Annotated in this window: 69 protein-coding genes and 1 other RNA gene (1 of these 70 cut by a window edge); 68 read left to right on the top strand and 2 right to left on the bottom strand. The window is 53.6% G+C overall.

Going from position 1 to position 56,092, the window contains the following annotated elements:
- The 34 genes from iscB to Tfer_RS04265 form a co-directional block, all read left to right on the top strand.
- On the top strand, positions 1-1,175 hold the 3' portion of the coding sequence (gene iscB / locus Tfer_RS04415) for an RNA-guided endonuclease IscB (protein WP_052217061.1). 250 nt of this gene lie to the left of the window's left edge; 1,175 of the gene's 1,425 nt are visible here — the last part of the coding sequence; the start codon falls outside the window, past its left edge; its stop codon occupies positions 1,173-1,175.
- A complete protein-coding gene (locus Tfer_RS04410; protein WP_152908968.1) occupies positions 1,172-1,873 on the top strand; it encodes a hypothetical protein in 702 nt (233 codons plus the stop codon). The genes iscB and Tfer_RS04410 overlap by 4 nt, the downstream gene beginning before the upstream one ends.
- Before the next feature lie 385 nt (positions 1,874-2,258).
- Positions 2,259-3,266 carry a hypothetical protein gene (locus Tfer_RS04405; protein ID WP_152908967.1) on the top strand — a complete coding sequence of 336 codons (1,008 nt, stop codon included), beginning with the start codon at positions 2,259-2,261 and terminating at the stop codon, positions 3,264-3,266.
- Between the two features lie 22 nt (positions 3,267-3,288).
- Positions 3,289-5,199, top strand: a complete 1,911-nt coding sequence (locus Tfer_RS04400) for a type IV secretory system conjugative DNA transfer family protein (RefSeq protein ID WP_052217058.1) — start codon at positions 3,289-3,291, stop codon at positions 5,197-5,199.
- Positions 5,199-5,609 (top strand): hypothetical protein, encoded by a 411-nt coding sequence (locus tag Tfer_RS04395; RefSeq protein ID WP_052217057.1) that lies wholly within the window; start codon positions 5,199-5,201, stop codon positions 5,607-5,609. The genes Tfer_RS04400 and Tfer_RS04395 overlap by 1 nt, the downstream gene beginning before the upstream one ends.
- A gap of 16 nt (positions 5,610-5,625) precedes the next feature.
- The gene (locus tag Tfer_RS04390) at positions 5,626-6,450 is read left to right on the top strand and encodes a S1 RNA-binding domain-containing protein (RefSeq protein WP_052217056.1); all 825 of its coding nucleotides are present in this window, start codon (positions 5,626-5,628) and stop codon (positions 6,448-6,450) included.
- A gap of 231 nt (positions 6,451-6,681) precedes the next feature.
- On the top strand, positions 6,682-6,858 hold the full coding sequence (locus tag Tfer_RS16490; protein WP_160315525.1) for a hypothetical protein: 177 nt from the start codon (positions 6,682-6,684) through the stop codon (positions 6,856-6,858).
- Positions 6,859-7,030: 172 nt separating this feature from the next.
- Positions 7,031-8,062 (top strand): RRXRR domain-containing protein, encoded by a 1,032-nt coding sequence (locus Tfer_RS04380; RefSeq protein WP_052217054.1) that lies wholly within the window; start codon positions 7,031-7,033, stop codon positions 8,060-8,062.
- A gap of 18 nt (positions 8,063-8,080) precedes the next feature.
- Positions 8,081-8,215, top strand: a complete 135-nt coding sequence (locus tag Tfer_RS17085) for a hypothetical protein (protein WP_282432051.1) — start codon at positions 8,081-8,083, stop codon at positions 8,213-8,215.
- Between the two features lie 80 nt (positions 8,216-8,295).
- Positions 8,296-9,258: a replication initiator protein A gene (locus tag Tfer_RS04375; protein WP_052217053.1), complete on the top strand. Its 963-nt coding sequence runs from the start codon at positions 8,296-8,298 to the stop codon at positions 9,256-9,258.
- Between the two features lie 31 nt (positions 9,259-9,289).
- Complete coding sequence (locus Tfer_RS04370) at positions 9,290-10,084, top strand: S1 RNA-binding domain-containing protein (protein ID WP_052217052.1); 795 nt, start codon at positions 9,290-9,292, stop codon at positions 10,082-10,084.
- 144 nt (positions 10,085-10,228) lie between these two features.
- Positions 10,229-10,753, top strand: a complete 525-nt coding sequence (locus Tfer_RS04365; RefSeq protein ID WP_052217051.1) for a hypothetical protein — start codon at positions 10,229-10,231, stop codon at positions 10,751-10,753.
- A gap of 171 nt (positions 10,754-10,924) precedes the next feature.
- On the top strand, positions 10,925-11,641 hold the full coding sequence (locus tag Tfer_RS04360) for an SAF domain-containing protein (RefSeq protein ID WP_152908966.1): 717 nt from the start codon (positions 10,925-10,927) through the stop codon (positions 11,639-11,641).
- Positions 11,642-11,706: 65 nt separating this feature from the next.
- On the top strand, positions 11,707-12,888 hold the full coding sequence (locus Tfer_RS04355; RefSeq protein WP_152908965.1) for a CpaE/TadZ family protein: 1,182 nt from the start codon (positions 11,707-11,709) through the stop codon (positions 12,886-12,888).
- A gap of 17 nt (positions 12,889-12,905) precedes the next feature.
- Positions 12,906-14,384 carry an ATPase, T2SS/T4P/T4SS family gene (locus Tfer_RS04350; RefSeq protein ID WP_052217048.1) on the top strand — a complete coding sequence of 493 codons (1,479 nt, stop codon included), beginning with the start codon at positions 12,906-12,908 and terminating at the stop codon, positions 14,382-14,384.
- Positions 14,384-15,349, top strand: coding sequence for a hypothetical protein (locus Tfer_RS04345; RefSeq protein WP_052217047.1), 966 nt, complete (start codon positions 14,384-14,386; stop codon positions 15,347-15,349). The genes Tfer_RS04350 and Tfer_RS04345 overlap by 1 nt, the downstream gene beginning before the upstream one ends.
- Before the next feature lie 16 nt (positions 15,350-15,365).
- Complete coding sequence (locus Tfer_RS04340; protein WP_052217046.1) at positions 15,366-16,256, top strand: hypothetical protein; 891 nt, start codon at positions 15,366-15,368, stop codon at positions 16,254-16,256.
- 36 nt (positions 16,257-16,292) lie between these two features.
- Complete coding sequence (locus Tfer_RS16485; protein ID WP_160315524.1) at positions 16,293-16,445, top strand: hypothetical protein; 153 nt, start codon at positions 16,293-16,295, stop codon at positions 16,443-16,445.
- A gap of 82 nt (positions 16,446-16,527) precedes the next feature.
- Positions 16,528-16,911, top strand: coding sequence for a hypothetical protein (locus Tfer_RS04335; protein ID WP_052217045.1), 384 nt, complete (start codon positions 16,528-16,530; stop codon positions 16,909-16,911).
- 9 nt (positions 16,912-16,920) lie between these two features.
- Positions 16,921-17,418, top strand: a complete 498-nt coding sequence (locus Tfer_RS04330; protein WP_052217044.1) for a hypothetical protein — start codon at positions 16,921-16,923, stop codon at positions 17,416-17,418.
- Between the two features lie 18 nt (positions 17,419-17,436).
- Entirely contained in the window at positions 17,437-18,570 is a 1,134-nt protein-coding gene (locus Tfer_RS04325; protein WP_052217043.1) for an S-layer homology domain-containing protein, read from the top strand.
- Between the two features lie 28 nt (positions 18,571-18,598).
- Positions 18,599-19,750: an S-layer homology domain-containing protein gene (locus tag Tfer_RS04320; RefSeq protein WP_052217042.1), complete on the top strand. Its 1,152-nt coding sequence runs from the start codon at positions 18,599-18,601 to the stop codon at positions 19,748-19,750.
- A gap of 109 nt (positions 19,751-19,859) precedes the next feature.
- Positions 19,860-24,299, top strand: coding sequence for a PKD domain-containing protein (locus Tfer_RS04315; protein WP_052217041.1), 4,440 nt, complete (start codon positions 19,860-19,862; stop codon positions 24,297-24,299).
- Positions 24,300-24,660: 361 nt separating this feature from the next.
- Positions 24,661-24,954, top strand: coding sequence for a hypothetical protein (locus tag Tfer_RS04310; protein ID WP_052217040.1), 294 nt, complete (start codon positions 24,661-24,663; stop codon positions 24,952-24,954).
- Positions 24,955-25,149: 195 nt separating this feature from the next.
- Positions 25,150-25,593, top strand: a complete 444-nt coding sequence (locus Tfer_RS04305; protein ID WP_152908964.1) for a hypothetical protein — start codon at positions 25,150-25,152, stop codon at positions 25,591-25,593.
- An 18-nt stretch (positions 25,594-25,611) separates the two neighbouring features.
- Positions 25,612-25,940: a transfer-messenger RNA gene (gene ssrA, locus Tfer_RS15855) on the top strand.
- A 317-nt stretch (positions 25,941-26,257) separates the two neighbouring features.
- On the top strand, positions 26,258-26,632 hold the full coding sequence (locus tag Tfer_RS04295) for a hypothetical protein (protein WP_052217037.1): 375 nt from the start codon (positions 26,258-26,260) through the stop codon (positions 26,630-26,632).
- Positions 26,633-26,722: 90 nt separating this feature from the next.
- Positions 26,723-27,460: a hypothetical protein gene (locus Tfer_RS04290; RefSeq protein ID WP_052217036.1), complete on the top strand. Its 738-nt coding sequence runs from the start codon at positions 26,723-26,725 to the stop codon at positions 27,458-27,460.
- Positions 27,457-28,539, top strand: coding sequence for an AAA family ATPase (locus Tfer_RS04285; protein ID WP_052217035.1), 1,083 nt, complete (start codon positions 27,457-27,459; stop codon positions 28,537-28,539). Before Tfer_RS04290 ends, Tfer_RS04285 begins: the two co-directional genes overlap by 4 nt.
- Position 28,540: 1 nt before the next feature.
- Positions 28,541-29,836 carry a vWA domain-containing protein gene (locus tag Tfer_RS04280; protein ID WP_052217034.1) on the top strand — a complete coding sequence of 432 codons (1,296 nt, stop codon included), beginning with the start codon at positions 28,541-28,543 and terminating at the stop codon, positions 29,834-29,836.
- Positions 29,837-29,979: 143 nt separating this feature from the next.
- Entirely contained in the window at positions 29,980-30,123 is a 144-nt protein-coding gene (locus Tfer_RS16480; protein ID WP_160315523.1) for a hypothetical protein, read from the top strand.
- A gap of 76 nt (positions 30,124-30,199) precedes the next feature.
- Positions 30,200-30,598: an IS200/IS605 family transposase gene (tnpA, locus tag Tfer_RS04275; RefSeq protein WP_052217033.1), complete on the top strand. Its 399-nt coding sequence runs from the start codon at positions 30,200-30,202 to the stop codon at positions 30,596-30,598.
- A gap of 5 nt (positions 30,599-30,603) precedes the next feature.
- Positions 30,604-31,563 (top strand): RNA-guided endonuclease InsQ/TnpB family protein, encoded by a 960-nt coding sequence (locus Tfer_RS04270; protein WP_052217032.1) that lies wholly within the window; start codon positions 30,604-30,606, stop codon positions 31,561-31,563.
- A 57-nt stretch (positions 31,564-31,620) separates the two neighbouring features.
- On the top strand, positions 31,621-31,947 hold the full coding sequence (locus Tfer_RS04265; RefSeq protein WP_052217031.1) for a hypothetical protein: 327 nt from the start codon (positions 31,621-31,623) through the stop codon (positions 31,945-31,947).
- A gap of 109 nt (positions 31,948-32,056) precedes the next feature.
- On the opposite strand, the gene Tfer_RS04260 is transcribed toward Tfer_RS04265, so the two are convergent.
- Entirely contained in the window at positions 32,057-33,193 is a 1,137-nt protein-coding gene (locus tag Tfer_RS04260) for an RNA-guided endonuclease InsQ/TnpB family protein (protein ID WP_083436775.1), read from the bottom strand.
- Positions 33,156-33,560, bottom strand: a complete 405-nt coding sequence (gene tnpA / locus Tfer_RS04255; RefSeq protein WP_052217030.1) for an IS200/IS605 family transposase — start codon at positions 33,558-33,560, stop codon at positions 33,156-33,158. Before tnpA (Tfer_RS04255) ends, Tfer_RS04260 begins: the two co-directional genes overlap by 38 nt.
- Before the next feature lie 126 nt (positions 33,561-33,686).
- Here tnpA (Tfer_RS04255) and Tfer_RS04250 point away from each other — a divergent pair, with 126 nt between their 5' ends.
- The 34 genes from Tfer_RS04250 (at position 33,687) to Tfer_RS04090 (ending at position 55,976) form a co-directional block, all read left to right on the top strand.
- Entirely contained in the window at positions 33,687-35,213 is a 1,527-nt protein-coding gene (locus Tfer_RS04250) for a hypothetical protein (protein ID WP_052217029.1), read from the top strand.
- A gap of 352 nt (positions 35,214-35,565) precedes the next feature.
- A complete protein-coding gene (locus Tfer_RS04245) occupies positions 35,566-37,047 on the top strand; it encodes a hypothetical protein (protein ID WP_052217028.1) in 1,482 nt (493 codons plus the stop codon).
- Positions 37,048-37,378: 331 nt separating this feature from the next.
- Positions 37,379-37,768, top strand: a complete 390-nt coding sequence (locus tag Tfer_RS04235) for a single-stranded DNA-binding protein (protein WP_052217026.1) — start codon at positions 37,379-37,381, stop codon at positions 37,766-37,768.
- A gap of 59 nt (positions 37,769-37,827) precedes the next feature.
- On the top strand, positions 37,828-38,766 hold the full coding sequence (locus Tfer_RS04230; RefSeq protein WP_052217025.1) for a hypothetical protein: 939 nt from the start codon (positions 37,828-37,830) through the stop codon (positions 38,764-38,766).
- Between the two features lie 614 nt (positions 38,767-39,380).
- Entirely contained in the window at positions 39,381-39,692 is a 312-nt protein-coding gene (locus Tfer_RS04225; RefSeq protein WP_052217024.1) for a hypothetical protein, read from the top strand.
- A 67-nt stretch (positions 39,693-39,759) separates the two neighbouring features.
- Positions 39,760-39,897 carry a hypothetical protein gene (locus Tfer_RS16475; protein WP_160315522.1) on the top strand — a complete coding sequence of 46 codons (138 nt, stop codon included), beginning with the start codon at positions 39,760-39,762 and terminating at the stop codon, positions 39,895-39,897.
- Between the two features lie 321 nt (positions 39,898-40,218).
- Positions 40,219-41,193 (top strand): DNA methyltransferase, encoded by a 975-nt coding sequence (locus tag Tfer_RS04220; protein ID WP_152908963.1) that lies wholly within the window; start codon positions 40,219-40,221, stop codon positions 41,191-41,193.
- Positions 41,194-41,238: 45 nt separating this feature from the next.
- Positions 41,239-41,550, top strand: coding sequence for a hypothetical protein (locus Tfer_RS04215; protein WP_052217022.1), 312 nt, complete (start codon positions 41,239-41,241; stop codon positions 41,548-41,550).
- Positions 41,551-41,655: 105 nt separating this feature from the next.
- A complete protein-coding gene (locus Tfer_RS04210) occupies positions 41,656-41,895 on the top strand; it encodes a hypothetical protein (protein WP_052217021.1) in 240 nt (79 codons plus the stop codon).
- A 236-nt stretch (positions 41,896-42,131) separates the two neighbouring features.
- Positions 42,132-42,302, top strand: coding sequence for a DpnD/PcfM family protein (locus tag Tfer_RS15850; RefSeq protein ID WP_083436774.1), 171 nt, complete (start codon positions 42,132-42,134; stop codon positions 42,300-42,302).
- A gap of 19 nt (positions 42,303-42,321) precedes the next feature.
- Complete coding sequence (locus Tfer_RS04205) at positions 42,322-43,440, top strand: RecB family exonuclease (protein WP_052217020.1); 1,119 nt, start codon at positions 42,322-42,324, stop codon at positions 43,438-43,440.
- 19 nt (positions 43,441-43,459) lie between these two features.
- Positions 43,460-43,642 (top strand): hypothetical protein, encoded by a 183-nt coding sequence (locus Tfer_RS04200; protein WP_052217019.1) that lies wholly within the window; start codon positions 43,460-43,462, stop codon positions 43,640-43,642.
- Between the two features lie 185 nt (positions 43,643-43,827).
- Positions 43,828-44,439: a hypothetical protein gene (locus Tfer_RS04195; RefSeq protein ID WP_052217018.1), complete on the top strand. Its 612-nt coding sequence runs from the start codon at positions 43,828-43,830 to the stop codon at positions 44,437-44,439.
- Positions 44,440-44,464: 25 nt separating this feature from the next.
- Positions 44,465-44,674 (top strand): hypothetical protein, encoded by a 210-nt coding sequence (locus tag Tfer_RS04190; protein ID WP_152908962.1) that lies wholly within the window; start codon positions 44,465-44,467, stop codon positions 44,672-44,674.
- A gap of 85 nt (positions 44,675-44,759) precedes the next feature.
- The gene (gene radC / locus Tfer_RS04185; protein ID WP_052217016.1) at positions 44,760-45,407 is read left to right on the top strand and encodes a RadC family protein; all 648 of its coding nucleotides are present in this window, start codon (positions 44,760-44,762) and stop codon (positions 45,405-45,407) included.
- Positions 45,404-45,658 (top strand): hypothetical protein, encoded by a 255-nt coding sequence (locus Tfer_RS04180; RefSeq protein ID WP_052217015.1) that lies wholly within the window; start codon positions 45,404-45,406, stop codon positions 45,656-45,658. Before radC ends, Tfer_RS04180 begins: the two co-directional genes overlap by 4 nt.
- Before the next feature lie 326 nt (positions 45,659-45,984).
- Positions 45,985-46,281, top strand: coding sequence for a hypothetical protein (locus Tfer_RS04175; RefSeq protein WP_152908961.1), 297 nt, complete (start codon positions 45,985-45,987; stop codon positions 46,279-46,281).
- A 37-nt stretch (positions 46,282-46,318) separates the two neighbouring features.
- On the top strand, positions 46,319-46,528 hold the full coding sequence (locus Tfer_RS04170) for a hypothetical protein (protein WP_052217013.1): 210 nt from the start codon (positions 46,319-46,321) through the stop codon (positions 46,526-46,528).
- A gap of 361 nt (positions 46,529-46,889) precedes the next feature.
- Positions 46,890-48,692 (top strand): AAA family ATPase, encoded by a 1,803-nt coding sequence (locus Tfer_RS04165; RefSeq protein ID WP_052217012.1) that lies wholly within the window; start codon positions 46,890-46,892, stop codon positions 48,690-48,692.
- A gap of 53 nt (positions 48,693-48,745) precedes the next feature.
- The gene (locus Tfer_RS04160) at positions 48,746-48,946 is read left to right on the top strand and encodes a hypothetical protein (protein ID WP_052217011.1); all 201 of its coding nucleotides are present in this window, start codon (positions 48,746-48,748) and stop codon (positions 48,944-48,946) included.
- A 25-nt stretch (positions 48,947-48,971) separates the two neighbouring features.
- Positions 48,972-49,178, top strand: coding sequence for a hypothetical protein (locus tag Tfer_RS04155; RefSeq protein ID WP_052217010.1), 207 nt, complete (start codon positions 48,972-48,974; stop codon positions 49,176-49,178).
- A gap of 54 nt (positions 49,179-49,232) precedes the next feature.
- Entirely contained in the window at positions 49,233-49,667 is a 435-nt protein-coding gene (locus tag Tfer_RS04150; RefSeq protein WP_052217009.1) for a hypothetical protein, read from the top strand.
- Positions 49,668-49,684: 17 nt separating this feature from the next.
- Complete coding sequence (locus Tfer_RS04145; RefSeq protein ID WP_052217008.1) at positions 49,685-50,338, top strand: hypothetical protein; 654 nt, start codon at positions 49,685-49,687, stop codon at positions 50,336-50,338.
- A gap of 17 nt (positions 50,339-50,355) precedes the next feature.
- Positions 50,356-50,553: a hypothetical protein gene (locus tag Tfer_RS04140; protein WP_052217007.1), complete on the top strand. Its 198-nt coding sequence runs from the start codon at positions 50,356-50,358 to the stop codon at positions 50,551-50,553.
- Entirely contained in the window at positions 50,550-50,900 is a 351-nt protein-coding gene (locus Tfer_RS04135; protein WP_052217006.1) for a hypothetical protein, read from the top strand. The genes Tfer_RS04140 and Tfer_RS04135 overlap by 4 nt, the downstream gene beginning before the upstream one ends.
- A 19-nt stretch (positions 50,901-50,919) precedes the next feature.
- Positions 50,920-51,156 carry a hypothetical protein gene (locus tag Tfer_RS04130; RefSeq protein WP_052217005.1) on the top strand — a complete coding sequence of 79 codons (237 nt, stop codon included), beginning with the start codon at positions 50,920-50,922 and terminating at the stop codon, positions 51,154-51,156.
- 322 nt (positions 51,157-51,478) lie between these two features.
- The gene (locus Tfer_RS04120) at positions 51,479-51,697 is read left to right on the top strand and encodes a hypothetical protein (protein ID WP_052217003.1); all 219 of its coding nucleotides are present in this window, start codon (positions 51,479-51,481) and stop codon (positions 51,695-51,697) included.
- Positions 51,697-51,903, top strand: coding sequence for a hypothetical protein (locus Tfer_RS04115; RefSeq protein ID WP_052217002.1), 207 nt, complete (start codon positions 51,697-51,699; stop codon positions 51,901-51,903). The genes Tfer_RS04120 and Tfer_RS04115 overlap by 1 nt, the downstream gene beginning before the upstream one ends.
- Positions 51,900-53,282 carry a hypothetical protein gene (locus Tfer_RS04110; protein WP_052217001.1) on the top strand — a complete coding sequence of 461 codons (1,383 nt, stop codon included), beginning with the start codon at positions 51,900-51,902 and terminating at the stop codon, positions 53,280-53,282. Before Tfer_RS04115 ends, Tfer_RS04110 begins: the two co-directional genes overlap by 4 nt.
- A gap of 19 nt (positions 53,283-53,301) precedes the next feature.
- Positions 53,302-53,430, top strand: a complete 129-nt coding sequence (locus tag Tfer_RS17080; RefSeq protein ID WP_282432050.1) for a hypothetical protein — start codon at positions 53,302-53,304, stop codon at positions 53,428-53,430.
- A gap of 74 nt (positions 53,431-53,504) precedes the next feature.
- A complete protein-coding gene (locus Tfer_RS04105; protein WP_052217000.1) occupies positions 53,505-54,260 on the top strand; it encodes a hypothetical protein in 756 nt (251 codons plus the stop codon).
- Positions 54,261-54,497: a hypothetical protein gene (locus Tfer_RS04100; RefSeq protein ID WP_052216999.1), complete on the top strand. Its 237-nt coding sequence runs from the start codon at positions 54,261-54,263 to the stop codon at positions 54,495-54,497.
- A gap of 40 nt (positions 54,498-54,537) precedes the next feature.
- Positions 54,538-55,032, top strand: coding sequence for a DUF7567 family protein (locus Tfer_RS04095; protein WP_052216998.1), 495 nt, complete (start codon positions 54,538-54,540; stop codon positions 55,030-55,032).
- A gap of 254 nt (positions 55,033-55,286) precedes the next feature.
- The gene (locus Tfer_RS04090; protein WP_052216997.1) at positions 55,287-55,976 is read left to right on the top strand and encodes a hypothetical protein; all 690 of its coding nucleotides are present in this window, start codon (positions 55,287-55,289) and stop codon (positions 55,974-55,976) included.
- Positions 55,977-56,092 lie beyond the last annotated feature (116 nt).

Here is a 56,092-nt window from a genome sequence, read left to right as displayed (position 1 = left end):
GCGAGATACACCACAAGCCGGGGATAAAGCAGAGCCTGGACAACCGGCGCAATTTACGGCGCAGCCGCCGGAACCGCAGGACCCGCTACCGCAAGCCCAGGTTTGACAACAGAAGAAGGCCGGAAGGCTGGCTGCCGCCGTCATTGCAGGCAAGGGTGGAACTGACAGCCAATGCAGTTAACAAGCTGCTGAAACTTGCACCAATAACAGCCATATCTGTCGCGTTGTTTAAATTCGACACTCAGAAGCTGCAGGACCCTGAAATATCAGGTGTCGAGTACCAGCAGGGGGAATTGTTTGGCTACGAAGTAAAGGAATACCTGCTGGAGAAATGGGGCAGGAGATGCGCCTACTGCGGTAAAGAAGGCGTACCTCTGGAGGTGGACCATGTCGTACCCCGGAACCCGAAATATGGGCCGAAAGGCACTGACCGCGTCAGTAATTTAACGCTGGCGTGCGAGGCATGTAACAAAGCCAAGGGCAATCTTCAGCCGGGAGATTGGCTGGAGGAGCTGAAACAATCCAAACGCCAAATTGACGCGGTACGGGCAGCGAATTTGGAGAAGGTGCTGACGCAGTTGAAAGAACCGTTGCGGGACGCAGCCCTGATGAACGCGACCCGGTGGGCGCTGTACGACCGGCTCAAAGGAACCGGCTTACCGGTGGAGTGCGGCACCGGAGCGCGTACCAAATACAACCGTCTCAGGACGGGCCTGCCCAGGACCCACTGTTTTGACGCCTGCTGTGTTGGCGGGAGTACGCCCGACGAAATCATAATCGGGCAGGAATATGCCCAGGTCTGGTCTGCCAAAGGCCGGGGTACCCGGAAGATGTGCAACACAGACAGATACGGTTTTCCGGTCGGTCACCGCAGCAGAGGGAAATTTCATTTTGGCTTCCAGACCGGAGACCTGGTTGTGGCCGAGATTCCAAAAGGCAAATATACCGGTCGCTGGACAGGCCGCGTGGCTGTCCGTTCATCCGGGTATTTCGACATAAAAGACGGGTCAGGCAGAAGAATCTGTCAGGGAGTATCCTGGAAATACATGCGTATAGTCCAGCGCAATGACGGCTGGCAGTACGAGAAACAAAAAATTGCGCAGAGAGGAGGGAAACAGAAAGGCCGCATTCCTCCCACGGCTGAAGCCCGTGGGCTTCCTGCGGCTTTTCTGTGATGTATTTGAAAAGACATGCAGACAGGCAGATGTATCGCATGTACAAAAGGCAGGAATTTCTTGAAAAGGAGCTGGCCGAGAATATAAACAGCGCATTGGAAAACATAAGCACTGCCATGGCTCATCTTTATAAGCTGGCTGACAAGTACCAGCATGCCATGCGGGACCCCGACTTCAGTCCATATGACAGCGCGGTTCTGCCATATGATGTGGCGGTGTCCGCCGAACAGCCAATAGCCGTACAGATAGTAATATGGGAAACCCCGCCCCCAATCTGGAAAGCGAATCCGTTTGTGCGTGACAAGGTTCACAGGGCGCTGCGGGAAGTCTGGCAGACAACATTCCAGGAAGCTGCCGAAAAGGCAGTTGAAAAACTCAGGGAGATCTATGGCAGCGAGTTCAGGCCCATCGAAAAGGCGGCCCTGATAGTAAAAACATGCTATCCCAATTCAGTAGAACGGGACCATGACAACTACATGATCAAGTTTGCCAATAACGGCCTGCGAGGGCTTGTGTTATATGACGACAGTTATTTTTACGAAAAATACATCGTTTGCTGTTCCGAAACACACCATATTCAGCCACATATAGAAATACTTGTAAAAGAAATAACTCCGGAAGTCGAAGAATTTTTCCAGCAGTGGACCAGTTTTAAGCACAAGATCGAGCCAGTAAACGATAAAAGCCAATGGTATTAGGAAATATAAAATTCAAGATGGTTCCATAAATATAAAAACAAAAAAAATTGCCATAAACCCTTGTGGCAGTAAGGCCGACGCCTATTTTTTTGTTGCAAATACATGTTTTTATATTTTTTCTCAAAATTGTATAAAACCTTGATGCTCTAGGCATCAGCAGTGATTGCGCAAAATTACGGTTTTTATACTAAAAAACAGCTGCAAGTGCTACATAATCTAAGGATGACCTGATTCAGCAGTATGCAAGGCAAAAACACAAAATTTTGCGCAATCAAGGAATTGCTTTGGGCAGGAATGGGCAGGGGAGAAAACAGGGCAGAAAGGGGGCAGGTGTGCTGGTAATAGAGGAAAAAGATGGCAGAAAAAACAGGGTGGTGAGATTGGATTGGAGGGTCAGAAAAAAGTGGTAATGGCAGAGGAACTGATGGGCAGGATATGCAGGAGGGATTTTGAAGTATTGACGGCATTGAATAGATTTGGGATGTTGTCGGCAGGGCAGATAAAAGATATTTATTATAACGGAGCGCAGTACGGTTACCATCGCCTGAGGCTGCTGAGCCGGAGGGGGCTGGTGGCGGACCGACCGTTATTGGGCAGTGGGCAGACAAGCCAACAGTCAAAGCGTGTGTGCAGAAAAATAACGAGCATGTATGCGCTGACGGCGGAAGGTGCCCGGCTGATAAGCGGCCAGGCGCGGCGTGTGAAAAACGAATATCTGCACAAATACTTTTTAATCGGCGAGATATACAGGCAGTTAGTGGCGGAGGGGATCATAAACCCGAGTGAATGGCTGACCGGGCTGGAAATAAAATCGCAGTACAAAAACATATTGAAAACCAACACAATAAGCGCAGCAATACTGCGCGACAGACCGATAGGCTTGTACATAGCCGACAGCAGGAAGCAGAAGGACTTGACGGCGCATGAGAACAGCATGGCCCAGGGGTTCGACCGCCATCACGTATTGATAGCCAAATATCCCGGTGAGGTGAGGCAGCAGATTACCAACCACATACAGCCAGGGCCGGTGACCGTATTAAGTTTTGACGAAGCGGCGGAATGGCTGGGCAGGCACCTGCGCGCAGCCAACGAACGGCGGGACACGGTGAAAGAAGCCCTGAACAAAGGTGTAAAAGCCCTGAAGTCCAAAAACAAGACGCTGGAGATCCGCCCGACAGGAGCCGTACTGGTGCCGGCATACCATGTCACCGGCTACCGCGAGTTTTACCTGGTGGAGTACGCCACCCGGAACGAGAACGTGCTGGCGGTGATCAGGGACAGGATAAAGCGCGGGCAGGACCATTTCATGGTTATTGTGGCCGACGACGAGCAGGAGCGCATAGTACGGACCGTACTGGGCGACAGCCCGTATGTAAAGACATTAATGCTATAGTATAGAAGGGCAGGTGGCGTTGTTGGACAAAACCAGACTGACGGAAGAAACAAAGCTAATCGCCGCCATACTTCCCCCGATAAACCTCATACTAACCGCGGCGGTGATATGGCGAGCGGGGTTGTACCCGCTGGCCCTGGCAGCAGTACCCGTAGGGGTGTTTTTTTATGCCCTGACGGAGCACCGGCAGGTATGGCTGACATCACAGTACCCGGCCTGGGCGGGGCTGGCGCAGGGCGTGATCAACCCGCTGTTTTTTCACCTGAACGCCGGGTACCTGGACCCGTCGGGCGTGATGGCGCAGGCGCTGGGCGTGATAATCGCCGGAGCCGTGCCGGCGGTACTGCTGATAAAGCATTTGCTGACCGGGGAGCTGGGTTTAAAGACCACCATACCTCTCCCGTTGCCCGGCATAAAACCGAACAGCGGCGACCGGTTAAAGACCTGGCCGTGGAACGGCAGACTGGAGGCAGAGATATGCCGCGACAGAGAAGGGGCCCCGGTGGTAATACCGAGCCTGAACCGGTTCACCCACATTATGGTGGCCGGCGGACCAGGCAGCGGCAAGACCAGCGCCGTGTTCAAGCGCCTGATCTGGCAGGACCTGAAGGTGATAAAGAACGGCACACCGCTGGGCCTGACCCTGGTGGAGCCCGACGGCGAGACCGTGTACGAAGTGGCGGAATGGTGCAGGAAACTCGGTTTAAAGCACGTACTGATCGACCCCATAAATCCCGACACCTGCCGGTTTAACCCATTGGACGGCGAACCCGAGTCCGTGGCCGAGACCATGCGGCTGATCCAGAGAAACCTGTTCGGCAAGCAGGAAGCCTTTTTTGCGCAGGCCCAGGAACAGCACGCCAAGCAGACCTACCTGCTGATGAAACGTCTGCGTGGCAACGACCTGTATTTAAACGAGATATACGAACTCCTGCTTGACCAGGAGAAGCTGAAACTGGTGGTCAACGAATACCGCCGGCGGTTTGGCGAGGACGACACCTTTTTATACTTCGAGCACGAAGTCTTTGGCCGGCTGGCCGACAAGATCCACCAGTTTGCCATGGGCGCGCGGCTGCAGTTGGGCGATATAATCTCCAACCCGCACATCAGCCGGGTGTTCATGGGGAAATCCGACATAGACATGGACCGGCACATCAACGAGGGCGGCATTCTGCTGGCAACGACCCGGATGGGCGAGCTGGGCAAGCTGGGCGACATTTTCGGCCAGTTTCTGATCATGCAGTTGCAGAACGCCGTATTCCGGCGCCCCGGTGACGAATGGACCCGTGTACCGCACATGCTGTATATCGACGAGTTTCCGCGTTACGTGAACGCCGACTTTGAACGGCTTGCGGCCATAGGGCGGAAATACCGGTGCGCGTGCCACATAGCCCTGCAGAGCTTCGGCCAGTTGAAGCTGGCCGGGGTACCCAGCTTCCTGGATACCATGCTGACCATAGTGAAGAACAAGATCGTGTTTGGCGGTTTGGGGTATCCCGACGCCGAGCTGTTGAGCAGGACCCTGGGCGAACAGGAGCGCACCGACCGCAGCATCACCGTGGACGACCATGTACTGTTTCCGAGCCTGAAATTGCAGCGTAAGCTGACCGAACGCCAGGTACTGCAGAAGCGCTGGACCCCGACCGACATCATGGAACTGCCGCCTGGCAAGGTCATGTGCAGCGTGGTGGGAGCCAACAACCGGCTGTTTATCGGCGAGGGCAGTGTCATCCCGCCGGGCGAACTGGCCGGGCTTATAAAACGTGAGTTGAGGCAGTACGGAATGCCGGACATTGAGTTAATCGACGACATGGCCCCGGAGGTCACCGAGGCAACCGTGGCCGGCCTGCGCGACAGGCTGGAGGGCAGCGTAAGTGCAGTGGATGATGTGGGGATAAACACGAACACAGACGCGAAGGGGGACTGGTACTGATGCAGGAAGCAAAACAATTACAGCATCAGCCTGACGAATACGAGGTATTGATAAAATTAAAGGCAGAGCTGGAGGAGTACAGAGAGACATGCGGACAGTTGGAATACCTGAAAACCCAGCTTGACGGCCTGAAGAAAGAAGTATCGCAGTTGAAGAAACAGAAAACCGAGCTTGTGTACGACCTGATCGACATAACCCAGGCAAAGAAAAAACTCGCCGATGACGACCCGGCGATACTGTTTATGCGCCTGTTGAGGAAGGCGGTTAAACCCTTATGGGAGGCAAAAGCCGAGATGGAATACTACCTGACCCGCATGGGGGAACTGACCCCCCGGCAGGCGCAGGAGATAGAGAAAAACCGGGACTTTTTAAAGTCCCTGGTGGATATGCTTAACCAAAAACTTAATTAAGGAGGCTGATGTATCCATGAGTGTAGGCAACATTGAATTTATCGAGGGTTATAAGCCCGAGCAGGCGGAGGCAGTAAGCAATCCATGGGAAGAAATATACCGCCGTTTGATGAACCGGCAGTACATCCACGGCGTGGCGAGAGGGGTTCATACAGGCGAACAGGGAAAGACCCTGCTGGTGGACCTTGGCCTGGGCGAGGATATAACCGGCGAAGTGCCGGCAGACAAGGCCGGGCTGAGGGGCAAACAGAAGCTGGAACACCTGCTTGGCCGTGAACTGCTGTTCAAGATCGAGCGCGTGGACCGGGCGGCAGGGGTGGTTTATTTAAACCGCAGGGAAGCGCTGGAAGAAATCTACGAAAAGACCTGGTCCGAACTTGAGGAAGGCCAGGAACGGACAGCGGTGATCAGGAAGATAGACCCGGTCCGGCGTTTGATCTACGTGGACATTGGCGGTGTCCTGGCCTTTCTGTTTATGAGCGAATACGGCTGGGGCTGGATGGACAGCAGCGGACTGAAGATCGGCGAAACATTTCGTGTAAAAGTGACCAAAATTGACACGAAGAAGAAGCGCGTATTTGTAAGCCGGAAGGCGCTTATACCCGACCCCTGGCTTGGTGTGGACAGGTACAAAAAAGGCAGCGTATGGGCCGGCACCGTCCGCGGCGTGGTGGAAACCGGCGTAATCGTAAACCTGGAACCCGGCATAGACGTAAAGACCCTGCACCCGGTATTCCGCGTCAGGCCCGGCGACCAGGTCCAGGTGAAGATAACCATGTCCAACTACGAGGCCAGGCGTCTAAAGGGCCGCATAATACGCATTATAAAACAGGCTGAATAGAATTTTTCCCGATGGGCAGGGAACGTGCCGGAGATTGGCGCAGTCCCTGCCCTTTTTTTGTACACCCTTCTCACCCTTCTTTGGCAGGCCGGGCCCCTGACAGGGTCATGCGCCTGCCTCTTTTTTTGACACCACTCCTTTTCACAGGCAGGACAGTGTCCGGAAACCCGGCGCTGTTCCTGCCTCTTTTTTTGCGAGGACAAAAAACAAACTGAGTAAGGAGTGGTGGAGATGGTAGTCAACAACCAAAACCGGACCCAAAATTGGTTCAGCGCCAGCAAAGCGATTTTTGAGATGGAAAACCTGACAGAACACGACATCGGTCAACCACCCCCGCTTACAGAAGCGGGGGCTTGCCCTGGCGGGGGCAGGGGCAACAGGCTGACTAGGCGGCCCAGTGCTCAGTAGAACAGAGAGCTGGGCAGGGGTCTGCGGGGCTACGTAATCACTTCCGGGTGTTTCGCCAGCCCGGACTATGTGAGGCAGAACCGCTGAATGCCGCGGCTGGGACAAGACCGGCCTAAGCCCTGCGGACATCGCCGAGGCGACAAACACTCCGAAAGGAGGCGGAGTATCCGCGATGTTCAAAAGAGTACCGGTGGTGGGCGTGGACGGCAAGCCGCTCATGCCCACCACTCCAAGGAAGGCCAGGCTGCTGATAAAAGACGGCCTGGCAAAGCCCAGGAGAAATAAGCTGGGGCTGTTTTATATCCAGATGACCAGGCCGGTAGGAGAAGAAATCCAGCCGCTGTCCCTGGCTGTGGACCCCGGCGCGAAATACGACGGAGTGGCCGTAGCATCGCACCGGCAGGTGGAGATACGCGCGATGGCATTTCTTCCGGACGACGTGCCGAAAAAGATGGATGCCAGGCGGAACCTGCGCCGTGCGCGACGGTACCGCAACACACCGCGTCGTCCGGCCCGGTTCGACAATCGGAAAAGGGACGGGTACTGGCTGGCTCCCACGCAGAGGTCGAAGGTGGAAACCCGGCTCAAGGTAGTCCGTGAGTTATGCATGGTATACCCTGTTCGGCTGATCGTCACCGAGGACGTGCGGTACAACCACTACCGTTTCAGGGACGGGAAATACTTCTCCACCGTCGAGATCGGCAAAACGTTAACGTACCGGGAATACCGGAAGCTGGCCGTCCTGAAGCTGGTGGAGGTAGCCGACACCGACGCCTGGCGGGAGAAATTCGGCCTGCAAAAACAGACCGACAAAAAGTGGGAGCAGGTACCTGCGACCCACGCCAACGACGCCGTGGCAATGCTGATTGGGGTAACGGGCTGTCAAAACGCCGACGCGCCTTTCTATGTCTGGCGGAGACTTCAATACGCCAGGCGGAGCCTGCACCGGCAGAACCCGCAAAAGGGCGGCATTAGACCGCGCTTTGGCGGCACCGCCAACGGCGGATTTTTCCGCAAAGGCGACTGGGTGGAAGCGGAGAAAGCCGGAAAGACCTATCGGGGTTGGGTGTGCGGCCTGCCGACGGATATATCGAAGGTACTGGGCATAGCTGATGCCGATGGAAAAAGGATCGGGCATTTCAGTCCGAGAAAAGCAAGGCTGCTGGCCAGGTCAACAGGATTTTCCTGGAAATTAGCAGTCTGAGTAAAGGCAGGATATGTTGTGGAGCGGAACAACCCCAACGACAGCCACGACAGGACAAAGCAGTATAAGGTAGATGTGGACAGGGTGTTGCAGGATTTACTGAATCTCGGCTGCACAGTGAAAGACTTTTTACTGGCGAGAGGGGTGTATTAGTATGGCTGAAAACACATACCGTTTTCTGCACTGGTTGATGGCAGAAGGGTGTTGCTTTAGGAGAAGGGAAGGGGGTAATTATGGGAGATCTGACACAAGATAAACCTCAACCGGACAGACTAATGATAAACGAGGTTGATCCAAGAAAAAGGTACTCCGTAGAGGACATTGCCAATGCCAGGTATTTTCAACTGCCAAAGTTTTTGTTTGAAGGCGAGTTTACCAACCTGTCCAATGACGCAAGGGTCCTGTATGCTTTACTGAGAGACAGGCATGAACTGAGCATAGAAAACGGTTGGGTCAATAAAAAAGGCGAGGTATACCTGATCTATTCCCGCAGTGAAATGGCGGAAATACTCAAGTGCAGCCAGCCGACCCTGCGAAAGGTGCTGCAGGAATTGAAAGAAGCACGGCTCATTGAGGAAGAAAGGGTTGGATTAAACAGGCCCAATCAGATATATCTGCTGCAAAAGACCTTTGAAGCCTTAGAGCCACAAGGAGTGAAAAATTTTTTCACTCCGGAGTGTAAAAATTTTTTACCCGGAGTGAAAAAAAATTTCATTCAAGAGTGTAAAAAAGTTTCACCTAATGAGACTGAATATAACGAGACTGAGTTTAATGAGACTGAGATAAATAATATATATTATTCACAACAACAACAAAGTAATAATAAATATAATATATATAGCCAGGAAAAAACTTCCAGCGAACAAAACAATGTTGTTGTTGTGGACCCCCTTCCGGGGGAACAGTCGGACAAGGTGAAGGAGATACGGGACTTCTGCAGGCAGGAGTCCCTTGATTTATTCGTGTTGTTGACCGAAGATGCCGGGTACATGGCAGAGTTATTGCGCATGTCCGGCGGGGACACCGGTGTGATAAAAGACGCCCTGCTGGCCTCGTGGCAGTATTACCAGAAGAACGACGTGCCGAACTTAAAGGGCCTGGTCAGGCAGGCCGTGGCCGACAGGCGGAAGCCCTCCCCTGCGGTGAAACAGCGGAAGGGCAGGCAAAAAGACAAGTTTAAAATGCTCTATGTTTAAGCGTGGAGCAAGAGAGGAGTTGAGATAACCAATGGCAACGGAAGAAAAAGTATTGGCTTTTTGGCAGGACATGTACCGCCGGTGGCAGAACGGCGTGGTGGTCCGGGAATACATAAGCGGCCTGGAGGCCATGGCCGGGATCAGGTACCTGGTGGTTTACTGGGACCTGGGCGACCAGCCGGTCAAGGGCATGATATTTGAGAGCGACATAGCGGGCGGCGGCAGCCCGAGACGGTTTATAGGCCGGAGTATTCCTGTCGTTATAAAACACATCAACCGGAGCGCCAACGAGGTGTACCTGTCGCACAGGGCCGCGCTGGAACAGATGGCGGAGCAGACCTGGTCGAAGCTGGAGCCGGGTCAGGTACAGCCCGGCAGTATCGAGAAAATCCTGCCCGGCAAATGCGTGCTGGTGAACATCGGCGGCGTGACGGCAGTAATGCCGCTGGACGAGGTGCGCTGGGGCTGGGCCGGGGACATAAAGAGCTACCTGGTCGAGGGCCAGGACCTGGAAGTTTTGGTCAAAGAAGTGGACCGCGAGAACCGCCGCGTGGTGGTGAGCCGGAAGGCATTACTGCCCGACCCGTGGCTGACAGTGGACAGCAAATACCACGCCGGAGGCCAGTATGCGGGGGAAGTGACAAACATCACACAGACAGCGGTATACGTAAGCCTTGAGCCGGGAGTGGACGCCGTATGCCGTATTGACAGGCCGGCGGGCATCAGGCCGGGCGGCAGGGTGGTGGTACTGGCCCTGAACATAAACCACGCCAAACGCCTGATAATTGGCAGGCTGCTGGACGGGCAGCAGGACTGGTTGACATAACAAGTTAACCGACGCGTTATTTTGACCTACAAGCCGCTTTAAAATCACAACAAAGGGAAAGGGGTATTGGACAGGGGCATTAAAACAAAAACAAAGCAGTTTTTGCGCTTCTGGTGACGAGAAAACAAAAGGGGGTAATGTGTATTGATAGACGCAGGACGACTGAACGAGATATTATCCATGCACAAGGCCATGTCCGGGGACCAGGTGAAGCGCCTGTTCTGGACAGCCGGCAGCCGGCGGGCGGACAGGGCCCTGAAAAAGATCGCGGAAGAAGCGGACCGGCTGATAGTGGCCCGCGACTACACACCGCACGGTTTTCCGGCGGTGATGTACATGCCGCGGAACTTCTGCATCAACCCGCCGATGGCGAAAAAACTGGTGATGGCCAACGAGTTGTGGTTCCGGTACTGGGAGCGTTACGGCTGGGACGTGAAATTTGTGGGCTTCCTGTACCGCGACGTGACGGCCTGGATCAGGGACTTAAACGGCGTCATACACCAGGTCATAGCCGTATTAACCGGCGAACGGCTGCCGCGCATACCCGTGGAAGCCGAGAGGGTGGTTTATATAACCGAAGGCCCGCTGCCGGAGGGTGTGCGGGATACCGAAAGAGTGAAATACCTGACCCTGGACCGGGTACAGAACGGGACAATAGACTGGATATAGGTTAACCACTTGACAAATTTGCGGCAGAATTGCGCAAATACTTGACAAACACACCGCAAAACTCAAAAACACTTTCATCACTTGTTTGTCAAGCTGCACGGGGGACAAAAAACAAAAAAGGAGGTGGACCCGGCGGGGCAGGGACAGGGCCTGCAGCCGCCGGGAATTGTTTTGAAAAGAACCTTGGCACGAATAATGTCCGTACTGCTGATACTGGCCGCCGTGGGCGCGGCTGCGGCATGGGAACTGTACTTTGACGACCGCGTGAACACCGTGCCCGTGCTGGTGGCCGCGCGCCATATACCGAAAGGGTCAGACTTGAACCCGCAGGACGTGTCGCAGGTCCGGGCCAGGCTGGAGACCGTACCGTCGGGCGCTGTATGGGACCTTCGCGCCCTGGCCGGCAAAGCGGCGGCAGTGAACATACCCAAAGGCATGATCCTGGCCGACAGCCTGCTGGATGATGCCGCAATAGTGTTGAAGCCCGGCCAGATATATGCGCCGGTGCCCGGCCAGTGGATATTTGCCGTTCCCGGTTCGCTGCGGCAGAAAGACATTGTCAGCATATACACCGTACCGGCGAAAGCCGCGGAAACCCGTTCAATACCCGGCCTGACCGGTGAAAACCGGTATTCCGGCATAGCAAATACCGACCTTGAAACCGGTGTGATGCAGTATGTATACGGCGGGCCGGTGCTGCAGGGCGTGGCCGTGGCCCATGTAAAGGACAGCGCCAACCGCGAAGTAAAGCCTGTTGACCAGTCCCGGCAGAGGGATGACGCCACCGGGACCATCGCCCAGGTGGAGCTGGTGCTGACCAACGACCAGTACCGGGTCCTGCAGCGGAAAGCCCTGGAAGGCAACAAGTTTATATTCACCTATAACTAAAAAAAAGGGGGGACAGGCGGTACACCGCCCGGGCCGGGAGCCGGGACGGAGTGCCGCTGTAAATTATGCGAGCATTGTTATTAACGACCGACAGCGCGCTGGCGTCAGAATTCCGCGCCAGGCAGGTTTTTGACACCGTGGATGTCTGCCCGGCACCGGACCAGGCGTCGGAAGCCGGCATAAACAACTGCGACGTGCTGGTTATAAGCGACCGGCTCGTGCCCTGCACCGGACTGGAGAACATACGCGCAGGTGCCGGCCCGCAGGCCAGAATATTTTACATGGTCAGCAACTATCCCGATCCTGCAGTCCAGAAACAGGTCCAGATGCTGTGCCTGAACCTGGACATATTCCTGGTTCCGCCCGGCCAGACCGTGAACCAGATCGTTGACAGGGTCTGCCGGGTCGTGGCTCCGGCCACGGAAACCCGTTCCGGCAATGTGGTGTCCCTGTTCGGTGCCCAGCCCAGGTCGGGCGTGACCACACTGGCCCTGAGCATAGCCAGGCGCCTGGCCGCAGGTGGCAGTAAAAAAATCGGTGTATTGGGGTTGAACGCCTGGAACCCCGGCGACTGTTATGTGGCGGAATACACCGGGCTGTACCTTGATGACCTGAAGAACTACCTGGGCAACAGGCTGCTGACCGGCGACGACCTGCTGGAAAACATGAGCGAAATATCCGGTTTCAGATACCTGGCCGGCAACCGGGACATTAAAAAGCGGCTGTACTACTCCATAGACGAAATCCATTACCTGATTGACACGGCCAGGGACGTTTTTGACCTGGTCATTCTGGACGCAGGCGCGCACTTCGACAACGCCCTGGCCGTCCAGGCCCTGAACTGCGCCGACCTGCGCCTGCTGGTGACCACCCAGGAGACCAGCGCTTACCGGAACTGGAAGCTGGCCTTCGACCAGGTGCTGCAGCCCCTGGGCTGCACAGGCGACAGTTTTTCGCTGATCCTGAACCGGTACATAGACCGCGCCAACTACCCCGATACCCGGAGGCTGCAGGACCAGTACGGAATCGTTGTTCTGCAGGCCGTACCCGACCTGGGCGAAATAGGTACCCTGGCGGAGAACAGCCATACCCTGCTGATGGACTATAACGACAGGGAATACAGCACCGCCCTGGGCCGGCTGGTCAGCAGCCTGGCAAAACTGTACGGCATTTTCCTGCCGGCCAACAACACTGTCATGCCGCGCGCCCGCACCGGCCTGTTGCGTAGACTGTTCTCATGCTGTTGAGAGGGGGGGACGGTAATATGCAGACAACCTGCCAGAAGTTTGACATAGCCGAATACGTGGCGCGGCACAGCCGGGACCCCGCACCCCGGCAGGCGCATACGTCCCCGCGTCCGGTCCTGCCGCAGGCCGGGGACCGTTCGGCCCGGGCCGGATTTGAGGAAATAGTGCGGCGGGTGGCGGCGCATTTTGACTCCATGTTTGACACCAACGACACCAGGAAATCGCAGGAATGGCTGGATTACCAGCACAACGCCATCATCGGCGTCCCGCGCGCCGTCCGGTTTTTCAAGGACGAAATCACCGAATACCTGCGCCGGCACAACCTGCTGAACGCCGGGTACCCGAAGCACTACCACAGCCTGACCCACGCCGTGTACCACGAGCTTTACGGCCTGGGCCCGCTGGCCGTGTGGTACGACCACCCGTCCAGCCAGGCGGCCCATATCATCGGCACAAAGATATACTTTGAGACCGGCGGGCGTCTGGTCCGGCAGCCGGTGGAGTTTTCCAGTATCGACCGGGTTTACGAGCTTGTGCGGTCACTGGTGCTGAAGGACCCCCGGACCCAGATCAACGAGTACAACCCGCATGTGGAGATCGACATGGTGGACGGCACCCGCGTGACCATGTTCATACCGCCCCTGTCGCGCCAGGTCAGCATCACGTTCCGCCGTTTCGTGGTTGACCGGTACACCCTGGAGGACCAGGCCGCCCTTGGGACCATCCCTGCGGAGGCCGTACCCTTTTTCCGCGCCCTGGCGCGGACCCGGCCCAACACACTCATTGTAGGCCCGGTAAAATCCGGCAAGTCCACCATGCTGAAAACCTTTTACATTGAACGCGAACACGACCAGAAGGTGGTCTGCGTGGAGAAGCACAGCGAGCTGAAGCTCAGCGAGTGCTGTCCCGACCGCCCGCTGGACGAGCTGGTGGCAACGGAGGCCGAACTGCTCAGGCTGTTCCCGGCCATTCTGCGTACCGACTTCGTGTACCTGATCGTGGGCGAGCTGCGGAGCGTGGAGGCCGAGCTGAGTATGCAGGGCTGCGAACGCGGGTCCACGGGCCTGTTATGCACCTATCACACCAAGCATCCGCACAACATCCCCGGCCAGTTGGCGCGGCTTATCCTGGACAGCTTCCCGAACCGCCGGTACGAGGCCGAACTGATCCGGGCGGCGGACAATATAGACATAGTGGTGGTCATGGACCAGTTGCCCGACAAGTCAAAGCGCGTGGAGAGCGTGGTGGAACTGCGGCTTGACCCCGTAACCCTGCAGGTATCGACCCATGAAATCATGCGCTACGACGGGCAGGACAAAACCTGGAGGTACAGGTTTGACCTGAGCGACCGGCTGCTGGCGGTGCTGCGGAAGAACGACCCGCGCTGGGCGGCGGAGCTGGTGAAATCGCTCAAAGCCCTGGAACAGCAGAGCCCTATTATGGGCGACAATGTTGTTTACGCGAAGGAAACCATGGTAATCAGGGGGGTGGGCTGATGCGGCCCATAATCGAAGTCACAGCAAAACTGCTGATATACTTTCTGTTTTTCACCGGCATATACATAATCGTCCAGCCCCACCTGCACGACCTGATCCGGGCATACCGCCACCGCGCCCGGATAAAGCGCCTGCAGGAAGCCGGTGCCGGCAGAACAGACCGGCCCGCTGCCGAGCGGTCGGCGCTGTACCGGCACATGGACATGCTGCTGCAGAGTACGTGGAAGTATTACACCGACCGCACGCCGGCCAACTTTGTCATCCTGACCGTAAGCCTGTTCCTGTCCGGTTTTTCCGTGTACACCCGCTACACGGGCAGGGTGGCGCTCAGCCTGGTTTTTGCAGTGCTTACGGCTTTAATCCCCTATATATGCCTCTGGTTATACCTGCAGATAATCCGTTCGCAGACCAGTTACCAACTGGTGCCGGCAGTCAGCCAACTGCTCGGCAGTTACCGGGTCTGCAGCGGCAATATCTATTTTGCCGTGCTGGAAACCATCAGGAATCTGGAGGACAACTACCTGAAAAAAGCCTTTATTGCCCTGGCGAACAAGATCCAGAACAGGAAAAACGACCGGGACATAGAGGACGCCGTCGAGCTGTTCGTGTTCAGAATCCAGACCTCCTGGGCGAAACAGTTGGGCGTGCTGCTGCTGAACGCGCTGATCGACGGCAGGAACATAGAGCAGAGCCTGTCAAACATCGTGGCCGACATGAAGGACGGCCAGAACATTATCGAGGAAGAACGCTCCCACAGCCAGGAAACGATTTACCTTGGCTTCCTGCCGCTGTTTCTGTTCCCGGGTTCCATGCTGTTCATGCAGGCCATGGGCGGCCAGTTCAATGTGCTGAGGTACCAGTTCACGACCAACACGGGGTTGACCAGTTTTCTGGTAACCCTGTTTCTGTGTTTCGCCGCTTTTGTCACCGCCCTGGTGCTGCGAAAGCCAAGGAACGACATATGAAGGAGGTTAGATAGATTTGCAGATTGCGCAATACCTGGAATACGCAGTATACCTGGCGGTGTTCGGCATGATTTTCGCCGCTGCATACCTGATGAATTCCGTTCCCCGGATCGGCATACCGAAAAACGTTCGCAGGTACCAGCTTAAACGGAATCTTGACACCGTATGGGACCGCCTCAAAACCTCTCTGTACGACGAGTCCGCCGAAAAAATGCTGAAAGAGGCCGGGTACCCGCTGCGGCTGAACAGCAGCAGGTACAACCTGGCCAGGTTTGTACTGTCGTATATGGCCGTAACCATTGTACTGCTTGACTGGCTGGCGGAGGGCGGCAGGTTTCCCTGGTCCGACCTGGGCATGGTGGGCGTGTTTTATGTGCTGACCGTGCCGAAACCCGGCTGGCCGGTGTTTTACCTGCTGCGGAAGGTAAGGGACTACGACCGGCTGGACAAAAACCGGGAATGCTTTGTGCTGTACAGTATGCTGCTGAACGAGTTCAGCATCGACGATGACCGGACCTGCAGCCTGTACTTCATGCTCCAGAAGATGAGCGTGTATTTTACCAGGATCAGGCCGGCGCTGCACAAGACCCTGGCGCTGTACAAACGCGATCCTGAGCAGGCGCTGGACGCCTTTGCCGCCGAGGTGGGCACACCGGAAGCCCGCGACCTGGCCCAGATCCTGAAAAGCGTGGACGCCACCACCCCCGCCAGGGCCAGGGACCTGATCCAGAGCCGGTACGACCAGTTCCGGATCAGCCGGCACGAGAACCACCGGCGGCGGCTGAAGAACCGCGACCTGGTCGGGTACGTGATCACCATCGGCCCCGTAATGGCCATCCTGTTCAACATGCTGACCGTGTACTGGCAGATGGTCCAGGACCTCATGAACTTTGTCCAAAGCCGATAGGAAGCCCTGAAATCTTGCAAAGGAGGTGAGCCCCCGGTGAAGGAAATATTCGCCAAGCTTATGCTGGTGGCGCTGGTGGTATTCGCGATAAGGTACTTCATTTACGACCACCTGTGGAACAACGTGAAAACCGTGGACACCAACACCACCAGTACCGTAATCACCAACACCCAGCTTCCCACCCCGTAAAAGCAAGACAGAAGGGTTTGCGGGGGGGTGTGGGGTGTGCGCCCCCCCGGCAGTTTTTTTGACAAAAAAGAGGTGAACTGGCTTGAAGCAGGTAATATCACTGTTATTGGTTTCGCCCTTTCTCATATATTTCGCGTTCCAGCCATTGTTCAACCATGTGGTCCACCTGCAGAACTCCGTTTTGGAGATAGTCATGGACCAGGGCATAGAGAAGGCCGCCGTGGACGGGCGGTTCACTTCGGAAACCATCCAGCAGATGAAGAAAACCGTGGCGGAAGTGCTGCATTATTCCGAGAGCGAGGTGGTCTTTGAAGGCACCCAGACCCTGACCCCGCGCGGGGAATACATCTGGGGCCGCATATCCATACCGCCCGGGCAGATGTCCGTAATGCCGCGCCTGTTCGGCAGCCGCCCGGTCACCCTGTCCGCCGGCGCAAAACAGATGTCGGAATACATTCCGAGGTAGGTAAGGGCCATGCGTGCAGCAATCAGCGTGTTGTTGATAAGCATATTTTTCATTTCCGTGAGCCTGTACCAGCTCGACACCGAGACAACCCTGCTGGCCAACGAGCGGCTTAAAAACGCCGTTAACCGCGCGGCCCACGACGCCAGCCTGCAGGTTGACCGGGCGGAGCTGTCCAATGGCCGCATAGTGTTTGACCGGACAGCGGCGGCTGCCGCGTTCAGACAAACCCTGGCCGCCAACCTGGGCCTGGACGAAAACCTGAACCCGAAGCCCGGCACCATGTTTTCTGACAAAGCGCAGGTGGAATACATGGAATTCCTGGACGACAGCAACGGCCTGACCTTTCCGCTGCTGTATGAGAACTCCGTGTATAACATAACCAAGACCGTCCGCGGCCCGGCGGTGGTGGCCGTGGTGAGCATAACAAAACCCGTCACCAGCGGCCTGTCCTCCGCATGGACCATGCGGAAATGGGCCGTGTACGAATACCCCGGTTTTGGCAACTGATAAGGAGGTTGATTTGTTGTGTCCGAGTTAAGAAAAACATTGACTGCAGCGGCGGTGGCAGCGGTGCTGCTGTTCAACGCCGCCCTGCCGGCGGCATGGGCCGCTGTTTTTACCCCGCCTGCCGGCGCGGGCAGCGTTACGAAAGAAGATATAAACTACGCCGAATCCGTGTGGGGGAAAATTAAATGGGACTCATCGCGGGTCCTGAAAACCGGCGAACTCCTGCTGACCCTGCCCAGGGTTAAAGCCCCCTATATCTGGTCCGTTAAAACAGACACCGGCAGGTACGTGGGCCTGATGGTTGAATGGAAAACCGTGTACTTCGGCACCGGCGGCCAGGACATGGTGCTGGAGGTGGTCAACCCTTACCTGGGCATGGGCGTGTACATCGACCTGGTGCATACGCGGAAAAACGCAGCCGTGGCATCCGACGAATATATTTACTATCCCGGCCAGGGGCTGACATATATCCCGCCCGGGGAACGGGTAACCGGTGCCGTTGACAGTGAAGGCAATATAACCGCCCTTTATGATTTATGGGGCCGGCCCGTCCAGGCAGCGGTGTACGGCCCGGACCTGTTCCCGAACCGGTACGTTGTCCTGACCGACCTTGCGCCCGGACACTGGGCCTATGCCCCGGTAAGCAGCATGGTGGCCCGCGGGTACATGCGCGGGTACCCCGACAGCAGGTTCCTGCCCGACCGGACGATGACCAGGGCGGAATTTTTGGCCGTGGTGAGCAGGATATTGCAGGAAAAAACACCCGGTAACGGCGAATATATGAACAAAACAGCCTTTGCCGACCTGAACCCCCGCCACTGGGCCGCCGGTGCGGTAAACCATGTCCTTGGCCATATCCCGCCGCAGGACGCCGCCAGAATCTTCGGCGCAAAGTTCGCGCCGGACAGGCCCGTAACCAGGGGCGAAACCGCAGCCGTGCTGTACTCCCTGCTGAAGTCCCGACCGGGGTTTAACCTCCGGAACAGTCAGACGTTTAAGGACACCGCCGGGACAGGTTTCGCCGACGCCGTGGCCTTCTGTGCCGCAAACGGCATGGTCAGCGGGTACCCCGACGGCACCTTCAGGCCGGGCGGCACAATCACCAGGGCGGAAGTTGCGGCGGTGCTGAACCGGGTTGTCGGCAGGCTGTAGGTTGCTGTAGGTTAAGGAGGTTGGTTTTGTGAGGAAAAATGTGCTGTTCATTTTCACTCTGCTGGCTGTGCTGCTGTGTTTTGGCGCTCCTGCCCGGGCCATGTACGTGCCTGACTACGAGAAAGTGACCGCGCAGGAGCTGAAGTACGCCGAGAACTTTTACAAAAACCTGAAGATAGACACATCTCAGTTTGCCAAAGGCAAATACTCCATATACATCCCGAAGGTGGACACCTGGAACTATTCCGTTGTTGTCCAACTGGAAAAATACGACCAGGACCTGAGCTTCAAAGGTTACAGGAGCATTTATGTTACCCTGGACCCCAACGGCGTCGGCATGGGCCCTGGCGGCGTTACCATGACGGGCTGGCTGTACGATGCCGACATCAACGCCATTAGGGTACGGATAAGCAGTTTTAACACCGGCTACATCATTGCTGACGAAATGTGGATATACAACAGGAAGGACAAAACGTTCCGGTACCTGCCCTTCACCGAGAGGATTTACCCGGGCAAAGACGCATTGGGCAATCCTTGCTGGACCAATGATAATGGTTTGACAGTAACCAAGGATGGCATACTGGTGTATATTGGCACCGACGGAATAAACAAGCCCTTTTCCGATGTTAGCAAAAAGCACTGGGCTTTTAACACCATCAACAATGTGTATAAAAACGGCTACATCAAAGGCTACAGCGACGGGCGGTTCAAGCCGGCGGGAAACATCACCCGCGCCGAGTTTGCCGCCATGCTGAACAAACTGCTGTCAGACAAATACCCTGCCGGCAGAACGGCTGACAACACGGGCATCTTTGACTCCTTCCCGTCCGGCCACTGGGCCTATAACGCCGTGTACAGCCTGACGGGGTACATGGACAGGGCCGAGGCCCTCGGCATCTTCGGCAGCCGGTTTGAACCGGACAGGCAGATCACCCGCGAGGAAGTGGTGGCCCTGGTCCATGCCGCGCTGAAGAACCATCCCGGTTTTGCGGGGGCCGGTTCCGGCACGGCGTCGGTAAAAGACCTGCAGTCATCGCGCTTCCCCGACAGCGTGGAGTTTTCCCTGCGGCACGGCATAGTCAGCGGGTACCCTGACGGCACCTTCCGCCCTGCCGGCAGGATAACCCGCGCCGAAGCCGCGGCGGTCCTCAACCGGCTGATGGCGCTGGTGCAGAGTTAAACGATAGGCAAAAATATCACGGAGCAGTCACGGTTTTTACTGTGGCTGCTCTTTTTTTTTGTGGCGGCAAAAAATCAAAAAAAATACAACGAAAGGAGGTAATGTTCCGGTGCGTCTCAGAAAAAACCGTACCGGCAGAAAATTCCTGTCGGCAGCCCTTGTCCTGGCGCTGCTGACGAGCCTGTTCCCTTCGGGCACCGCCCTGGGCTTTATCAGCACCAGGAACTACGGCTGGATACTGGGCCTCTGGAACCCTGACACCCAGAAGGTGGAACCGGCCAATACTTCTGTAATCAAATGGAACAGTATGGATTGTTACACCGTCGGCCCGTGGGACGTGCGTTTAAACGGCTCCACAGTGGGCACCATAATCCAGTTTGTGGACAAGCAGAGGATTCGGGACAACGGCTACCCGATGGTGGGCGAGCCCCAGTGGGACGCCTGGATCGCCCTGGCCAACGGCAACCGGGATTATGTCCGGCAGGCACTTCAAAGTCAAAGTTGGAAATTGTATCCGCCAGTCGGAGAAACACGTTTCGCCAATTTTGTCCGGCTGATCGAGCTTTGCGGCGGCAAGGGCGGGACCTATGACGTGGCGAACCACTACATGACCATCTATACGTCTGTTCCGCCGTATGTCACGCTTCTTGCCGACAAAACCCAGGTAAACGTCGGCGATACGGTCACGTTTACGCTGAAGGCCCAGACTAATACTTTCTGGAACCAGTACATCGACCTGAGCTTCGCCGGCGCGGGAAAGACCTACATCAACAGCCAGCGGTATTACGCGAAGCACGTTGAGACCACCTACACGGTGAAGATGGAACAGGAAGGTGTCTTTGAGTTCCGCCTGCTGGCCCGTGACAGCGTATGGCGCAGCACGGCCAAGTCAATTTATATTGCCGTGGGTTCCAACCAGCCCCCACCGCCGCCGCCGGAGGATGACGGAGGTGATTATGAACCGCCACCGCCGCCGCCCAACCAGCCGCCGGATGCGTACTTCACCTGGCCTTCCGAGGCTTACGAGGGCGAGCAGGTGACCGTAACCGACCGGTCGAGCGACCCGGACGGGACAATCGTGAGCCGGAAATGGACCATCCTGCCGGCCACGGCAGGGGTGACGCAGAACCTCGGCAGCAGCGGGGGGACGGTGACCTTCAATGTGTATGGCGAGTACACCCTGCGCCTGACGGTGACCGACGATGACGGCGCTCAGGACAGCTATTCCCGGTCCATATTCATCAAACAGCCGATACCCTGGGCCAACCTGGACATATCCGGCACACTGAAGGAAAACCGCAAAGTGATCATCGACTGGAGCCGAAGCGGTTCGCCGGCCATGTACCCGCTGGACCCGGCAAGGGACGAACTGGTTATCGAGCCCGTATCGGGCGGCACGGCGTCAGACATAAAGCTGGGTACCCGCACCGACCGGGTGCAGGAAGTTTTGTTTAAGCAGCCGGGTACGTACCGGGTTAAAGTGCGGGTTTATAACGCAAAATACGCCTCTGCATGGGCCGTTCAGGACATTGTCATAGCCCCGGACGATCCGCCGGTGGCCAACTTCACCACATCGGTCTACGTGCTGCGGGACCCTGCCGACAGCGTGGCCGGCAGCGCCTATGCCACAATAAAACTTACCGACAGGTCATATTCCCCGGATAGTGACATCATCACGCAGCGGGTGTGGAAATACCGGTTCGACAGCAACAATGACGGCTCGTTCCTTGACGAGACCTGGACCGTGCTGGACGACGGGAACAATACCGCACCAACCCTGCGGACCAGTCATGTCGGGAAATACCTGTTTGAACTGGAGGTAAAGGAAGGCTTTGGCCAGCCGACAATTCCGGAATTTATTGATGACAGTGACTACAGAACAGCCACTACCATTAATAAACCTGCTTACGAGAAAACAACTGAGGTTATTAACATACCTCCGGTAACTTCCTTTGTTGCTAGGACGCAGCCGAAAGCAGATGTTGCGGTTGTGGTAGGGGAAACTGACCCGGCTAAAATCGCAAACATTAACAATGATGTTAATTCGTATGTGCTTCCCAAGCTGCTCGCCAAAGATGTTGACGCAAAAGTTACTGTATCACGAGCAATTGTTGAGTCGTCTAACATCGTTTCAGATCCTTCTCTTGAGCAGGGGTCACCCTATTGGTTCTGGGGGGGGTATGTGTATACGGATTCTTTCACATCATTCCAAAGTGTAGTAAAACACTCAGGTAATAAATCACTGCTGATCAACCCTGATGGTAGTACCTGGTCTTATGGAAAGGTCCAGGAAATCAGTGGTTGGGTGCCGGGAGACAAGTTGAAGTTGTCGGCTTACATTAATGTTCAGTCGTACACCAAAGGATTGGTAAATGTGGACCTGTTTGGCTTCGACAGTTATAACAGAGTTGTTTGGGATACTACAGGCATAACTATCGGACGAACCACGAACGGCTTCGAATATTTTGAAACTGTACCTGAAGCTATTCCCAGCAATGTAACGAGACTATACGTTCGGCTGTTTGCTGACCAGTACCCTGTTTTAACTGTTTATCTGGATGATATTGCGGTAAAAAAGGTGTCCCCGAAACCAATCGAGCAGGTGTTAAATGAATTAACCTGGCGTGATAATGCGCAAAAATTTTTGGTTTATTTGTCAGATGATATTGCTTTTAAAAATATAGAGTCTTATTCAAATATAGTTTCTCTGAGTTCTTCCTTTGCGGGCAACTATGGTATTTCTGGCGGCAATACTGCCGCTGGGGGCGAAGTGTGGGACATTTACTATTACTGGGCCAAAATGAGAGCTATAGATTTTGGCAAGTCTTATAAGAAATCTGATATTTTTTCAATTTCTGTGACAGGGTACACTGGTGGGGGTTCAACAATATGGGAAGATATTCAGGTTTATGTCAGTCCGGATAATGTTAATTGGTCACGAGTAGGTTCCTTTAAAGCAACAGCTTATAAACATCAAACTTTAACCGTATACGGCAACAATCTTCCTTATGACACTATAAGGTATGTGAAAGCAACGCAAGATCGTTGTCTTGACAGGCTTTATGTAGACGTAGCTTTACCAGACTTTCAAAGCGTGGAGGCAACTGATTTTGCAAGCAATCTTTCCGCTAAACAGGTTAACTACAGTGTTTTAGGTACAGAATTAAACAAAGCTGAGGCAGACTTTATAATTTCAAAGGATTCAAGTGGAGGAGCCTTCTTTTATAATACCAATATCACTTCAGCGCTTGATAGCCTCGGTAATTATATTGCTTCGCAGGTTTCACTTGAACCAGGCGAGCTGGTAAAATACGTTTTGTTGAATGAGAGTATTGCTTATGAACCTCACTACTCCGACTACGAGGACGACCCCAAATACGCGGACAACTGGTACTACGTCCACGACCCGGACTATGTGGACAACAACTCCGGGTATTCGTTCTATCACAATAAAATCCTCAGTTCGCCCGTATCGCTTTTTGACAAGGTTGGCAAGTATGACATCACGTATAAAGCCCAGGACAACCCGGTTAATGGCGATCTGAGGTTCCTGGACTACATGCTGTGGTCCAACCCGGTGCCCACGTCCATCATAGTGCACCGGAAGCCGGTTGCCGATTTCACGGCCCAGCCGGGGACGCTGAACATAACCGATCTCTCGTATGACCCGGACTTCCAGTACAGGCGCCCGGACAAAGGCATAGTGGAGTGGGAATGGAAATGGAAGCCCACACCGGCCAGCACATGGACCCTGGGGTCACCGAACGGGATCACCGCACCGGGCACCTACGACGTTTACCTGCGTGTACAGGATTGTTACGGTGTCTGGAGCGACCCGGTGATTAAAACGATAACCGTAACCGACCCCAACCGTCCGCCCGTGGCCGCCTTTACCTGGACCCCGGCGGTGATCTATGAGGGCGATGATGTGACCCTGACCAACCAGTCCTATGACCCCGACGGCGACCCCATAACCTACCAGTGGACCGTCTTTGACCCGCAGGGGGTTACCAGGACATATACGACCAAAAACGTGACCTTAAGCAATGTCCTGCCCGGAACCTGGTGGGTAACCCTGCGCGTATGGGACAACCACGGGTCCACGGGGGTAGTGACAAAATCCTTTGTGGTGAACCGGCTTGGCATAAACGGATACGTTCAGCATACGCCTGACTGGAACAAAAACCGCATAGCATATAACCAGTACCATACCGGCACCGACAACCTGCCCAGGGGGTACAACGTATTCTGGGCCGGGGAACGGTTTGTCCTTACAGCCGCTACCACTGACACCGGCAGTTCCGCCACCAAGGCCGTGTCTGTCACAGCAACACTTTTAAACAATGGTATAACCAGCACGTTAACCTCAACGGACAGGGTTAACTGGACCGGCGACATGTGGCAGCCGGATTTTGAGCAGTTGCCCGACGGCACCTATACGTTCAGGTTCCGGGTAACGTACTCCAACGGCGTGGTTAAGACCGACGATGCGGCAATAATCATAAGCGGCAGTTGGCAGGACTATTTCCGGTACCACCGGAGCCAGTAAACTCAAGAAAAATTTTTTCAGGCTCTTTACAAAAACTTTGGTAATCTGGTAAAATGTAATCAGATTAAAGTTTTTTTCTAGTCTTTTCTGCCACCTTTTGGGGTGGTAGGAATGTAAGTTTTTGATTTTTCCTTTTCCCCCCTTGAGGGTGGAAAAGCAAGTTTTTTAAAAAAGAGTTCAAGGGGTACGTATTGCGTTTTTTAAGAAAACCAGTGCGTACCCCTTTTTATTTCACGCCCGCCGGGGAACGGATGTTCGGCGGGTGCAGGAAGACCTCCACCGGAGCCGGAACGGTGGAGGAATAAAAAAAACAAAAAAGGAGGTGGACCCTCCCTACTCAGTGTGAGGGGGGAGGGAAAACATGTTTGCAATAAGAAGAAAGAATGGATTTATCATCGTAGACTACTTAGTCTACGATGATGTAGAAAACTCAGTAGAGGAATTTTACTCCACCCTCGAAGAAGAGGGTGGAATAATAACAATCTCCGATTGCGGCAGTGCCGCATTCGGAGAAGAGAGTTTTTCAACCACCTGTGAGTGCGGCAACGAGTGCCACTCCGGGTGGAGGATTGAAAAGAATGAAATTCTGGGACTGGTTTTTGTCCCAGAAAAAGAATACCACCGTCTCAGGCGGTGGTATGTAGATAAAAAATAAAAATCACCCGCCGGTCCGGCCCGGCGGGTGTTAAAATTTTTTTCGGAAAAGCCCTGGGAACAGGATTGAACCTGTTTCAGTGCTGTTTCCAGGGGTGCAGGAGGCTAACCCCTCACCCGGTACGTGGGGTGGGGGTGAAAATAAAAAACAAAAGGGGGTGAAACCCCGTCTGTGTCTGACGCAGGCGGGGAAATTATGAAAAAAAGATTAAGTGAGGTTATCGACCTGTCCAAGGTCGATGATCTCGAAGCGGCCCATGCCCTGGCATGGGCGGCGTTAGAAAAAATCTTCCCCGAAAGGGGAAGATTGATGTTAGATCATCTGCCTAACCAGGCAGATGAAAATGACGTCCCGGTTTATCGCCGGGGCGAATTAAGCATCTGTCTGGATGAAACGGACAGATGCTTGGCCACGGCCAATCCGGTCGTGACCGCCTGGGTGGTGGCCGCCCTTGCAGAGGCGGCCAGAGTCCTCGGGGTTGTTCTTTATTGGGAACAGCCCGAGGACTGCTCCCAGGGAAAAAACAGTCTGGTCCACATATGCGGGACCAGACTGGAGAGCATACCGGGCGCAATTTGCCCGGTATGTGGGTACGACACAGGTGTGGAAAACTGTGTCGTAGCAGAGCCCGGAGAGTAATCTCCGGGCTCATTCTATGGGGGCGGACAGGTTTCGACGGGGGATGAACAGGCACGGGAAGCGAGCCGGGGTCCCACCAGCCCGTTAAAACGGTGGATTTACAGGCGCTGTTTAATTTTTTTGTATCTTCCGGCCCTCTGCGCCCTGGGTGAGGGATACGGGGGTCATTGTACAGGGCTGGCCCGCCCCGGTTCCCGGAGGGGCTGGGCGAGATTCGTCGGGATAGCGGCACGGCAGCCTGCCGGTCAGGGCGGCTGTGCCTGCGAAGCCAAAACACCGGGCTGCGCTCGGAGATGCCTGTGCAGGTTGTTTTCCGGACGGGGGTTCGACTCCCCCCGCCTCCACCAGAAAGTTAACCGTGGTTTTTGTCCAGGGCTGGCTTTCTGGTGGAGGCATCACAGTATCCCCTGCAGCAAAAAAACCTTTACAAAAGACTTTGGTATCTGGTATAATATACCTGTACCAAAGTCTTTTTGTTTTGTTTGAAGTTTTCACTTTTGTTTCCCGTGTTAACACATTATGCGGGAGACCAGGTTTTCAAAACAGAGTTAAAGGGGTATGTATGTCACTTTATAAAGTGCTGCATACCCCTTTTTATTTTGCCTGCCGGGAACCAACGGCAGGCTGTATATTTTACAAAATATAAAAAAAGGGGGAATGACAAATGCCGAAGCATATGGAAATCAAAAAAATAATTAACTTAACCCCGCACCCGGTAACTTTGGTGCGGGAGGACGGGGCGGCGGTGGAGATACCCTCCGCCGCCGAAAAACTTCCCCGCTGCTCGGAGACCTCCGAGCAGATCGGAGAAATTTTTATAGGGGACTTGCGGATACCTGTAATCCGCAAGTCCCTGGGTCGGGTAGAAAACCTGCCCGACCCGGAGGAGGGCACGTTCTATATCGTGTCCCTCGCTGTGGCTCAGGCCGCCCGTCACAGGCGGGACCTGCTCGTTCCAAACGACACCGTCAGGGACGAGCAGGGAAAAATTATCGGCTGCCGCAGCCTTGCCACGGTGGCCGATGCCCTTGAGGACTGACCCTCGGGGCGGAAAAGGGGTACGTATTGCGTTTTTTAAGAAAACCAATGCGTGCCCCTTTTTATTTTTCACAAAAGGGGGAACAAAAAAATGACAAAAAAGAAACCGGTTGTTTCGGTGCGCGTGCGCTGTGAAGGCGCACTGCACACCATCAGTATTACCCCGTCCGGGGCGGTCGTGCTCCACGACCACCCGGACATAAAAGCCGACAGGGCCTTCGAGGCCCTGGGCGGCGAGCCCTGCCGCTGCCTCAAGGTCCTGGAGACCTGGAGGCGGGGCGTAAAACTCCCGTTTTACCGGCGGGACCTGCCCGCCGGGTTGCGGCCAGCGTTTGACGCCGGGCGGGAAAAAGCCGCGGCCCGTCGCCGGCGGAACGCTAAGGCTGACCCGTTGTCGGTCCCGTTCGCTACCCGCGCCGCCGCGCGGGTGGCAAGGCTGGCTGGGAAGGCGCTGGAAACCTGTTCCTACCGCCGCAGCCGAACATCCTGGGCGGGCGGGAACCATGAGGTTTGCGTCCGCATCGGGGACCCTGTCATTAGCGGTTCCAGCAGCAGGGTTTGGAGCCACAATGGCAAATGGCCCGGTACGGACAGTTATGTCAGCGCTGCCGTGCCGCTGCAATGGTTTTCCCGCGTCTGGCGGCGCGGGCTGGCGGTTGTGGACGGTTGCTTCGTCCTTGACGTACTGTCTGAGGACGACAAGGGATTTACCGTCCTGGCAGGGAAACAGGGGCGGGGGTTTGAGGTTCACCCCGCCCGCGCAAAAATTATAAAGGCGAAGGACGGCTCCTACCGCCTTCGCTGGTTGAAAGGGGGTGAGCAGGCATGACAATCGTGCCTGCTCTTTCAGTTGCCATCCAGGCTGGCACCCCGGTCCTCGCATGGGGACCGCCGGGCGTCGGCAAAACCGCCAGTATTAGTGCGCTGGCGGACAAACTTGGTCTCCCGCTGGAGGTTGTCCTGGCCTCCATCCGGGAACCTGCAGACTTCTCCGGCCTTCCGGTAATCCGGGACAACGGGGTGGTCATGGAACCGCCCGCATGGGCGCGGCGGCTGGCGGAGGCCGGGAAGGGCATCCTGTTCCTGGATGAAATCTCCACCGCCCCGCCGGCGGTGCAGGCCGCCCTTCTGCGGGTGGTCCTGGACCGGGTGGTCGGTGACCTGCCGCTGCCGGACGGGGTATCCGTGGTTGCGGCGGCAAACCCGCCGGAACAGGCCGCCGGGGGCTGGGACCTGAGCGCCCCGCTGGCGAACCGTTTCTGCCACCTGACCTGGTCCCTTGACACAGAGGCATGGGTGGACGGCATGATCCAGGGCTGGCGGATACCTGTTGTGCCCCGACTGCCCGACGGCTGGGAAGCCGGGATACCGGCTTCGCGGGCGCTGGTGGCCGGTTTCATCCGCCACCGGCCGCACCTGCTTCTGCAGGTACCTGCGTCTGATGAGCAGGCCGGGCGCGCGTGGCCGTCTCCGCGTTCGTGGGACATGGCGGCCCGGTTACTGGCCGCCTGTGATGCAGCGCAGGCCGGGGAGGACGTGGCTGCCTCCCTGGTGGCCGGGTGCGTCGGCGAGGGGGCCGGGCTGGAGTTCCTTGCCTGGCGGAAGGCCCTGGACCTGCCTGACCCGGAGGAAATACTTGCGCACCCAGACCGGTTTCGTATCCCTGAACGTGGAGACCAGGCGTTTGCGGTTCTGACAGCGGTTGTATCTGCCGCGGTGGGGAATCTGACAAAAGACCGCTGGCTGGCGGCCTGGCAGGTCCTGGCCCGTGCTGCTGAACAGGGGGTCAAGGACATCGCTGCGGCAGCGGCGAAGGCCCTGGCTGCGGCGAAAAAGCCGAACCTGCCGCTGCCGCAGAAGGAGCTGCGGGAGTTCATCCCTCTGCTTCAGAAGGGAGGGCTGATGTAGGATGCCTACCATGCCCGCCGAACTCCAGGCGGCCCGGCTCCGCCTGGTAAAGGACCGTCCATATCTGACCAGCGCTGCCTGGGCGCTCCAGCCGGTTGCTAAACCCGGGCTGGGCACTATGGCGGTGGACCAATTTTTCCGCCTTTATTACGACCCCGCCGTCACCACACGCTGGACGGTGGAGGAGCTGTCCGGCGTCCTCTATCACGAAATTTGCCACCTTCTCCGGGATCACGCGTCCCGCATGAAGGAATTTGACCCTCGTCTGTCAAATATCGCGGCCGACGCAGAGATAGACGATGACATTCTCCGTGAAGGGGTCAGGCTGCCTGCCGGTGCGATTACCCCGGCCAGCATCGGGCAGCCAAATGGCCTCCTCGCGGAGGAGTATTATGCCGCGCTGGAAAAACAGGCGCAGCAGGCTGCGGCCAGCCAGGGCGCGTCGGCTCAGCCGGGAAACGAAAGCGGCACCGGCGTTGGGGAACCCGAAGCCGGAGATGGCGGCGCGTCTGCCGGTCCTGACCGTGACAGCGCGTCACAGGTCCCTGCGCCTGGTGCCGGGCGGTGCGGTTCCTGCGCCACCGGCCAGCCGGAAGAATGGGAGGAAGGCCCTCCGGGTGAAGGCATCTCCCCGGGCATCAGCCGGGCCGAAGCGGAACTGATCCGCCGGGACGTGGCCCGGCAGATCAGGGAACACGTCCGGGCCTGCGGAAACGTGCCCGGCCACTGGGCACGCTGGGCGGATGAAAAGCTCCGCCCGAAGGTGGACTGGCGGAAGGAACTGGCCGCCGCTGTGCGCCATGCCGTGGCTGATGTGGCCGGGGCGTGTGACTACTCCTACCGCCGCCCCAGCCGCAGGCAGGGGCAGGTCGGGAACGGGAAAGTAATATTCCCGTCCCTGCGCCGTCCGGTGCCGTCCGTTGCCGTGGTGGTGGACACCAGCGGCAGTGTCGGTGACGCCATGCTGGCTCAGGCCCTGGCCGAAATAGCCGGTATCCTCCGCAGTCTCGGCCAGCGTGAAGGTGTCCACGTGCTGGCGGTTGACCGGGCCGTGCAGTCCTGCCGCCGGGTGTTCCGCCCGGAGCAGGTCCGGCTTGCCGGCGGAGGCGGGACGGATATGGGCGCGGGCCTGGAGGCCGCTGCAAAGCTGAGGCCCTGCCCGCAGGTAGCGGTGGTTATCACTGACTGCCTGACCCCGTGGCCGGACCAGCCGCCGGAGGGGATGAAGGTCATTATAGTTGCCCTTACCGGGGACGGGAAAACCCCGGACTGGGCAAAAACAATCAGAATACAGTAGCACCACGCACCCGCATGTATGCAGGCACCGTGTCCTGGATACATGCGGGTTTTTTGCGGTATTGACGGTATTAAGGTAATGACAGGGTCGTACCATGGTGGTATGATAGTGGTATAATTTAGATTGGAAAGGAGCGATTGAACATGTCGCTTGCAAAGAAAACATCTGTTTCTCTTGAACCGTCCATTGTGGCCCAGCTCGACACTCGTGGCCCAAGGAGTACGGTAATCAACCGCGACCTGGAACGGCTTTACAAAAATCCGGGCGAGAAAGCCCACAGGCTTTAGCCGTGGGATGAGAGCCCGGCTATTTTTTTTATCGGAACATCTTTCCTGTTTTTCAACAACCTGATATACTGTAACTATGGAGCAAAAATATAGACACAAACACACGTCCGTATCTTTGGTAAACTATCACTTCATCTGGTGTCCGCGCTACCGGCGCAAGGTGCTGGTTGGTCCGGTTGAGGCCAGGTTAAAAGAACTGATTAAGGAGGTTGCGAAAATTCTGGACCTGGAAATCCTGGCTCTGGAGATCATGCCTGACCACCTGCATCTGTTTGTCAACGCGCCGCCGGAATTAGCGCCTCACGACATTGTGGCACGGATTAAGGGCGTATCTTCACACCATCTGCGCCGGGAGTTTGAGCATATAGCACGGATGCCGTCCATGTGGACGCGGAGCTACTTTGTCTCAACCGCCGGCAATGTTTCTTCCGAAACAATTCAGAGATATGTTGAAGCCCAAAAAAAGAGAGGTTGATTGCAGTGGCCCGCAGAAAAGCAAGCCTACAGGAAAAACCAACACAAACACTCACAGTAAAAGCTAAAGCCGTAACCTTTAAGCAAAAAGCGTTTCGGATACTGCCGGACAATCGGGTGATGCTTCGCCTGCCACGCACGTATTCAAGGAGGGAAATCATCCTGGAATATCGCCTTTCACCAAAAGATTTTCTGGGTGAAGTCAAGCAGGTCAAACTGGTTTTCAGCAGTCAGACAAGTGACTGGTACCTGCATATTGTTCACCGGGTATCAGTCAAATACCGGGAACCAGGTAATATTATGGCCCTGGACCTCGGCATTGTAAATATTGCTGCCGGGATACTCTCCACCGGTCAAACTTTTCTGGTGCCTGGTGGAGCACTTCTTGCCCTGGACAGGTATTTTCACAAAGAAATTGCCAAATGCCGCAGTTCTTCCAGCAGACGCAGCCGGAACCTCAACCGCAAATGGAGCAGGCAGAGAAAGCACTACCTGCACGCTTTGACCAGGTGGATTGTTGATTATGCCGCCGGAAACAATGTCTCCGTGATTGTCGTTGAGGAATTAAAAGGTATTCGCTCAGACGCCAATTGGGGAGACAGGGGTAATCAGAAGCTGCACGCCTGGCCGTACAGGAAGATCATCCGGATGCTCACCTACAAAGCGGCGCTGAAAGGTATTCGTGTAGTAGATGTATCGGAAAAAGACACAAGCATCACCTGCCCTATCTGCCGCAGGCGGGCTAAGTCGGCGCGGGTCATGCGCGGCCTGTTCAGACACTGCGGCTGCCTGTTTAACGCCGACATGGTGGGAGCGTACAACATTCTGCAAAGGTATCTCCAAGAAGCAGGACAGCCTGCTTCAGGAGTAGTGGGCGGTCTGGCACGCCCTGCGGTCAACCTGTTCGTGTGGAGAAAAACCACACCACAAGGCCGTGAACAGGGGACGTTCAGGCAAACCGCCTGAGCATCCGCGAAGTAAAAAACCTCTTGGTTCCTATTAAGGAACCCCACCCCTAAAGGGGTGGGAGGATGTCAGACCCTGTACCGCCGGGCGCTGAAACAGGCCGGGCTGACTGTTGACGAGGCCTGCCTTATCGTGGATGCGCTGAACGAGAGCCTGTACAGTGCGGATACCGCCTGCCTGCTGTGGGCCGGTATCGGTGACGCCTGCAGGCTGGACGGGCTGGACAAGAAATGGAATGTGGATGATGTTGCGTTGGTGGAGAAACTGCAGAACCTGAACGAACTGCAGAGCATGGCCGTCATCGACGCTGCCGAGCGTTTCTGGGCCGGACCGTACCGGGACATAGAAATCCGGGAGGCGGTTAAGCAGGTGTTTGGCCTGTAGCTATCGTGAACTACCCCTTCCTTACGGAAGGGGCTTCCTGCTTCACAGTGGCCCTAACGGACCAGCTCCACAGGCGTAACTTTCCGTGGTCCCCACGGTAGGGAAGCCTTTAGGCCGCTTCCAAAGCCAACGCTCTCTTCAGAATATTCCGGGCAGCGTTCACGTCCCGGTCAAGCGTGAGGCCGCAGTAAGGGCAGCAGTGTACCCGTTCCGATAATTCTTTAGGTACGGTCATCCCACACCTGCTGCATTCCTGCGATGTGCCGGAGGGGTTCACTTTGACAAGCTTGGTACCAGCTTCTCCCGCTTTGTACTCAAGCATGGAAATGAACTCACCCCAGCCGGCATCAGAAATGCTTTTTGCCAGGTGATGGTTCTTTACCATGCCCTTTATGTTCAGCTCCTCTACAGCAATCAGACTGTAGGTGTTTACTAATTTACGGGACTGCTTGTGCAGGAAGTCCATCCGCTGGCTGCGGACTTTGGCGTGGAGCTTCGCCAGCTTCCGCCGGGCCCTCTCCCTGTTGCGGGAACCCTTCTCCTTGCGGGAGAGTTCCCGCTGGGCTCGCTTGAGCCGTTCTTCTGTCTTTCTCAGGTGTCTGGGGTTTTCGATAACGCTGTCGTCTGAAAGGGCTGCAAATTTCTCCAGCCCAGCATCCAAACCTATAGCAGGGCCGGCATGTGTTTGCTGTTGGGAAAGTTCTATTTCCACGGCAAAAACGGCCCACCACCTGCCAACAGCATCCCGCTTGATGATCACGGTCTTGACGGTGCTGGGTATCTGCCGGTGCAGCTTTATCTTCACCAGGCCGATTTTTGACAGTTTCAGTTTGCCGTCCTGAAAAGAAGCTCCTTTGCCTTCTCCAAACTGGGTGAAGGTAAGCGACTTATATCGCCCTCTGCCCTTGAAGCGGGGATACCCCGGCGTTTCTCCGTTTTTGACCCTACGGAAGAAAGCGGCAAAAGCTCTCTCTACCCTGAAAAGAACCTCCTGGGCAACCTGTGAATGAACCTGTCGGAAATATTCGTTTTCTTTCTTGGCCTCTTTCAGCCATACCTGCTGTTCTCTACGGGAAAGAGAACGCTTCTCTTTTTCCCATGATTCTTTCCTTTGAGCAATTGCTGTGTTGAAAATCTTGCGGCAGGTCTCAATCCAGTCAAGAAGTTTTTGTTCCTGTTCTCTGCTAGGGTAGATGCGAAACCTGTAATTACGCATTGCCTTGGGACTGGACGTACCTTTTGACATCTTCCAGCTTCACCTCCCCCACGGTGGCAAGAAAATAGCTCGGCGACCAGAAATGGCCGCCCCACAACTCCTTCTTCAGTCCAGGGAATTCTCTGAAGAGCAGGCGTGCAGAGACCGACTTGAGGGAATTCACAAACTTTGAGAGCTGTACCTGGGGTCTGGAAGCAAAAAGGATGTGAATGTGGTCCAGATCGGTCTCCTGCTCGATGATCTGTACTCCGAATTTTTCTGCAACGCTGAAGTTTATTTCTTTCAGGCGCGAGGAAATCTCTTTGGTCAGTACCTTTTTCCGGTACTTTACACAGCACACATAGTGGGACCGAAGAGAGTATACAGAATGACATCCCTTATCTAATTGGTACTTCATACCTTTATTCTATCGGAAGAGCTGAAAATAAGCAATACCCGCCTCTCATCCCCACCCTCACGGGTGGGGACTTCCCGGCGGGAAAGTTAAATTCAGCGCAAACACACGCAAAGGGAGGCGAAATCTGTGTTCGGGCACGAGTCAAAACCCTGCCGGGTGTACGAATACGGCTGCTTAACACCAACGGCAGGCGAAAAGGAAATGCTGGACCAGCTTCACCGGCGCAATCAGTTTTGGAACCGGCTGGTGGAGATAGAAAGAGAATACCGCCAGGCTGTTAACGACCTGCTTACTCCGCCCGATAACCCGGTCCCGGAACTCGAGGCGGAACTGGAAGCCGTTCGGGAGGAAATCAAACAGCGCCGGCAACAGAAGCGGTCGGTAAGAGTCAATATTTCCGACCTGCGGGAGAGGGCAAAGGACCTGCGGGAGCGAATCAGACAGGCCAGGCAGGAGGCCAGGGCTGCCAGAAAAGAAATGCTGGAAGCCAACCGTGACAAGTTGAAAGAGTTAGATGCGGAACGAGTCAAGCAAATAAAGCAGGCCCAGGCTGAATCCGGCCTGTATTGGTGCAATTATGACGAAGTGGTTGCCAGTTATCAGGTTGCGCGCCAGAAAGCGGCGCGCCAGGGCCGGGACCTGCGGTTCCACCGCTTTGACGGCAGCGGGAAGGTAACAGTGCGCTGGCAAAAGGGCCTGCCGGTGGAACAGGTGTTTGGTTCTGATACCAGGCTGCAGATTGACCCGGTATCTGAGGAAGCGTGGTATCATCCGAAGCGCTCGGAACGCCGGAGACTGTCCCGGACAAAGGTGCGTATTCGCGTTGCGTCCGATGGCCGGAATCCGGTGTGGCTGGAACTGCCGATGGTCATGCACCGTCCGCTGCCGCCTGATGGAACTATCAGATCAGCTTCAATAGTCCGGGAAAAACTGGGTAATACATACAGATACAAACTGGTTGTCACAGTTGCGCTTGAAACACCGTCTGCCCCGGTAATACCTGCGGCCAGCGGCAGAATATTCGTAAACTGCACCTGGCAGCGAAACGAAAATGGCATTGTTGCCGCAACTTGGCACGATGATTCAGGCCAGAAGGGGGAGCTCATACTGCCCAACCGCGTTGTGAGCCAGTTCTATAAACTGGACGACCTGCGGTCTATCCGGGACAAGCACTTTAATGAGATCAAAGAAACAATTTCAAAATTCCTTGACATGTTCCCGGACTGGCTCAAGGAAGAATTGGCAACGATTGACAAGTGGCGGTCGCAGGCCAGGCTGGTCAGTGTATACCGGAAATGGCGTGAAAACCGGTTTGACGGCGATGAGGAAATGTTTGAAGCTGTCGGATACTGGTACATGCGCGAACAGCACTTGTGGCTGTGGGAAGTCAATCTGCGCGACCAGTTGATACGCCATAGGCGCGAAATATACCGCATCTTCTCGGCAGGAATTGCGAAGAAGTATGCAGAAGTAGTTGTATCAAAACCAGACCTGCGGAAGGCTGCTGAAAAGCCGGACCCCGAGTTTGGTCCGCAAACATCAAAACCGGAGGATAGAATACGTACTATTGCCGCAGTCAGCACGCTGTATCTGGCAATAGAAAACGCATGTAGGAAATTTGGCAGGACTTTCGCAAATACCCCTGCTTCCTGATCAGAAAAACGATTTGCGGGAAAAACAACTGCCGACCGAAATCCAAACTGCTGATATTGCTGGGTTTGCGGTTCGGTTGCTATGCCCGGCTCAGGGGCTTTAATACTGAGACCTTCATAAACTCCGACGGCCCGGGGAGTATTATACTCAGTTGCTATGCCCGGCTCAGGGGCTTTAATACTGAGACCTGCAGTATAACCATAGTTGCAATGCCCGGCTCAGGGGGTTTTAAAACTGAGACGCGAGAACGCCATTCCCACCTGTTTGCCAAGTCTATGAGTTGCGATACCCGGCTCAGGGGTTTTGATACTGAGACTATTATAGAGGAAAAGTTAACCAAGTGGAGGATTTTATGGACGAGCCCGTGCAAATTGACATCAGTGTCTTTATTGCCAATGCCCTGGCAATGAAGCCGGAACTGCATAAAGACATCGACCGGCTGTATAAAAAATCGAAATACCGGTATTACCGGCTGGCTAAGGAAAGCAGGTGGTACAACCACCCACTGCTTGCCAATAACAGCCTTCTCCGGGACGAATACGCAAAAAAGGTGCTGGGGCTAATATCCTGCGACAGGACGGATATAATCCCGCTGATCAAAAAAGGCTGGAAAAAGGTGTTCAATACGGTCAGCAGGTCTGCAGCGGTGGATATTGATGTCCTTCTGGAGACACTGGTCAAAGATGATATTGACAGGCTCACAGATGATGAAATCTGCTATACCATCGTTATGGCCATTGTCACAGCCCGGCTGCTGGGGAAAGAAATAATCAGCAACGAAGCGTATAACCAGTTCTGCCAGACGCTGTATGACCGGCTCCGGCACGCCGAAGGATGGAAAAAACTCAGCCTGAACACCTTGGAACCGGGGCACCGGGTTAAGGTGGAAACTTTAAAGGCCGACATATACCGCGTCAAAGACATGAAGGCAAATTTCTATGCCATTGCCAAACACCGCGACAGCAACAACGGAGACCTGGTCAAACTGAACGAGGCCATTGCCTTTCTGTTTGACATAGAAAATCTGAATACCTCCATAGTGGAGGAAGTCCCGGTTAATGAACGCGATGTCAGCGAAATCCTGGCCGCCTACTTTGCCAGTCACTTTAACCTGAACAAGAACGAAGCTGCAAAGTTCCTGGTCAGCGGGCTGTATATCAAAAACCTGCTCAAGGCATACCGGCAGGTGAAGGAGCAGTATTTCGCCAACAACCGGGAAACCATGTTTGTTGAATTGGAGGGCCTGGAACAGCAGAATGCCGAACTGCGGCAGCGCCTGTCAGCTTTGGAAGCGGAAAATCAGCGGTTAATGCAGGAAAACGGCGAACTGCGGAAACAGGCGAAAACGGCATACCAGCAGGCTGTTGCGGAATACCAGGGGCAGGTCAGGAAACTGACTGCGGAAGTTGCCGAATTGCGGGAAGAATTGCAGGCAGACAAAACGGAATTAACTGCCCTGCGGGAACTGTTCTTTTTGCTGGAAAACCCGGAAACGCCGGACCATACGGAAGATACCCCCGACCTGGACCGGATTCGGGAAGTGCAAGGGCTTATTGTCGGCGGCCACGACCGCTGGCAGCAGAAGATGCGCTCCCTGCTTCCGGAGTGGAAATTCATCGGCACGGATAACGTAAACTTCCCGGTGAACCTGCTGGACAAGGCAGAAGTGGTGTTTGTTTTTGCCGGATATTTGTCCCATGCCCTGTATTTCCGTATAATTAACGAAGTGCGCCGGCGGAAGCTGCGTTTGGAATTCATCCGCAATGTCAATGAAGAACTGGCGTTGCGGGAAATAGCCGGAAAACTTAAGCTAAACCATTTACAAAAGATATAGGTGTTTGGTATAATATATCTGTACCAAAGTCTTTATGTGTTTTACAAAGTTTTCCTTCTTTTGTTTCCCCGCATGATCGCGGAGAAACCAAGTTTATTTAAAAACAGAGTTAAAGGGGTACGTATTGCGTTTTTTAAGAAAACCAATGCGTGCCCCTTTTTATTTTATCCCCATCAGGAGCGAACAATCGTTCCGGTGGGGTTTTTATATAAAACCGGAAAGGAGGTCGAAAAAACAAAATCAATGCCCCCGCACAGGGAACGGAGGAACCAGCGCTCACCCGGTGCGGCGGGTGAGAGCGCAGAGTAAGTAAAAAAAGGAGGATGAGAAAATGCTGAACAGGATCATACTGATTGGCCGGTTGACCAAAGACCCGGAACTGCGGTACACACCTAACGGTAAGGCCGTTGCCGGCTTTACTCTTGCTGTGGACAGGCCGTACAAAAACCAGCAGGGGGAGCGGGAGACAGATTTCATCAACATAGTTGTCTGGGGCAAGCAGGCCGAAAACTGTGCCAACTATCTGTCCAAAGGTAAACTGGCTGCAGTAGACGGAAGCCTGCGGATTCGGTCCTTCGAGGGCCAGGACGGCCAGCGACATTGGGTTGCCGAGGTTTTGGCCGAAACCGTCCGCTTCCTCAGCCCCAAAGACAAAAACGATACGGGTGTGGAGGAAATGGGCACCCTCATTGACTTCACCGATGACGACATACCTTTTTGAAATAAAAGAGCAGGGTTAGCCCCCTGCTCTTAAAATTCCAAAAAAAAGGGGGATTTCGTATGGAAAAATGGCTTATTGAACGGCTGCTCAAAGAAGTGGCCGAAAAGAAGCAGGAGGCGAAAAACGCCCTGGAATGGGCTTATGCCTCCGTGGAAAAGCAGTATCACCCGTTCATCCGGCTGCTTGACCAGAGTGTCTGCATCTACAGAAAAGCTGTAGATGCGGTACCCAACGAACTCAGACTGGCCGGTGTATGGCGGCATCCCAAAACGGGTTATCTGTATATCACGATCCGGAACCCGTACATGGGTGCCGACGGGCGTAAGAAAGTGTTCGCCGACAAACACGTGGCGGCGAACAAAAAATTCAGCATGACCTCCAATCTTGAAAAGCTGGAGGAAGTCATGCTGACCACCGGCAAGCGCCTTCCGCCTGACATCCCGGTCCGGGTGCGGATCGAGAGCGAAATTTACGGTGCTCTCGAAGGTATAGCCCGTATTTTTTGGGACGACAGCGGTGCCAGCGGCACCAACCCGCTGGAGGTAGCCTACACTTCCGCCGTGGCCCGTGCCATGGGCGAGGCCGGTATCGGTATCCTCCCCACTGGCTTCGCCACATATGAAGAAGTGGTTGCTGCCCTGGATGCGGGGGCAGGGAAGGATGCCGACGACAACGCCGGCGTCATCGTGGCAAAAGTAACGCCGGAAAACACCGGGTCCGCTGCCGGTTCTGCCGCAGCCGGCCAGGACAAAAAGGCAGGTAAAACCGAAAACGGGTTTTACCAGGTGAAAATCCTTGCCGAGCCGGAGGTGAAGAAGGCTGACAAGGGGGTTTTCGCCAGGATTGGAGCCGCTGATCTAAAAACCGGTGAGAAATTGTACCTGCTTTACTCCGGCCCATCCGCCGAGGAAGCAGGCAAAATACCGGTTGGCACGAAAATGACTGTCCAGGGGCAGAAATTTACCCAGGGCAGTCACACCTACCTCAAGGTAAGTTAAAGAGGGGAACGCTCCCCTCTTTAACTTCACCGTGTTGGGCATAGAAAAAAATAAGAAATGAGGGATAGAGTATGGCACATAAAGACTGGTGCGGTGAAGATTGCAGTATTTGCAAAACCAGTTGTGGTCTTGATGAGGCCATACCGTGCAGCCCTGATTGTGATAATCTAGGGCCAAACGGTGAAACAAACAGTGAAGAATGTCAAAATTGTGACGCTTTTGAGGTTATCCACAATTTTACCTCAAAGCATAATTTCCTAAATATTTAAAAGAGCACGCTTATGCGTGCCCTAAAAACTTGATAATTATGGGTTTGGTGGTATATCCCTGACGCAACCTTTCTTGCCACACATCATGGGGGTGTGAGTGGTGAAGAAAGGGGGTGATGGTTTTGGCAAAGTTTGCTGAACTTATAACCGGCTTAATCGCGCTAACCGTCAAACTAATAGAACTGTACATCGCCTGCCAAAAGACAAAGAAAAAACGTTAGGAACAACCTAACACAAGACAAAATATTTGCCACGTTTTAAAAACCACCCGCCCCCTAAGACAGGTTTGATTATATTATAACCTGCCGCGGGGAGAAAATCAAGCTATGGAAAGGGGGGTAAAACATGCGCAGACTGCTGTTGGCAGCCATGCTTCTTGTCCTGCTGTCCGCGCCCGTGCTGGCCGAGGCCGGGACCAGCGACCACGGTTGCATTATAAAGGCCACCCGTGACGCGCTGGTGTATAAAAGCGCCGTCACCGGCCAGGAGGTAACCGTCAAAACAGCAGGCAAAAAAATCCAGTACGGCAACCGCCTGGTTACCGTACTGCCCGCAAATGTGTCAGGCGTAGTGTACAGCAGCGAATACGGGCTGTATATACAGCCGGTTGATGTTCCTGCTGTGGCCCTGGCAAAAAAAATCACCTGCGGTAATTAACCGCAGGTGATTCCTTTTTATCGGGGGAGAAGGAAATCCTTTTCCTTCGGGAAAGGTGGTGGTGCCTATGCCCTGGGAAAGACTTGCGGACCTTCTTCTTGCAGGTATTCAGTTGGCCTGCGGCCTGGTTGCACTGGCAACGGCCCTGCTCCAACTGAAGAAAGCAAAAGGGGTTAACTGCAGCAAACCCAGACGCAGGCATTAACCCCTGTTCTCGGGAGGGACCCTCTCTCCCTCCCCTGATAATTAAATTATACCCAAAAACAGGTTAAATATCAAGGGACAAGGCAATAACCCTTGGGGAAGGGGGTGGTGCCTGTGCCGTGGAAGGACGTTAAGGAAGTCCTCCTTGCTGGTATTCAACCGCTGACCGCGCTGTTCCTTTTCAGGAAAGCCGGGTTGGAGTTGAAGAAAGCAAGAGAGGCCGACCGTAAGCGACCCTCTCGCACCAGGTAAGCCTCTAGTTCCTGGGAGGGGCCTCTCTCCCTCCCTTGATTTGAATATTATACCAGAACGGGGTGAAAAAATGCAAGAAAAGCCGTGGAAAAGACCGGGTTACAACCCGGTTAACAACCTGGTAAGACTGTCCAAAACCTTTCCCCGTATCCATCTGTGGGAAGGCTTTTTCTCCGCCCCTGACCGGGGTAGCGACGGCAGCGGCGCGTGGGCCGGCAACAGCCCGCCGGAACTGACGGAGGACCTGCTCGACTGGTTCGAGCCGAAAAAAGTCCTCGACCCGATGGTGGGTTCCGGCACGACAAAACATGTCTGCGACCGGTACGGTACCGACTGCGTGGCCCTGGACCTCAACCCTGCCTGGGGCGGGTTTAACGCCGTCAAAGACGAGATACCCTGCTCGGCGGACCTGATCTTCTGGCACCCGCCGTACCACAATATGAAGGTATACAGCGGCAGGGAATGGGGCAAACCGCACCCGGACGACCTGTCCAGGCAGCCGACCTACGAGGCTTTCATAAAGCTGGCCAACCAGGTTTTTGCGAAATGCGTCACAGCACTGCGCAAAAACGGCCACCTGGTGGTCCTCGTGGGCGACATCAAGAGCAAGGGCAGGCTGTACAGTATTGCCCACGACATGGCCTGGTTCGGGAAGCCGGTGAACATTATCCCCAAGTGGCAGCATGGCGCGTCCTCCAGCAGAAAAGACTATTCCGGGAGCCGGGCGTTTATCCCGGTTACCTGTGAATGGATACTGATATTCAGGAAAGAGGACTGCTATATACTGCCGGGGCGGATCGTGAAGCAGTTGGAAATCGACCTCCGGGAGTGCGAGAAGGTCACCTGGCGTGACGTGGTACATGCCGCGCTGGAAAAGCTGGGCGGCACGGCCACCAGGGACAGCCTTCTGGAGGAAGTAAAGAAACACAAGAAGGCCAGGGCTAACAACCACCTGCGGGAAAAACTGCGCCAGGTGCTGCAGATGTACCGCCAGGACTTTATCTGTCCCAATGAGAAGGTTGTTAAACTGGCTTATATTCAGTAACCGTTGTAAATGTGTTAAAATATAAATTATAAGGGGGAATTTTTTATGAAAAAAGCCTTTGAGTGGCTCTTTGAGCCATCTAATTCTTTCATGTTTGTGTTTTCAGTACTCATGATTGGCATAAGTGTATTTTTGGTTATAACACCCCACTCGGCAGAACCGGAAATGTTAGGATTATTTAAAAAAATAATTGGTTGTATAGCTGTTGTAGGGACTATGGTGCTGATATTACTTGTGTTAAGTTTGATGTCATATTGTGGGTATGGATACAGGCAAAAAATCACTAATATAAAAGTAGTTTTAACCAGTGTAATAACAACAGCAATATGTTATGCAATAATTTCAATAAAATATTAAGTTAAGTTAAAAAATATCCCATTCCACTTTTGCCTTAATGAAAAAGTGGTTAAACTGGCTTATGCGTGAAAAAGGTGGTAAACTATAATATAGTGGGGTGGTTCTATGACTGTAAAGAAAGTATTGGGTGCCATTGTGCTGTCTATTCCATTTGTGATCATGTTGGTCACAATGTTTAAAGCCGACAGACATTTCAAAAAAGCAATGTTTATGCAATGGTTTGATGACAAGCTAAGTAAGCAGTATTATGATATTCATAAAAGAAAAAGCAGATATTATGGATGTTTATTGTTGGGGCAAGGTTTAATATTGGCCGGGGTTTTTTGGTATCTCATAAAACCATAACCTTTACAAAAGACTTTGGCATCTGGTATAATATACCTGTACCAAAGTCTTTTTATTTTACTTGAAGTTTTCACTTTTGTTTCCCACACAGCGCGGGGGAACCAGGTTTTATTAAATCAAGATTCAAAGGGGTATGTATGTCGCTTTATAAAGTGCTGCATATCCCTTTTTATTTTGCCTGCCGGGGACACTGGCAGGCTGTATATTTAAAAAATATAAAAAAGGAGGGATAACAAATGCCAAAATACACCGTTTGTGTGCGCGAAAGACTGGCGAGAAACGTAAGCGTTGAAGCAGAGTCGGAAGAAGAAGCCCTTGAAATAATTGAAGAAAAGTATCACAGCGGTGAAATAGTCCTGGACAGCGAAGATTACATCGAAACGGCGTTTGAACTGAAAACGCCGTAAAAAAAAGGGGGGTAGAAACATGCAGACCGAACTGTTCAAAACAGAGCAGGCGGACCGGGACCCTGTTCTGGAAATCCGGTACTCCGACCTAAACACCTGGGGCAACCCGAAATACGGCTGCCCCAGGCGGTTTTACAAGACCGTTATCGAGGGCATTGAACAGCCACCGTCCAGACCAAAAGAGCTCGGCGAGGCAACCCATACCGTGCTGTACGCCTTCCATAACGGCGTGCAGGACCTGGTTCCCGTGGCGCAGACGGAAATCCGGCGTCTGACCACCCTGTGTCAGGATGATATGGTGGAAATCATGTCCCTGGCCCGGCGGTTCATAAACAGCTATACTCCGCCGGAACTGGCCGAAGTGGTGCCGGAACGCCGCCTGAAAAGGGAGGTAATTCCAGGCTGCGTGGTAACCGGCCAGCCGGACTACGTGGAGATACCCGTATTCAGGGACGAGCCGGGCCGGATAATCGACTACAAGACCGGGTATGAGACCTATACCGTGGCCGGGACCATGCAGTTGAAAACATACTGCTGGCTCCTGGCCGGCGAACACGGGATCGACACCTGGGACGCAGAACTGCATTTCCTGCGTTATGACCGGGTGGAGAAAGGCAGGATAACCGCGGATGACCTCCGGGAAGCCGAGGACTGGCTGAAGAACTGCTTCACGGAGATAACCCGGAACCTTGACCAGGGCGAAGCCGGGTTCCCGCCCAACCCGAACCGTTACTGCAGCTACTGCCACGTCGCCGCCGACTGCCCGGCGGTCAAACGCCGGGACGGTATAGAAATTAAAGCGCCGGCAACCGAGGAGGACGCGAAAACCCTGGTCCAGGCCATGCTGGTCCTGGAGGCCCAGTTGGACACGGTAGTCGGCCACCTCAAGGACTGGGTGGAAAAGACCGGTGCCAACATAGTGACCGACGATGTGGAAGTCGGCTGGTTCAGGAATTCAGACAGCGTGGAGATCACCGACCTGCAGAAATACTACCACTTCCTGCAGCAGGCCGGGTACAACCCGTGGGAATTCCTGAAAGCAGACTGCAAAAAGCTAAAGCAGATACAGAATATCCTGCCCGAAGGCTTGGCGAAAACCAAGCCGGGGAGCAGGAGTTTCAAGTGGAAGAAGCTGTAATTTGAGGAGGAGTGCAAATATGCCGAAGATGTTAGAGATTGTCGTCCATAATTACTTGAATTTAGTCTTTGTTGAGACTTCAGATGGTATAACTATACTTCGCTTCTGTAATATTGATCCGGAAGAGATACAATCGCTTATGGCTGGACTCTGGGTCGAATATAGGCGTGAAGGTTATCCTATGGTTTTAATCGGAAAATAATGTAGATAATGTAAACTTCTCTGAAAACATTTAAATAGTTGGTTAAAATAGGAGGTTTAAATCCAATGTTCAAATGCTTAAAACAATTATTCAGATGGTCAAGAGGGCCGTCTGGGTTATTGACAAATGTAAAATGTTGGTTTTACTGTAAAATAATGAGTCATTTTTAAAGGAGGAGTGCAAATATGCCGAACTGGTGCGATACAGAAGTCATTTTTAGCGGCGCAGAAGAAAACCTGCGCCAATTTTACAATGATTTTCAGGAAGCCCTGAAAATCATAAAAGACGGTGATCCCGGTTGGATAGGCCGGCTGTTCATTTATAAGGGGATTGAACCCGAGCAGGAAAACATCTGGTGCCGCGGGTTTGTCCAGGCCCTGTCTTTTGAAGGCAGCGGAGACAACTGTTATGTCGTTCTGGTCTCCGACGACGCCTGGGCACCCATGTGGGGCGCATATGACAGGTTTGCGGAGATGTATGACCTGTCGTATGTCCTGAAGGCCGAAGAGCCGGGGCTCGAGGTGTATATTAACACAGACTCGGAAGGGCGGTTTTTCCCGGACAAATATGTTTTTGAATTCTACGGCGACCCAGGCGGCTCATACGAAATAGGGGACCGCAAACTAGGCGCGGTTTTCGAGGAACTTAAGGAAATCCGTTATTTCCAGAATTGGGACGAAATTCGCAGGGTAGTCAAGAAACATGGATTCCAGGGTATTGAAACCCTGGAAGATTTCAAGAAACTGGTAGAACAACACCGGGATAAAGGGGTGTTTTTCTACCAGTTTGAAGAATAAATCTACAAAGAAAGGGCGGTTTTTTATGGAAGAAAAAATGGTATGCCCCAAAAACCCGGGACATAACGAATTTTATACAACGGCGCATGAAGCCCATGACTGGAAAGTCGATGGGCACGGTAACTTTATTAAAGATCTTGGTTTATCAGAGTTTGTCCACCTGCCGTATCCTGGTGACGGCAACAAGTGGGTGTGCGCAATCTGCGGCAGTACAGCAGTACTTGTCCGCAAGTAAATACACCACCAGTTACACCCCGCCGGGATGGGGGAGAAAAAACATGCTCCCCCGCCAGGCAGGGGGAGTAATGGGAGGTTAAAATATGGTTGGCTTGTTTCTGAAAGAACGTGCCGAGCTATACGGCACGACAACCTTGATGGACAGCGAACTTCTGGCCTGCGCAGCCGGGCTGGAAATTGACACAGCACAGCGGGTGCTGGACGAATTGGGCGGCCTGAAAGGGCTGCGCAATGCCCATAATGCCCATACTGCACAGCTAACGATGCTGCCCGGAATAGGTCTGGGCAAGGCGCTGCAGATACAGGCTATCACAGAGCTTGCTGCGCGAATGTTGGCAGCCGGCACACCGCCGCAACCTGTCATAAAATCGCCCGAAGATGTGTTTCAGTTCATGGGGCCCAGGCTCCACGGGCTGGAAGAAGAACATATATATGTTCTTCTGCTAAACACAAAAAACAGGGTGCAGTCGGTTGAACTGATTGCCAAAGGCACTTTGGACGGCGTTGCCGTCCATCCGCGGGAAATCTACAAAACTGCAATCAGGAACTGTGCAGCGGCAATAATCATGGTACACAACCACCCCAGCGGCGACCCAAGTCCCAGCCCAGGCGACATTCAAATAACCTACAGGCTTGCAGAAGCAGGCAGGCTGCTGGGGATAGAACTGCTGGATCATGTTGTTGTAGGAGGCGACACGTATGTGTCGCTTAAACAGGAGGGGATGTTTTGATGGCACAAATGTTAATGGATGCGCCAGACGAATTAAGAAATTTTCTGGTTTCACGTTTGATACATATTGTTCACTCCACATTTCTTAACGATGAAGAAGAAATAATAAAAGCAAAGAATGAAATGAAATTAAAATGTCCAATACTAACAGACGATATAATTGATAAAGCTGTTACTTTGAACATCAATAAACATACCGATCCCATATTAATCGTAGAGAAATGGTTAAAGGGGGATTCACAAAAAAACTAATTTACAAAAGACTTCGGTATCTGGTATAATATACCTGTACCAAAGTCTTTTTGCGTTTTGTGAAGTTTTCTCTTTTGTTTCCCGCACAGCGCGGGGGACCAGGTTTTATTAAAACAAGACTCAAAGGGGTATGTATGTCACTTTATAAAGTGCTGCATACCCCTTTTTATTTTGCCTGCCGGGAACTACTGGCAGGCTGTATATTTTACAAAATATAAAAAAAGGGGGAATGACAAATGCCATGTGATGCAGTGGCAACGCTCACCGCAAAGGTGAGCGAGAACCTCACCAAAGAAGTCCTGGAAAGCGAGAAGGCGGCCCAGGCGGTGCTACAGTACCTCCGACAGAAAGGGTATGTCGTAACCATGTCCCGGCGCAGGGACCTGCTGGAGTTTGACCTGGGCGGCTACCGGGCCGTGCAGATCAGCAACGGCAGGGTCTATGCCCAGGGCCTGGCTGCAACGGAGACGGAAACGCTGCTGCAGGACCTGACCCAGTTCGTCAAACAACTGGGCGGCGTGCTGCTGCAGCAGAAAGTAGCCCAGGCGGTAGCCAAACACTATCGCCCGGAATCCCAGCAGTACGCGCCGAACGGGAGCCTGGTGCTGCGGGTAAATCTTTAGAGTGTAAATCTTTAGATTAGAAAGGAGGACCCAAACAATGCAAGCAAGGGTGGTAATCACCCCTGACGGGAAGGTGAGCATCTTCACCGAACAGGGGACCTTTGAGCAGGGTAAGGAGCGTATTGAGAAGCTCCTTAAAAACCTTGGTCTGGAGGGTATAGAGTTCGACGAGGTAGGCGAAGTCGAACAGCACCGCCACGACCGCGAACATGCCCACGCACACCAGCACGTGCATGGGCATGAATAAGAACAGGGCACGCAAAAGCGTGCCCTAAAAAACTGAATAGTATTGGGTTTGGTGGTATAGCCCTGACGCAACCTTTCTTGCCACACATCATGGGGGTGTGAGTGGTGAAGAAAGGGGGTGATGCCGATGAACCTGATACAGTTGATCACCGCAGCAATCGTCCTGATAACGAAACCTGATAACGAAAGTAGTAGAACTCGGCATCACCTGCCAGAAAAAGAAGAATCGTTAGGCATATAACCCTAACGAAACAAAACATTAACCACTACTTAAAAAACCACCCGCCCCCTAGAGCAGGTTTGATTATATTATACCCTGCTGCGGGGAGAAAATCAACCTAATCAAAAGGAGGAATCAAAAAATGAGCGAAACTCAATATCCTGCCGAGGAGCAATATCCCGCCTGGGTGGAGCAGTGGATTAAATACTTCCAGGCGGGCGTGGCCCACGGGTTTTTGTTACACGGAAACGTGTTCGACTACGTGTACGAAAACCTGACCCTGCGGTCCCTGTTGAGCCAGCTTCTGGCCAACCGGGACGTAATAGCGTTCTATAACCGCGCCGAGGGCATCACCTTTGCCCTGCCGGACATGGAACGCAAATTCAAAAAGGCCCTCGGGCTGGAGCCTGTCGCAAGCAACCCGGCCCTGGATGCCCTGCGCATGGTGGACGGCCTGCCGGGTGTTGGCGCGGGCATGGACCTGCCGCGCGACCCTCGCCAGGCGCTGCCCATGCTGGAACGCGCACTGAAATTCCGCGAAACCGACGAGGACGGGGAACCTCTCATGCGGTTTGTCCTGATCATGGACTTCGTGGAAACCATCGCGCCGGCCAGCGACATCTCCACAATGTCGCTGGAGGACCGGGTAAACCTGATCACCGTCCAGCGTTGGGGCCGGGACCGCGAAATTGCCCTCACGGGCAACCTCTTTTTCCTGGTGACTGCCAGCGAGACGGACGTGCACCCGTCCATCCGCGCGGCCAGCACCGGCATAATCCCGATCCATGTCCCGCCGCCCGATGACGCGGATCGGTTGGAATTCATCGAGTTTCTGTTCCGTGACGACGTGAACGTCAAGGGAACAAAGCTCGGCGTCACAAAACAGCAGTTTGCCAACCTGACCGCGGGCCTGGGCCGGGTCCACCTGGAGGACATCAAGCTCCGGGCCGACCTGGAGAGGCAGCCGGTGACGGAAGAACTGATCAGGGAGCGCCGGCACTCCATCCTGGTGTCGGAATACGGTGAAGTCCTCGAAACCCCGGAACCGCGGTTCGGGTACGAGGCCGTTGCCGGCCACGCCAAGGCCAAGGAACTGTTTATAAAGAATGTCATCAACCCCATGAAAACGGGCAACAAAAAACGCTGCCCCATGGGCGTGCTGATGACAGGGCCTGCGGGCACCGGCAAGACCATGTTCGCCCTTGCAACCGCAAGGGAAGCCGGCGTCAACTTCGTCAAACTGAACCCCTCCCGGATTCTGGGCCAGTACGTGGGGAATTCCGAAAGGAACTTCGCCAAGGCCCTGGAAGGGGTTAAGACCATGAAGCCCTGTATATTATTTATCGACGAGATCGACCAGGCGTTCAGCCGGTCCCAGGGCACGACTGGGGTGGATTCCAACCTGTTTAAGATGTTCCTGGAATTCGCCAGCGACACGTCGCACCGGGGCGAAATCGTGATCCTGGCCGCCACCAACCGGCCCGACCTGCTGGACGCGGCCATAAAACGCCCGGGCCGGCTGGACAAAAAGATCGCGTTCCTCCCGCCCGACAGCGACGAGGAACGTATAGAAGTGTTTAAGACGCTGTTTAAAACAGAAGGCGTCAAAACCTCTGTAAGCGACAGCATCTACAAAGAGATCGGCACCAAAAGCGCCGGGTACACCCAGGCGGAGATCAGCGCGGTGGTGTACAAGGCTGTCGAACTGATGGAGGACCGCAGCAGAGGCGAAGTGGACGATGAAATTCTGACCCACGCCTTTGACTGCATTGTGCCCACAACGCAGGACATAGAGTTCATGTCGAATATTGCGTTGCTGGAGTGCAATGACAAGGACCTCCTGCCGCCGGCGTACCAGGCCAGACTGAGCCGTAAGTTCCGCAACGAGGCCGCAAAACAGATCAAGGATGCCGCGGCCTATCAGCGGACGCAGAGAAGTCTGTAAAAGGGAAGGGGTAGCCCCTTCCCTTTGAAATTAAAAACAAGGAGGATGAAGTGATGAAAAAAGTAGTATATGATAAATGGCATAAAGCACCGGAAGAAGCTAGGCTTGTAGATTATGACGCTTTCGAAGAATTAGCAGAGAAATATTTAAAAACACAACAGGTTTTAAAACAGATTTTTGAGTTGTTAGAGGAACACCAGCCGCCTTGGTATTTGCGAAAACATTATAACCTTATACATGAAGTATTGGAATAAACCTACAAACAAAGGAGGGTTCAGCATGGAAATCATTCTGGTTGCTGATAAATGCTATCCCTATATCGCAAAATGCAAATGCAAAAACTGCGGGAGGCAGTTTCTTGCAGAGTACAGCGATGGTGGGATAAGGTTTTTCGGAAATGTTTGCGAATGCAAAGAAGATTACGTTCCGGCAGAAGGATACCCCTCCTACTTGGAGTGGAAAGAAGTAAGACGAAAGCAAAAATAAAAGGGAAGGGGGTAACCCCTTCCCCTTGAAATTAAAAGCAAGGAGGAAAATATTATGGGCTTTTACAGAGATATAGTGCGAACTGCACGGAAAGAACATAAATGCGATGTTTGCCACGGGATAATCAAGGCAGGCGAAAAATACCACGACAAAGCTGGAAACGAAGGTTGCGAAGGTAACGTTTGGTATAGCAAGGAATGTGAGGCTTGTCAAATTGTAATAAATGAATTCATGAAGTCAGACTATGCAGATGAAGGATACTGCGATGAATATATTGAAGAGTGGTGGCGTGATGAAAAATGCCCTACTTGCAAGCATTATTTTCTACCATGCAAACCCGATGAATGGTGCAAAGAACATTTCCATATAGGGATAGAAAGCGCCCTTGAATGTCCTGAACGTACAAAATATGGAACGTGCGAAGCTGGAGATACCTGCGATGAAATGACACATTATTGCAGGTGTGAACGGTATGAGAAAGTGGATTAAGAAAGGGAGGAAAGCACATGAAAAAGCACATGAAGCCGATAATTTTTAAAACTGACATGGTTCGGGCGATACTGGACGGACGGAAAACGCAGACAAGAAGGGTTGTAAAAATAAACAGACAGCCTATTACAAGTCCTGAGGAACATCTTGAGCTGTCCGAAGAAGGTGTAACATACTACTCCGTAAATTCAATGAGTGGGTATTATAAACCACCTTACCAACCCGGCGACATCCTTTGGGTGAGGGAAACATGGGCAGGTAATGGCTATATTGATGGGAAACAACTTTTCGTTTACAAAGCAGACCTGGACGAATGCGGCAGGATAGATTCTGAAAATCTTGATGAAATAGATATAAAATGGCGACCCGCAATCCACATGCCCCGCGAAGCCGCCAGACTGTTCCTGCGGGTTGTTGATGTTAGGGTGGAACGGCTGCAGGATATAACGGAAGAAGGGGCAAAAGCGGAAGGGGTTGTGCCTTTTAAAAAAGACTCGGAATGTGACTGCTGGTCAGACGGGTTGTACCGAACAGCGTTCCAGTATATGTGGAATGAAATGTATGGCTGGAATCCTAATTCATGGGACACAAACCCTTGGACATGGGTGATTCAGTTTGAACGTGTGCATGGATTAGCCAATACCATGCCCCTGACCCCAGTCGAAAGCTAATAAGGAGGGACGAAAAGATGAACACACTCCGGTTACAACAGCGCCGGGCTTTAAAAAACGTGGTACTCCGCCGCAAAAACAGAGGGGTGACCTATAACGCCCTGCAGCGCTATATATCATCCCATGCCGGGAGATTCCCCTGCAACGCGGATTACTGCCGGGCGCTGCTGCGGGGATTGAAAAAACTGTTTAAAAAAGGGGGAATCCAAGAATGAGTGTGCCAAGGCGAATCAATGAATTCATAGGTGAAGATATTTTCGCCAAATGGTGCAAAATGGCGGGACTATCGGAAAAGGACATGCTGTTGGCTGAATTCGCCGTTGCAAATTACGCCGTAACCCAATTTGACAGGCCGGGCGAAGAATACATTGTCGGAATCAATGTTCATATTTTCGAGGACGAAGATGGCTGCATAATGTGCCGGACAGGAAACGACTATTTCGGCTATGTCGAGCAGTTGGGCTGCGTGCTGGTACCGAGGCTCCGGGATGCCTGCGGGAAGTGCAGGTGCGGTGAAAAAAGAAGGCGCAGCGAAAAAATCAGCGAAGAAATAAAGAAATAAAGAAAGGAGCAGAAAAACATTGACAAAAAGCAGATCCAGATACATGCGCGAATGGCGCAGACAGCGCATTGCGCAAGGCATTTGCCCTGAATGTGGCGGCCAACTGGACATAAAGCCCGACGGAAGGTTTTACGCTGCCTGCAGGAGCTGCAGGGAACAAAAGAACCAATATCTCAGCTTGTGGCGGCGGGAAAACCCGGAGTACAACCGCCGGTACTGGCAGGAGTACAAGAGAAGAACAAAAGAGGGGAAATAACCCCCTCTTTTTTGTTTGGCCGGCCAGCCGCCTGCCAAACATCTTGACAAAACCTGGCATAAACCTGTAAACTATAAATGTAACATAAGTTTTGTTGTTTGTCTTGAAGTTTTCTTTTTCACCCGACCATGGGAAAGTTTTATATTCACAACCAAAGGGGTACGTATTGCGTTTTTTAAGAAAACCGATGCGTGCCCCTTTTTATATTTTTAGCCCGCTTGGGCCCAAAAACTCAATAATCTCAAGGGGAAAACAAAAGGGACAGTGTTAAAAGCGCTGTCCTTTTTAATTTTACAAACAAAACCAAAGGAGGGACAAAAACATGGATAAACCAAAACTGACCCGCCTGCTGTACGTCTATACGCACTCAGGCGAGGAAACAAAGCAGTACATCAGGGACCGGCTTGTGCGGGAGAGGGTAACCGTGACAGAACTGCTCGATGCTTCTGATCTGTTGCCGCTACCCGCCAAAATGTTCCTGCCGCTGTCAGACCTGATAAACTGCGTAAACACCAATAAAAGAAAGGGGGCTGTCGGCTGATGGAAACAACCTACGAAGTATGCCCGCACTGTATGCGGGAAGTGGAAATCCCTGCAGATGCAAAGTCCCTGTGCCCGTCCTGCGGCAGGGAAATACTGCCCTGCTCGACATGCTACGACCACCTGCCGGGTTTTCAGAATTGCAACTGGACACAAGAAAACGGCTGCTGGAGGTTTCCGGCAGCAAAAAAGGGGGGCAAAACATGAACAGCGTTAACAAAGAGATCGACAAAATCCTTGCTGATGCCAGCCAAAAGTACCAGGGTTTCGGCGAACTGACCGCCGAGACCAAGGCAAAGCTGGCTAAAAAATTGGGTGTGGACCCGGACAGCATCCAGGCCAGGCGTCACTTTTTCACCCTGGAACTGTGCCGGGAAGGAGTGCTGATAGACCTGGACATCGGCTACTGCCGCGGCCATGTCCGGGCCTCCGCCTCGGATTTCGGGCTGGACAACCCGACCGAGGAGGAAAAGGAAGTATGGGAAAAACGGGTACTGTCATTCGGCACCATCTCCGTCCTGCCGGCGGATGTTTCAAGAAAACTTGTTTCCGTAGAACGCCGGGCCAGAGACTATTTGGACGAACACAGCTACAAAAGCCCCTGGGGCAGGTACGTGCACTACAAGCTGTTTAACGAAGTGTACGGTTACCTGCTTGACCGGCAGGAGGAGTTCAAGCAACTAATCAGCGAGATCACCGACGAAACCACATACACAAAAATGAAGTTGGACTTCTATAATGATTGCGTTTCCTTAGCCCGGTCCGCGTACCGCCGGGTTTACAACCTGCCGCAGGACGCGCCGGTCCCGGATGATTTTATCGAAGCCTTCGTGGCCGGAAAAGAGCCGGCTTTCCCCAGCCTCGAGCGGCTGCAAAAGTCCTACTTCGCCGTCCGGCTTGAAATGGTCCCGACGGCGGCCATGCTGGAAGCGGACGAGCAGGTCCGGCTGCTGGTTGAAAAGACCGGCGAACTGCAGCGCCGTGAACTTGAACTGCGTGAAGCTGAACTTACGGAGCAGGAACGCCTCAGGCAGCGGCAGGAGGAGGAAAAAATGGCCATGTATCGGGCCGTGCTCCAGCAGCAGCAGGAGAACCTCTCCCGCACGCTGGACAGCTTCAGCAGCGGCATCGCGGCCCAGCTTCACGGCCTGGTCTACGACTTTGCGGTGAACGTCCTGGAGAGCCTGCGGAAAAACGACGACAAGCTCGTAGGCAAGTCGGCGCAAAAAATCCGCAATCATATCCAGAAAATCAAGAACCTCAACATCCTAGGCGACCAGGACATAGAGCGGGCCATAGAGGAGATAGAAAGTTTTATGAACCTCAAGCCCGCGAAAAGGGACACCGATGACCTGGCCAGAGTCCTGCGGGACATCGCCACCATCAACCGCAAGGTTCTGCTGGACCTGGGCGAGACACCGCGGTCCGGGCGCATGGTTGGCATTGCCGATGTCGTGACCGACGAGGCCGTGCGCCGGATCAGGGACAGGGCCATTGCCAGGACATATGTGAAACCCGTAGCTGCTGCGCCGCGCCAGGTGCGTGTCAGCGCTGCCGAGACCAAAATAGAAGCGGCGGCGCTGTAGAAAAAAAGGGGGGTAAAAAATGAACACACCAGTATTTTGCCCGACCTGCTGCTGGTCGGGAACATACGGCGAAACCCGCGAGGGATACTGCCCGGTATGCACCGAGCGGGTGCTGGACGGGTATCCGCCGGAAGATTCAAGGAGGTAACCAAAAAGCCGGGTAAAAGCGATAATGCTTGCCCGGCTTTCTGTTCCCAAAACAGAAAATAAGGGGGAGTAAAAATGGAAAATTTAGTCAAGGAGTATAAAAAAGGCCACAAAATACTGCGAATTGTTTACGACGACAACCCGGAGAATCCGCGAGATTGGGATAATCTAGGAACAATGGTGTGTTTCCACCGCCGGTACAACCTGGGCGACCCGCATAACTACAGGGAACCCGACGACTTTCTGTTCGACCTGTTGGAGCAGACAGTCGGGGACACCGACAAGGCAGAGCGTTTTGTTAAAAAAATCTCCGACAGTATCAACAGGGAGTTATATCGGAGTTATGGCGCATATAAAAAAGCAGTTGACGATGAAATCATCGACATAATCCGCAAAAAGTTCATTATCCTGCCGCTGTACCTGTTAGATCACTCGGGTATTACTATCAGCACCAGTCCATTCTCCTGCCCCTGGGACAGCGGCCAGGTAGGCTGGATATATGTTTCCAAAGATGATGTCTGCGGCGTGTATGGGGTAAAACATATCACCCCGACGGTCAAAAGGTGGGCCATTGGTGTTTTGGAAGCTGAGGTAGAAGAATACGACATCTACCTCCGCGGCGAGGTATACGGCTACAAATTGTATCATATAGATGAAGCCAAACTCGAAGCCTACCTGAAGGCTGCCGGCCTGGAACGCGAAAACCTCAGCGACCGGGAACTGGAGCTTTTCCTGGTTGAAGAAGATAGCTGCTGGGGGTTCTTCGGGGACGATTTCCGGGCCAATGGGTTGCTGGAGTATGTTGGCAGGGAATGGGAAGGGGTGATATAAATGGATAAAAGAACGGACTCCGGACACTCCGGACTGATCTTTGAAAACGCCGTCAATATAGCCCTGAACGCAGGATATATGGCGGCACAAGGCAGGATACGGATTCCAGATGCCAAGGAATTTCCAATCACTGTACAGCAGTGGGCGGAGGAGTTTGAAATACAGTACGGTGAGCAGATAGAAAGTGAAGCAGGATATATTGGACTGATTGACAGTTTTTCGGAAAAAAACTGTTAGAACAGTATTCAACTGCCGCCCAAAAAAGGGGGAATAACAAATGCTAACAACCGACTACATTTACCGGCACTGGACGCTGGAAGATATATTCGGGGATGACGAAATGTTCTGCCCGGTGTGCGGGCAGAGCCGGTTTGTCAAGCTGGAACCCGGCGGTGGCGTCTGGTGCGAAGAATGTAACGCCAACTTCGTCATCAGGCATACCGCCGGCGACCCTGGCGTTGTGGTGGATTGTTTTACTGAACATGTCCAGGGGTATTATGTGCCGGAAGGCGCATACTTCTGGCAGGTGCTGAAGGACTGCAACGGCGGTCTGGACGACCGCATCCGGTGGTGCGCCCGGGTTAACGGAAAACTGGATTTTTCCGTAACCCGTGATAAGGTGGTTGGCGTTAAGCAATTCCAGTGCAAACAGTGCTGGAAATATTATTCAGAAGCAGATATGGTTGCAGTGGATTGGAACGATGGTTACAGAATCCATCAGGGTATCTGCAAGACCTGCCGTAAGGCAGGCAAAATTGTTGATAAATTTTAATGTAAAAGAGGGGGTACATATGATGATAAAGGTTATAAGGATTACAAAATGCCAGGAGTGTCCATACATGACTATTGTCCCAAATCCGTTAAATCCATCTTTAGGGTGTGCCATAAGCCGTTTAAAAGACGTAGATAAGGAAACAATTCCAGCATGGTGCCCACTAGAGTCTCTGGAGTTAGAACCATAAGCGGCACCAATTAAGGTGCCGCTTATGGTGAAAAAATTCGATAAGAGAAAGGGGAAATGAAAAAATGGTTAATTGTGAAAAGTGCAGGAATTATGAAACGGAAAAATGTATTTATTGCGAGCATTTTGATCGTGACTTGGATGATTATTACGAGCCTGACGAGGAACTGGCACAAAGAGAGGAAGAATTGCAAAAAGCACAGTTGGAAGCATGTGTTGTTGGAACTATGGAAACAGATGTGCCGGCAGAACTTGCAGATACAATTGCCAGGCTGACGCAGTTTACTGACCGGAAACATTTTAGGTTTCCTGCAGTGTATTGCGGCCAGGATGAGTTGATTGCCACTGACGGGGTGACATTAGTTAGGGTTCGTCAACACGTACCGGCACAACTGATTGATAAGTATGTGCTGGAAACAGGTCCTGGAACCGTCAAACTGGCAAAACATTATCCTGATAACATAATCCCAAAATGCCATGAATTTTTAAATATTGGCAAAAGTAATACAAAGTTTGTGGTCAAGTACGATGAAATATTCAACAAAGCGTCATTAGGATGGGGGCATATCGAACTCACATTTGCCGACTTAACTATAGCTTTTGACAAGGACAGGTTGTTAAAAGCATTGTCCTTACTTGATGGATGCCAGAGCATTAAGGTCTACTGGCCTGCGGAAAACATCCAGGCAGTGTTGTTTGAGGCAGGCAATACCGAAGTAGAAGTATTAGTAATGCCGGTAAGAACAAGAAGCTGACAACAGGGCACGCTATCGCGTGCCCTTTAAATGTTCGTCCGGCATGTCTGCTGAGCCGATGGGTTGAGAGAAACCCTGTCACCTAACCAGCGGGAAGACAACCTGTAGGCAAGGGC

It is taken from the genome of Thermincola ferriacetica, assembly GCF_001263415.1.
GTDB lineage: Bacteria > Bacillota > Thermincolia > Thermincolales > Thermincolaceae > Thermincola > Thermincola ferriacetica.
Note: the sequence above shows the minus strand (reverse complement) of the source record. Positions and strands in the feature narration are given on the sequence as shown.

What these genes read in the sequence shown, in the direction of transcription:
- Tfer_RS04395 (WP_052217057.1), top strand. Translation starts at nt 5,199, where the DNA reads ATGCAGGAAGCAAAACAATTACAGCATCAGCCTGACGAATACGAGGTA.
- Tfer_RS04390 (WP_052217056.1), top strand. Translation starts at nt 5,626, where the DNA reads ATGAGTGTAGGCAACATTGAATTTATCGAGGGTTATAAGCCCGAGCAG.
- Tfer_RS16490 (WP_160315525.1), top strand. Translation starts at nt 6,682, where the DNA reads ATGGTAGTCAACAACCAAAACCGGACCCAAAATTGGTTCAGCGCCAGC.
- Tfer_RS04380 (WP_052217054.1), top strand. Translation starts at nt 7,031, where the DNA reads ATGTTCAAAAGAGTACCGGTGGTGGGCGTGGACGGCAAGCCGCTCATG.
- Tfer_RS04375 (WP_052217053.1), top strand. Translation starts at nt 8,296, where the DNA reads ATGGGAGATCTGACACAAGATAAACCTCAACCGGACAGACTAATGATA.
- Tfer_RS04370 (WP_052217052.1), top strand. Translation starts at nt 9,290, where the DNA reads ATGGCAACGGAAGAAAAAGTATTGGCTTTTTGGCAGGACATGTACCGC.
- Tfer_RS04355 (WP_152908965.1), top strand. Translation starts at nt 11,707, where the DNA reads ATGCGAGCATTGTTATTAACGACCGACAGCGCGCTGGCGTCAGAATTC.
- Tfer_RS04350 (WP_052217048.1), top strand. Translation starts at nt 12,906, where the DNA reads ATGCAGACAACCTGCCAGAAGTTTGACATAGCCGAATACGTGGCGCGG.
- Tfer_RS04345 (WP_052217047.1), top strand. Translation starts at nt 14,384, where the DNA reads ATGCGGCCCATAATCGAAGTCACAGCAAAACTGCTGATATACTTTCTG.
- Tfer_RS04330 (WP_052217044.1), top strand. Translation starts at nt 16,921, where the DNA reads ATGCGTGCAGCAATCAGCGTGTTGTTGATAAGCATATTTTTCATTTCC.
- Tfer_RS04310 (WP_052217040.1), top strand. Translation starts at nt 24,661, where the DNA reads ATGTTTGCAATAAGAAGAAAGAATGGATTTATCATCGTAGACTACTTA.
- Tfer_RS04305 (WP_152908964.1), top strand. Translation starts at nt 25,150, where the DNA reads ATGAAAAAAAGATTAAGTGAGGTTATCGACCTGTCCAAGGTCGATGAT.
- Tfer_RS04295 (WP_052217037.1), top strand. Translation starts at nt 26,258, where the DNA reads ATGCCGAAGCATATGGAAATCAAAAAAATAATTAACTTAACCCCGCAC.
- Tfer_RS04290 (WP_052217036.1), top strand. Translation starts at nt 26,723, where the DNA reads ATGACAAAAAAGAAACCGGTTGTTTCGGTGCGCGTGCGCTGTGAAGGC.
- Tfer_RS04285 (WP_052217035.1), top strand. Translation starts at nt 27,457, where the DNA reads ATGACAATCGTGCCTGCTCTTTCAGTTGCCATCCAGGCTGGCACCCCG.
- Tfer_RS04280 (WP_052217034.1), top strand. Translation starts at nt 28,541, where the DNA reads ATGCCTACCATGCCCGCCGAACTCCAGGCGGCCCGGCTCCGCCTGGTA.
- Tfer_RS16480 (WP_160315523.1), top strand. Translation starts at nt 29,980, where the DNA reads ATGTCGCTTGCAAAGAAAACATCTGTTTCTCTTGAACCGTCCATTGTG.
- tnpA (WP_052217033.1), top strand. Translation starts at nt 30,200, where the DNA reads ATGGAGCAAAAATATAGACACAAACACACGTCCGTATCTTTGGTAAAC.
- Tfer_RS04260 (WP_083436775.1), bottom strand. Translation starts at nt 33,193, where the DNA reads ATGTCAAAAGGTACGTCCAGTCCCAAGGCAATGCGTAATTACAGGTTT.
- tnpA (WP_052217030.1), bottom strand. Translation starts at nt 33,560, where the DNA reads ATGAAGTACCAATTAGATAAGGGATGTCATTCTGTATACTCTCTTCGG.
- Tfer_RS04245 (WP_052217028.1), top strand. Translation starts at nt 35,566, where the DNA reads ATGGACGAGCCCGTGCAAATTGACATCAGTGTCTTTATTGCCAATGCC.
- Tfer_RS04235 (WP_052217026.1), top strand. Translation starts at nt 37,379, where the DNA reads ATGCTGAACAGGATCATACTGATTGGCCGGTTGACCAAAGACCCGGAA.
- Tfer_RS04230 (WP_052217025.1), top strand. Translation starts at nt 37,828, where the DNA reads ATGGAAAAATGGCTTATTGAACGGCTGCTCAAAGAAGTGGCCGAAAAG.
- Tfer_RS04225 (WP_052217024.1), top strand. Translation starts at nt 39,381, where the DNA reads ATGCGCAGACTGCTGTTGGCAGCCATGCTTCTTGTCCTGCTGTCCGCG.
- Tfer_RS16475 (WP_160315522.1), top strand. Translation starts at nt 39,760, where the DNA reads ATGCCCTGGGAAAGACTTGCGGACCTTCTTCTTGCAGGTATTCAGTTG.
- Tfer_RS04220 (WP_152908963.1), top strand. Translation starts at nt 40,219, where the DNA reads ATGCAAGAAAAGCCGTGGAAAAGACCGGGTTACAACCCGGTTAACAAC.
- Tfer_RS04215 (WP_052217022.1), top strand. Translation starts at nt 41,239, where the DNA reads ATGAAAAAAGCCTTTGAGTGGCTCTTTGAGCCATCTAATTCTTTCATG.
- Tfer_RS04210 (WP_052217021.1), top strand. Translation starts at nt 41,656, where the DNA reads ATGACTGTAAAGAAAGTATTGGGTGCCATTGTGCTGTCTATTCCATTT.
- Tfer_RS15850 (WP_083436774.1), top strand. Translation starts at nt 42,132, where the DNA reads ATGCCAAAATACACCGTTTGTGTGCGCGAAAGACTGGCGAGAAACGTA.
- Tfer_RS04205 (WP_052217020.1), top strand. Translation starts at nt 42,322, where the DNA reads ATGCAGACCGAACTGTTCAAAACAGAGCAGGCGGACCGGGACCCTGTT.
- Tfer_RS04200 (WP_052217019.1), top strand. Translation starts at nt 43,460, where the DNA reads ATGCCGAAGATGTTAGAGATTGTCGTCCATAATTACTTGAATTTAGTC.
- Tfer_RS04195 (WP_052217018.1), top strand. Translation starts at nt 43,828, where the DNA reads ATGCCGAACTGGTGCGATACAGAAGTCATTTTTAGCGGCGCAGAAGAA.
- Tfer_RS04190 (WP_152908962.1), top strand. Translation starts at nt 44,465, where the DNA reads ATGGAAGAAAAAATGGTATGCCCCAAAAACCCGGGACATAACGAATTT.
- radC (WP_052217016.1), top strand. Translation starts at nt 44,760, where the DNA reads ATGGTTGGCTTGTTTCTGAAAGAACGTGCCGAGCTATACGGCACGACA.
- Tfer_RS04170 (WP_052217013.1), top strand. Translation starts at nt 46,319, where the DNA reads ATGCAAGCAAGGGTGGTAATCACCCCTGACGGGAAGGTGAGCATCTTC.
- Tfer_RS04165 (WP_052217012.1), top strand. Translation starts at nt 46,890, where the DNA reads ATGAGCGAAACTCAATATCCTGCCGAGGAGCAATATCCCGCCTGGGTG.
- Tfer_RS04160 (WP_052217011.1), top strand. Translation starts at nt 48,746, where the DNA reads ATGAAAAAAGTAGTATATGATAAATGGCATAAAGCACCGGAAGAAGCT.
- Tfer_RS04155 (WP_052217010.1), top strand. Translation starts at nt 48,972, where the DNA reads ATGGAAATCATTCTGGTTGCTGATAAATGCTATCCCTATATCGCAAAA.
- Tfer_RS04150 (WP_052217009.1), top strand. Translation starts at nt 49,233, where the DNA reads ATGGGCTTTTACAGAGATATAGTGCGAACTGCACGGAAAGAACATAAA.
- Tfer_RS04145 (WP_052217008.1), top strand. Translation starts at nt 49,685, where the DNA reads ATGAAAAAGCACATGAAGCCGATAATTTTTAAAACTGACATGGTTCGG.
- Tfer_RS04140 (WP_052217007.1), top strand. Translation starts at nt 50,356, where the DNA reads ATGAACACACTCCGGTTACAACAGCGCCGGGCTTTAAAAAACGTGGTA.
- Tfer_RS04135 (WP_052217006.1), top strand. Translation starts at nt 50,550, where the DNA reads ATGAGTGTGCCAAGGCGAATCAATGAATTCATAGGTGAAGATATTTTC.
- Tfer_RS04120 (WP_052217003.1), top strand. Translation starts at nt 51,479, where the DNA reads ATGGATAAACCAAAACTGACCCGCCTGCTGTACGTCTATACGCACTCA.
- Tfer_RS04115 (WP_052217002.1), top strand. Translation starts at nt 51,697, where the DNA reads ATGGAAACAACCTACGAAGTATGCCCGCACTGTATGCGGGAAGTGGAA.
- Tfer_RS04110 (WP_052217001.1), top strand. Translation starts at nt 51,900, where the DNA reads ATGAACAGCGTTAACAAAGAGATCGACAAAATCCTTGCTGATGCCAGC.
- Tfer_RS17080 (WP_282432050.1), top strand. Translation starts at nt 53,302, where the DNA reads ATGAACACACCAGTATTTTGCCCGACCTGCTGCTGGTCGGGAACATAC.
- Tfer_RS04105 (WP_052217000.1), top strand. Translation starts at nt 53,505, where the DNA reads ATGGAAAATTTAGTCAAGGAGTATAAAAAAGGCCACAAAATACTGCGA.
- Tfer_RS04100 (WP_052216999.1), top strand. Translation starts at nt 54,261, where the DNA reads ATGGATAAAAGAACGGACTCCGGACACTCCGGACTGATCTTTGAAAAC.
- Tfer_RS04095 (WP_052216998.1), top strand. Translation starts at nt 54,538, where the DNA reads ATGCTAACAACCGACTACATTTACCGGCACTGGACGCTGGAAGATATA.
- Tfer_RS04090 (WP_052216997.1), top strand. Translation starts at nt 55,287, where the DNA reads ATGGTTAATTGTGAAAAGTGCAGGAATTATGAAACGGAAAAATGTATT.